Raw genomic sequence first — 55591 nt, 5'->3', positions numbered from 1 at the left:
AATAAACAAGAGAAAAGAACTTGAAATAAAGCAAGAAGAGTAAAGCAACAGACGATTCCAATGGAAAAAATTAAGTTATTGGTAGAGTTTGCAGAACTATTTGATTAATTGGGGAAGTGAATCTTAACTATGAAAAAGAAAACCATATATAAATGTACCAGTTGTGGTCAAGAGCATCCAAAATGGCAAGGTTCGTGCAGCAGTTGTCGTGAGTGGAATACTCTTGAAGAAGATGATGTTATAAACGCTCCTAATGGTGGTCAGAAGGGCATAAACAAAAAGAAGAATGTTATCATAAACCGTCTTACAGATACCGTATCCCAAAACAGTGATAGGATTATTACCAAGTACAATGAATTTAATCGCGTAATGGGTGGAGGAATCGTTAAAGATTCTGTTACGATTATTACAGCTGTTCCAGGTGCTGGAAAATCCACACTCTTATTGCAAATATCAGATGATGTGGCAAAGCAAGGATTGAAAGTGCTGTATGCTTCAGGTGAAGAAAGTGATAGTCAGATAAAGAGAAGAGCAGAGCGAGTCTTGCAAGATATTCATAAAAACGTTTGGGTTTATTCTGATAATAGCTTGAATAATGTCTTAGGTTGTATTGACCAAGTAGACCCTGACCTCATTATTATTGATAGTATTCAAACTTTTGTATTAGAAGAATATCCGCAAAGACCTGGTTCACCCACGCAGACGATGGAATGTGCAAATACTCTCTTAAAGGTCGCAAAAGATGCACAGAGACCAAGAGCCATTATAATGGTTGGGCAGATGACCAAAGATAACGAATTAGCTGGGTTAAGAGCATTAGAACACTTGGTAGATGCTGTTCTTGTTCTCGAGGGGGAGGAAGGCGAGGAGCTAAAACAGCTATTTTCGACTAAAAATCGCTATGCCAGCACAGGAGAGCTTGGATTTTTCACAATGGGTGAGCAAGGGTTGACACCTATAGATAATCCCTCAGAGTTCTTTATGACACAAAGAGACGAGAATGATGTAGTTAGTGGAAGTGCATTAACAGTCGTTAAAGAAGGTACAAGACCCATCATTTTGGAAATAGAAAGTTTGGTATCAACCACGTTCATGCCATACCCAAGCCGGATTGCTGAATGTTTAAAAAAGGACCATGTGAATACACTTATCAGCATCATGGAACAAAGAGCCAATATCCCTCTTCATGACAAGAACGTGGTTGTTAAAACGACAGGCGGTATTCGTTTAAAAGAACAATCATCAAATTTAGCCGCGATAATGAGCATTGTATCTTCCTGTAAGAATCAAGGTATCCCCAATGATACTGTATTTATCGCAGATATTGGATTAACGGGTGAATTAAAAAAAGTGCCTACGTTAGAACTAAGAATTAGAGAGCTTGAAAGAATGGGTTTCAAACGTGTCTATGTTGCGCTCAATGGATTGAAAAGCACAACTACGTTTTCTACAATAAAGGTAATCCCATGTAAGACATTAAGCCAAGTCATCCACTCTGTATTTGGCGCTTCTTCCAAAGGCAAAGAGGAGAAAGCACCTTGGGATGAGGAAGATAATTAGACAACATCTATTGTTGAGCGTTATATCGACTCCTGCCAATTTGAAACTGATCTTTCATTATATACAATTTCTTTTAAAGGAATGAATTTTCCGTTATACTTAGTTGTAAGGATTTAGCAAATGGACTCCATCCAGTAGTACAGTTCGGATTAAGGATGTTAGGTTATATCAAAGCAGCATGAATTTCGAATGCGGAATGTATTATATATGTAGAGGGATTGTTTTTAGAAGAAGATTATAGACGGGACTTGTTCGGTGAGATCGGGTTGACCGGAGAAGTCAGCGGTGTATCACGGATTGAACAACGTGTGAAGGAAGCGGAAAGCTTGGATTCCGTAGAGTAATTATGCCGGAGAAAAGTTCGAAGGGATGGACTCATCCGCCGGTATGGAGATTATCGGAGTGAACACGGTAGCAGAGGCATTGAAAGCGGCACTGGGTTAACTCGTGGTCATTCAACCTGCAAGCCTTCAGGAGGAAAATGATGAGTAAAGAAGAGATAAAGCGAGACGTCATGAGCCAACTGCTGCAAATGGTAGCACCTGGTACACCGTTCCGTGATGGGTTAGAGAATGTCCTACGCGCCAAAACGGGTGGACTTATTGTAGTTGGATATAGTACAGAAGTAACGGAAATCGTCGATGGCGGTTTTTCCATAGATTGTGATTTTTCCCCCAATTATTTATATGAGCTTGCCAAAATGGATGGTGCGATTATCCTTAGTGAGGACATCAAACGCATCCTATATGCGAACACACAATTAATCCCAGATTCCTCTATCTCATCATCGGAGACGGGAATCAGGCATAGGACTGCCGAACGTGTTGCGAAGCAAACCAATAAGTTGGTTGTTTCGATTTCTCAGCGGCGTAACGTCATAACACTTTATCAAGGTAATTTGCGTTACGCGCTGAAAGATATTGGTGTTATCCTGACTAAGGCGAATCAAGCGATCCAGACATTGGAGCGTTACAAAGTCGTATTGGATCAGTCGCTTACCAATCTAAGCGCATCCGAGTTTGAGGAATTGGTAACATTGCACGATGTTACCAATGTCATTGCTCGGTTTGAGATGGTGCTGCGCATTAAGGCCGAGATTAACCGATACATTAATGAGCTTGGGAATGAAGGCCGCCTCATTAGCATGCAGCTTGAAGAACTTGTTGGGAATGCGGAACTTGAAGCGCGTTTGATCGTAAAAGATTATGTACGTGATTTATCGGAAGACCGCGTCAAAGAAATGCAAGCAGGCTTAAAGCGGTTATCCTCGGATGAACTGCTGGAGCCGCACCAAATCATCCGATTGCTTGGATATCCGCATACGAATTCTATTGCCGAAGAACCGGTGTCCCCTCGGGGGTTCCGAATTTTAGGGAAAATTCCGCGGCTACCGTCTATCATTATTGCCAATCTGGTCGAAAAGTTTGGTTATTTGCCTCACATGATGATGGCGACAATTGAAGAATTGGATGAAGTTGACGGAATTGGAGAGGTGAGAGCCCGCGCCATTAAGGAAGGTCTCAAAAGAATTCAAGAACAAGTGTTCATTGACAGACATATTTAAACTAGATACAATCATAAAGTATCATTGTTGAGGTTTTGTTAAGGCAAGGCAGTTTTATGCAGTCGAGGTTTTATTAAGTCGAGATAAGGGTATAGTAAATCCAGAGGTGGACAAAAACATATGTTAACGAAATCAATTCCCAGTCTTTTTACAGTAGGGAACTTATTCCTAGGTGTATTGTCAATTATTCTTGCTTTCAGTGGTGAACATGGAGTTGCAGCAGTACTTGTCATTGTCGCTATGTTGCTTGATGGACTTGACGGACGTGTAGCCAGAGCTTTGAACGCACAGAGTGAGTTCGGTAAAGAGTTAGATTCGCTGTCCGATGTCATTTCATTCGGTGTAGCACCCGCTTTTATCATGTATGTGGTTGCATTTAATGATCCGAATGTAATTAGTCCGGCATTTGCTTGGATTGTTACAGCGATCTTCCCGATTTGTGGAGCGCTCCGTTTAGCTCGTTTCAATGTCGTTGCCGGTACGCCTGGCTATTTTATCGGTCTTCCGATTCCAGCCGCGGGCGGAGTTCTTTGTACACTAGCTTTGTTTGTGAACGAAATTAATGTATATGTGTTGTTAGTGAGTACTATCCTGTTGTCTTACTTAATGGTAAGTACAGTGAAGTATCCAAACTTCAAAAAAGCGGGTATTCCGAAAGCAGCGATCTGGATTACGCCAATTATTGTTGCTGTAGCTATTTTGATCGCTATCAAGTGGCCAGAGTCTATTTCTAAAATGATTTTCGTACCCCTGTTAGCGTACGCGCTATATGGCCTAAAAAAAAACGTTGATGGGTTCTTCATCCGTCTCCGGAGAAAGAACAAAAGACGCGGCATGGACGACACAAATTCAGTGAAATCGGACGTTTAACACAGGTTTCGAAAATAAAAAGCATTTATTTTCTTCTGATGATTCAGAGAGAAAATAAATGCTTTTTTCGTTTTCATGACATGTTGAAAAGTCCCAATGTTGTGCATTTCTTCGATTCGTTCTCAACGACTTGCTCCAAATTAACGTCTAGGATGTTACTAAGTGCAGACATATAGAAGAGATTTCTACCCAGTTCCGTACTTACGACCTCAATGCATTGTTCACATAAGTGACCAGATACATGAGTGCCGAGTACATCCTTGGCCTCATCCAAAGTCATCTCAGGATGATACTCTTGCTTGGCTGCATGAACCTGAATACATCCACATTCCGTAATAGATTTCACCACGGAACGATTAGTAGCTGCGCCTGACTGTTGAAATTTGGATAAGACGTCAAGCAGACTTCGGTGACGGAGTAACAATTCAGATACTTGATCCTGAAACTGCTTTAAAGTCAAGGAGCTCATTCCATCCACCTCGGGTGTGTTGGTAACTTCTAATTTCATTATAAAGGAAGCCCTCTAATATTTCAATTTTCCATGTAAAGAAGTGATTAACGTTGGAGAAATTGGAACATAATTGTAATAAGGCTTAAAACAAGTTTGATTTAGGAGGTGAATCTGTGATGAGGAAATGGGTACAAATCATTTTGGCCATCATGGGTGGTAGTTTAGGGTATAGTTGGAGTGATTCGATCCTTCGAAAGACAGTGTTAATGAGTGATGCGGGACAAGTTATCTGGATTAATAGTTTATGCGCAGTAGGTATGTTCTTCCTTTCGTCATGGGTTGCTAGTCAGGGAATGAAACTGCTTATGAGAGGCGAAAGGAATGTAGCGGATATCCCGGTGTCTGATTTACTCTCAGGTACGTTAGGCTTAGTCATTGGGCTGCTTATATCAGTATTGGTGTTCCCTGTACTGGAGCAGGCGAAGTGGGCTAGTCCCTTTTTACCGTTCATTGTGTCTGCGGTATTAGCTGTTATGGGGTTCCGTATCGGTTACAGCAAGCGGGAAGAGCTGGTTCAGATCATTGCAAAGAGTCGATCCACAGGCCCAGAGAAGCAGACACATCGTCCTTATGAGGAGCATAAGATTCTCGACACTAGTGTCATTATTGATGGCAGGATCGCAGATATTTGTAAAACAGGCTTTATCGAGGGTACCCTCGTTATTCCCGAATTTGTCTTGGAAGAGCTGCAGCACATTGCCGATTCATCGGATTTACTCAAAAGGAATCGCGGTCGACGCGGTCTGGACATTTTGAACAAAATCCAAAAGGAACTTGAAGTGAAAGTGCTCATTTACGAAGGAGATTTCGAGGAAATATCTGAAGTAGATAGCAAGCTAGTCCGGCTGGCAAAAGTACTGCAAGGCAAAGTGATTACGAATGATTTCAATCTAAACAAAGTATGTGAACTGCAAGGTGTTTCTGTACTCAATATCAATGACCTCGCGAATGCAGTAAAGCCTGTTGTCCTACCGGGTGAAGAAATCATAGTTCAAGTCATTAAGGATGGCAAGGAGCATGGACAAGGTGTAGCTTATCTGGACGACGGTACGATGATCGTGGTGGAAGGCGGGCGCGAATTCATTGGGATGACACTCGAAGTGATGGTCACAAGTGTTCTGCAGACATCGGCGGGACGTATGATTTTCGCTAAACCGAAACTATTGGAAAAAGCACAGTAAAACCAGTATGATAAGGAGATGTAACATAGCTCTATGGGCCTATGCTTACGAAGAAAGCTTTCTTTCAGAAAGCACTTAGTTGGAGGTCTTATGGGGAAGCTAGGAGTTATCATCGTGGCAGCGGGCAAGGGCTCGCGAATGGGAACGGCTGAAAGTAAACAATACTTACAACTGGGACATAAGCCAATTCTGGTACATACCTTGCAATTATTTCAAAACATACATGAAGTGGATGAAATCATTCTCGTTGTTGGGGGAACTGACGTAGATCGCTGTAGAGGCTTTGTGCAGGACTACGCTCTTTCCAAGGTCACTCATGTGCTAGCAGGAGGCGCCGAACGTCAAGATTCCGTTAGACGGGGTCTGGACTCCTTACAGAGGGATACAACGTGGGTACTCGTTCATGACGGTGTTAGGCCTTTCGTAAAAAAGGAACATGTGTTCGATTGTCTTGTGAAAGCGCAAGAACAGGATGCAGCTGTACTGGCCGTTCCTGTTAAAGATACGATCAAAATCGTAGATACCGAGAAACGAATTCAATCTACACCCGATAGACGAAGCTTGTGGGCGATCCAAACGCCGCAAGCTTTTCGGCTTTCTCTTCTACAGGAAGCGCACGAACGGGCTCTTCAGGATGATTTCATGGGGACGGACGATGCGATGTTGGTTGAACGAATAGGAATGACGGTGCATGTGGTCGAAGGGGACTATTATAATATTAAGATTACGACACCGGAAGATTTGCCATGGGCAGAATGGATACTACACAACGTAAGGGGAGAGGGATAGCTATGATTCGCGTAGGACAAGGATTTGATGTTCATCAGTTGGTGGAAGGCCGTAAGTGCATTATTGGAGGCGTGACGATTCCTTATGAAAAAGGGTTGCTCGGTCACTCCGATGCGGACGTACTGCTGCATGCTATTAGCGATGCTATTTTAGGCGCACTGGGCTTAGGCGATATCGGGAAGCATTTCCCAGATACGGCTGCAGAGTTCAAGGATGCGGATAGTCTAGTACTGCTGAAGCAGGTATGGCAGCTGGCTAAGGACAAAGGTTATCACCTTGGGAATACGGATTCCACAATCATTGCGCAGAAGCCCAAAATGGCGCCGTACATCCCGCAGATGGTAGAAATCATTGCAGCGGCGCTAGACGCTAAGCCAGATCAAGTCAATGTGAAGGCTACGACGACGGAACAGCTTGGTTTCACGGGTCGAGGCGAAGGTATTGCTGCGCAATCGGTTGTTTGTTTAATTCGAGATGTGCTAGAATAGCAGGTAATATTGGGGAGAAGAGGGTACACACATGAATCAACCTTTACGTGTGCGTTATGCACCTAGTCCGACTGGACATTTACATATTGGCGGTGCTCGTACAGCACTGTTTGATTATTTATTGGCACGTCGCCATGGCGGTGCGTTCGTTGTTCGTTTTGAAGATACGGATCAAACTCGTCATAAAGAGTCTGGTATCGAGGATCAACTGAATGGCCTAAGATGGCTTGGTTTAGAGTGGGATGAGAGCGTAGATATCGGAGGTCCATACGGTCCTTATCGTCAGATGGAGCGCCTGGATATTTATCAGACGTATCTCGATCAATTGGTTCAGAGCGGCCACGCATACCATTGCTATTGCTCTGAAGCGGATTTGGAGCAGGAGCGGGCAGAGCAAGAAGCACGCGGAGAAATGGGCGGTTATTCAGGTAAATGCCGTAACTTAACACCTGATCAGATTGCTGCTTATCAAGCTGAAGGACGTAAGGCATCCATCCGTTTCCGTGTTCCAGAAGACCGGATTATCGGCTTCGAGGACAAAGTTCGCGAGCATGTTGAATTTGAATCAAACGGTATTGGTGATTTCATCATTGCACGTACCGATGGTATTCCAACCTATAATTTTGCTGTCATTGTGGACGATCATTTGATGAAAATCAATCTGGTAATTCGCGGTGAGGAGCATCTGTCCAATACACCAAGACAAATCCTCATGTATGAAGCGCTGGGACTTCCTGTGCCTGACTTTGCTCATTTGGCGCTTATCTTGAATCCTGATCGTAAAAAAATGAGTAAACGGGATGAATCCATCATTCAGTTTATCGAACAGTACAAAGAGCTAGGCTATCTGCCTGAAGCTGTTGTTAACTTCATTGCCCTTCTCGGTTGGTCTCCTGGCGGCGAAGAAGAAATGTTCACAAAAGAAGAACTTATTGCCCAGTTTGACCTGGATCGCGTATCCAAAAGTCCGGCTGTGTTTGATATGGATAAATTGAATTGGATGAACAATGCTTATTTGAAAAAGGCCCCGCTCTCCCGAGTGGTCGAGTTATGCGTGCCTCATCTGCAAAAGGCTGGATACATCCAAGGTGATTTGGATGCCGCAGCTCAAGAGTGGGTAACGGCTCTGGTAGGCCTCAATCAAGAGAGAATGCGTTTCGCGGCAGAGATCGTCGAGCTATCCAGCATCTTCTTCAAGGAAGAGTTGGTTATCGATGAGGAGGCAGCTGCTGTTTTGAAAGAGGAGCATGTGCCTGTTGTGCTAGCTAGCTTTCTCACGCAAGTCGAGCAAGCGGAAGCTTTCACCGTAGAAGCCATCCCCGCTTTGCTGAAACAAGTGCAGAAGGATACGGGCTTCAAAGGGAAACAACTGTTCATGTCCATTCGTTCTGCGCTAACGGGGCAAGTGCACGGACCTGACTTAAATGTGTCTCTTTACTTACTTGGCAAAGAAAAAGTCGCATCACGTCTAAGGAACTTATTGTAAAGCGGGTTTCTTTTCGCTATACTTAGTTCAATATCGAATGCAATGATCAGGAGAGTACGCTTAACTAGGGATTTATCAGAGAGGATAATCGAAGCCGCGAGGCTTTGGCTGTGAGTTATCCAATTCCTGTAATCGGAAATGCACCTGGGAGCTGCCGCGCCGAATACTCGTAAGAGTAGGGTAGGCGCAGCCGGAATACCCACGTTACGGGAACTTAAGTTGGGAGACTTCCGAGTCACCAAGCAGAGTGGAACCGCGATAACTACGCCTCTGCAGCCATATGGCTGCGGGGGCTTTTTTTGTTTTAGAAGAATCCTTGTATGATTTCTACGAAGAAGGTGAGAACATGTGGGCAACGATCAAATCTGATATATCCGCCGTATTCGATAACGACCCGGCTGCACGCAGCTGGTTTGAGGTTGTTTTTACGTATTCTGGTCTTCATGCGATTTGGTCCCATCGAATCGGTCACTGGTTTTACAAGCGGGGAATGTATACGATCGCTCGTATCGTTTCGCAGTGGAGCCGGTTCATGACAGGGATTGAGATTCACCCGGGTGCAACTATAGGGAAAAGACTGTTTATTGATCATGGCATGGGTGTTGTTATCGGGGAAACCTGTGAGATTGGTGACGATGTCATCCTTTACCAAGGGGTAACCTTAGGGGGAACGGGGAAAGAAAAAGGTAAGAGACATCCAACTATTGGCAATAATGTAGTTATTGGTTCGGGTGCCAAAATTCTTGGTTCTTTCCTCGTAGGCGAAAATTCACGTATTGGCTCTAATGCGGTAGTCATTCAGGAAGTTCCTTCCAATAGCACCGTCGTCACGATCCCTGCTAAACTTGTTAAACGGGACGGGGTTCGTGTAAATCGTTTAGACCATGGGAACTTACCTGATCCTATTGTTGATATATTTCAGGAATTACAGAATCAGATTAATGATTTAAAACGGCAACTTGAACAAGAACGCCTTAAGAATGGAGAAACGAGAGAACATGACACTCAGAGTGTATAATACGCTAACGCGGAAAAAAGAAGAATTCGTTCCAATTGAACCAGGCAAAGTGAAGATGTACGTTTGCGGGCCTACTGTGTATAACTATATTCATATTGGTAACGGCAGACCGGTTATTTTCTTCGATGTTGTACGTCGCTATTTGGAATCTCAGAAGTATGAAGTGACTTATATTACGAACTTTACCGATGTGGATGATAAAATGATTCGTAAAGCTGAGGAGTTGGCTGTTACTGTTCCAGAGCTTGCAGAAACATTCATTCAAGCCTTTTTGGATGACGTCAAAACGCTTGGCGTTCACGATGCTACTTTGAATCCGCGTGTGACGGAGAACATCCAGGAAATTATAGATTTCATTGTCGCCCTAGTTGAGAAAGATTTCGCCTACGAAGCCGGCGGTGACGTTTATTACCGAACAAGCAAATTTGCGGAGTATGGCAAGTTATCCAATCAAAATTTGGAAGAGCTCCAATACGGTATCCGCATTGAAGTAGATGATCGCAAAGAGAGTCCTCAGGATTTTGTTCTGTGGAAAGCGGCCAAACCGGGAGAGATTTATTGGGATAGTCCATGGGGCCAAGGTCGTCCAGGCTGGCATATCGAATGCTCCGCCATGGTGCGCAAATATTTGGGTGAAACGATTGATATTCACGGTGGCGGACAAGACTTGACGTTCCCGCATCATGAATGTGAAATCGCTCAGACGGAAGCTGTAACAGGGCATCCGATGGCTAATTATTGGCTGCACAATGCATTCCTTAACATTGACAATGAGAAGATGTCCAAGTCACTTGGCAACGGAATTCTTATTCGTGATCTCGTTAAACAAATCAAACCGCAAGTATTCCGTTTCTTCATGTTATCCGCGCACTATCGCAATCCGCTGAATTTCAGCGATGAAAGCTTGAAACAAGCCTCTAACGCGTTAGAACGCATTCAGAATGCTTATGACAACTTGAAGCATCGACTTACTACTGCTTCTGCGACTAGTGAAATAGAATCAACATTAACGGATCGCCTGGCTGCGATTGCAAGCCAGTTTGACGATAAGATGAACGACGATTTCAATACTCCGGATGCAATTACAGCGGTATTCGACCTTGTTGCTGAAGCGAACCTGTACCTGCAACAGGAGCGGGTAAATGCCGCCGCGCTGCAGCTTTTCTTAGATCAGCTGCAAGCGTTCGACCAAACCTTAGGGATTCTTTCGCAGCAAGCGGATGAGTTGTTGGATGAAGAGATTGAGCAGTTGATTATTGAACGGACTGAATCGCGTAAATCGAAGAACTGGGCTCGCGCGGATGAAATCCGTGATCTGCTCACAGAGAAAGGGATATTCCTAGAAGATACACCACAGGGAATACGTTGGCGCCGTAAATGAGCGAGTCGATCCATGACGCTGCGAACCTTTTTATTTTCCCGCCATCTAAAAGTCCCCATTTACTGAATCCGCTTGTATTGGCATATATAGGGGATGCTATATATGAAGTGTACATCAGGCAATATGTTATTTCTGGAGCTAATCATCGACCGAACCATTTGCACAAAGCATCGACGGGATATGTATCAGCCAAAGCGCAATCCAAATTGTTGGAGGCTTTGATGCCGATGCTGTCGGAAGAAGAAGTAGACATGGTAAAGCGGGGACGCAATGCCAAATCAGGAACTACAGCCAAAAACGCGGAGGTGCTGGAATACCGGCACAGCACCGCGTTTGAGTGCTTAATCGGATATTTGTACTATAAACAATCTTTTGAGAGATTGAAGGAAATATTAGATTTTGCGATTACTTATAAGCAGAACAAGTAGCTTAAGCTAACGATGATTGTATTGTTTGAGCAAAACTTTTAGGAGGAACAGGAATGGATGAAGAATATATCGGCGGGAAGCACTCCGTTCTGGAGGCGCTTCGTGCAGGTCGGACGATTAATAAAATATGGATCGCAGAGAGTGCTCAGAAGCAATTCGCGGGTCCTATTGTAGCGGAAGCCAAGAATGTAGGCATTATCGTTCAGTTTACGGATAAGCGTAAGCTGGACCAAATGGCTGAAGGTCTGCAACACCAAGGTGTTGTAGCGCAAGTTGCAGCCTATGAGTATGTCGAAGTAGAAGATATTCTAGCTAAGGCTAAAGAACTTGGGCAAGAACCTTTTATCCTGATTCTTGATGAGATCGAGGATCCGCATAATCTGGGTTCAATTCTGCGAACAGCAGATTGTACAGGTGTTCATGGCGTCATTATTCCCAAACGGCGTTCCGTCGGACTTACAGCTACAGTTTCCAAGACTTCAGCTGGGGCTGTTGAATATGTTCCCGTTGCGCGTGTGACGAATATCGCGCAGACGATTGAGAAATTGAAAGAGCAGGGAGTTTGGGTCGCTGGAACGGATGTAACCGCTGCTCAAGACGTGTATAAAGCCAACTTTAGTATTCCAATAGCACTTGTTATCGGCAATGAAGGTAAAGGTGTTGGTCGATTAATTAAAGAGAAATGTGACTTCTTAGTTAAGCTTCCGATGGCAGGGCATGTGAATTCTTTGAATGCGTCCGTTGCCGCGGGGGTATTGATGTATGAAGTGGTTAGACAGCGTAATAAGAGTTAAATGAAATGGAACAGTTTCTGATTGTTGATGGCTACAATATTATTGGCGCTTGGCCGGAGCTGAGTAAGCTGAAAGACACGGATCTGGAGGGCGCTCGCGATCAGTTAATTCATATGCTAGCGGAGTATCAATCCTACTCAGGTATGAAGGTATATCTTGTTTTTGATGCCTATATGGTACCAGGACTTGGTAAGAAGTATGTGCAGAGTAAGCTTATAGTACTCTATACCAAAGAGAAGGAAACGGCAGATGAACGGATCGAACGCCTGGTCACGAATCTGATGGGAAGGCGTAAGCAGATCTATGTAGCCACCTCGGATATGATTGAGCAGCATGTCATATTCGGTAAAGGAGCTCTTCGGATGCCCGCTGGTGAACTGCTAGTCAAAATCAAACAGAATCGCAAAGAAGTGAGAGAACGTATTCATCCCGAAACCTCATCCAAGCGTAATCCGTTCGAAAGTAAACTGAGCCATGAGCTCAAAGAGCAGTTCGAGCGGTGGCGAAGAGGAGAGTGAATCCTCCAAATGCTAGAAATGGTGCGGTTCCCCGTTGACGGTGTGAGTTTTCTTCATGTATACTTAACCTAAACTTTTATAGTGAATCTGGGTAGTCCTGCAGGCCGGAGGGATTGTTGGTGAGTGTCGACCTCAAAGAACTGAGAATGTATGATTATGACCTCAAGCCAGATGAAGACATCGTCGAAGCAGTTCGTGAAGGCAGTAGCGAAGCGTTGGAATACCTTATCAATAAATATAAGAATTTCGTACGTGCCAAAGCACGTTCTTATTTTTTGATAGGTGCAGACCGAGAAGACATTGTGCAGGAAGGTATGATAGGTTTATATAAATCTATTCGCGACTTCCGAGGAGACAAGCTTGCTTCATTCAAAGCCTTTGCTGAACTGTGCATCACTCGACAGATCATCACGGCTATCAAAACAGCAACGCGTCAGAAGCACATTCCTCTTAACTCCTACGTGTCACTGGACAAGCCTATCTATGATGAAGATTCTGATCGTACGCTGCTTGACGTTATTAGCGGTTCCCGGGTTACAGATCCTGAGGAGCTTGTAATCAATCAAGAAGAGTTTACGGGCCTTGAAGATAAAATGGGAGAGATATTAAGTGACCTAGAGCGCAGGGTGCTGATGCTCTATCTCGATGGCAGATCGTATCAAGAAATTGCCGTTGATCTCGATCGTCATGTGAAGTCTATTGATAATGCTCTTCAACGTGTTAAACGCAAACTTGAACGTTATCTAGAAGTCCGAGATTTGTAGGAGGTACCCGCGCCGCTTAAGCTGTGCGGGTGTTTTTCTTTGGGAGAATGTTTAACAATTGTCTAGAGGGTCTATACTGATGATACTCTCGCATTTATGAGACTTCTGCCTTGACACCCTATTACGGGTTGTGATAAAGTATTTCAGGTAGCCCTAAAAGTCGCTTTCTTTTTGACGCGCTTAGAAGGGCTTTAATTAGAAAGTGTCTGTAGGAGGTGTACATCATGCGGGTCATCATCACATTAGCGTGCACAAATTGCAAACAAAGAAACTATGCATCCACTAAAAATAAGCGCAACAATCCCGACCGTATTGAGTTGAAGAAATATTGCAAATTTTGCAATGAACATACTGCTCATCGCGAGACTAGGTAGTTCTTTGGAGGTGTAGTTTGTGGCGTTCTTGGCTAGAATGAGACAAAGCTTCGGATCCACTTTTTCCTTCTTCACCGACAGTTGGTCAGAACTCAAAAAGGTCAAGTGGCCAAGTCGCAAAGAAATGACTACCTATACGCTTGTCGTTATTGGTACCGTAACTTTTGTTGCCATCTATTTTTTTGTGCTGGATCTAGGAATTTCTGAGTTGCTGCGCCTTGTTTTTAAATAAACAGGACTATAGGTGAATTTATTCATGGAAAAAAGATGGTACGTCGTACATACCTATTCAGGGTATGAGAACAAAGTGAAAGCCAACCTAGAGAAACGTGTTGAATCTATGGAAATGACGGACAAGATCTTCCGTGTGCTTGTGCCTATGGAAGAAGAACTGGTAAACAAAGACGGCAAGAAAAAAGTCGTCATGCGCAAAGTTTATCCGGGTTATGTCCTCGTAGAAATGATTCAAACGGATGACTCTTGGTATGTCGTGCGTAATACGCCAGGAGTAACTGGATTCGTAGGTTCTACAGGATCCGGCTCTAAGCCGACTGCATTATTACCTGAGGAAGTTGAATCTATCCTGAAGCATATGGGTATGGAAGAGCCGAAGGAGAAAATCGACTTCGAACTCAAAGAAACCGTACGCGTCAAGGTGGGACCTTTCGCAAACTTTGTCGGCTCTGTTGAAGAAATTATTGCTGACAAGGGTAAACTTAAGGTACATGTCAACATGTTTGGTAGAGAAACCCCGCTTGAACTCGATTTCGACCAAGTGGAAAAGCTATAAAACAAGAAAACCAAGGGTTTCTACCAGGTCTATTCCTCGGGATAGACCTTCGTTAGTGGGATGGCAATGAGATCCCATATTAAAAGCAAGGAGGTGTCTATCATGGCAAAAAAGGTTATTAAAATCGTGAAGCTTCAAGTTCAAGCTGCGAAAGCAAATCCAGCACCACCGATCGGTCCAGCATTGGGTCAAGCAGGTGTGAACATCATGGCTTTCTGTAAAGAGTTTAACGCTCGTACTGCTGATCAAGTTGGTCTTATCATTCCAGTTGAAATCACTGTATTCGAGGATCGTTCCTTTACATTCATCACTAAAACGCCTCCGGCTGCAGTTCTTCTTCGCGTCGTTGCTGGTATCGAAAAAGGATCCGGTGAACCAAACAAAAAGAAAGTTGCAACTGTGAAACGCGCTAAAGTTCGCGAAATCGCTGAACAAAAAATGCCTGACCTAAATGCTGCATCCGTTGAGGCTGCAATGCGTATGGTTGAAGGTACTGCTCGCAGCATGGGAATCACTATCGAAGATTAATTCCGCAAGGAATGCGGTTAAACGGTAAGCACTTGCTTTCGAAGTGAGTTTTCTACGAAAACTCTTCAGCCGCTCGGTGGGAGGATTATCCGCTAATACCACTAAGGAGGAAATTTAAATGCCTAAACACGGTAAAAAATACCGCGAAGTATCTCAGCTTGTAAATGCTGAAACTTTGTATGATCCGTCAGAAGCAATCGAGCTTGTTAAGAAAACAGCTCCTGCTAAATTTGATGAAACTGTAGATGTTGCAGTTCGTCTGGGTGTTGACCCAAGAAAACAAGATCAGGCTGTTCGTGGTGTCGTTGTACTTCCACATGGTACTGGTAAAACGAAACGTGTACTTGTATTTGCTAAAGGCGAGAAAGCGAAAGAAGCTGAAGCAGCTGGTGCAGATTTTGTTGGTGATGCTGACATGATCAACAAAATTCAACAAGGTTGGTTCGAATTTGACGTTTGCGTAGCTACTCCGGACATGATGAGCGAAGTTGGTAAACTGGGTCGTATCCTCGGGGGTAAAGGTTTAATGCCAAACCCTAAAGCAGGAACAGTTACTTTCGACGTTACCAAAGCTGTTCAAGAGATCAAAGCAGGTAAAATCGAGTACCGTCTTGACAAAGCAGGCCAAATCCATGCTCCACTTGGCAAAGTATCTTTCGATGCTGATAAATTGAACGAAAACTTCAAAGCATTGGTTGATGCACTTGTAAGAGCGAAACCAGCAGCTGCTAAAGGTGTTTACCTGAAAAACATTGCTGTATCCTCCACAATGGGCCCAAGCGTTCGTGTGAACCTGCAATCCTTCAGATAAGTAAAAGCTACCAGTTGACTTCGGTTGCTGGGCGTGATACTCTATCAAAGGTCATAAAAATGAATATGCAAACCGTAGACAGTAGGTGCCAACGTGCTTAATTTCCTACCGAGGTGTTATGATATATATAGCGATTTCTTTGTACATCAGGGAAAAAGTGAACACATCATGCCTTCGTAGCGTCTACGAAGGCATTTCTTATTTTAGATAAGGAATGCTGATGCTCCTACTGTTTGCGATCTTGAAAGATAAATGCATAAGAAGTGAGGTGTACTATGGCAAACGCGAAAATTCTTGCACAGAAAGAACAGGCAGTAGCTGAAGTAACTGAAAAGTTTAAAGCTAGTGCTTCTACAATCATAGCAGACTACCGCGGTTTGAACGTAGCTCAAGTAACGCAGCTGCGCAAAACCTTGCGCGAAGCTGGTATTGAATTCGTAGTTCTCAAGAACTCGTTGGCTAGACGCGCATCGGCAAATGCTGATTTAAGCGCATTGGATGAGTACCTAACAGGTCCAACTGCTATTGCTTTCAGCAATGACGATCTAGTCGCTCCAGCGAAAATCTTGACTGAATTTGCGAAAAAGAATGATCAATTGAGCGTAAAAGGCGGCGTGGTCGAAGGCCGCGTAGTTGGATACGATCAAATCAAAGCACTTGCTGAACTTCCATCCAGAGATGGTCTTCTCTCCATGTTGCTTAGCGTTCTTCAAGCTCCAGTTCGTAACTTTGCACTTGCTGTTAAAGCAGTTGCAGAGAAAAAAGAAGCTGAAGGTCAAGCTTAATTTTGTTTTACAACAACAACCACAAAATATATGAATGATAATGGAGGTTTAACCATGAGCAACAATGCAACGATCCTAGAAGCAATCAAAGGCATGACAATCTTGGAATTGAACGACCTGGTTAAAGCAATTGAAGAAGAGTTTGGCGTAACAGCAGCAGCTCCAGTAGCAGCTGGCGGTGGCGCAGCAGTAGCAGTTGAAGAAGCTCAAACTGAGTTTGATGTTATCTTGACTAGCGCTGGCGCATCCAAAATCAACGTAATTAAAGTAGTTCGCGAAATCACAGGTCTTGGCCTGAAAGAAGCGAAAGACTTGGTTGATGGCGCTCCTAAAGCAGTTAAAGAAAAAGTTAGCTCCGAAGAAGCAGAAGCTGTTAAAGCTAAGCTTACAGAAGCTGGCGCTTCCGTAGAAGTTAAGTAATCTTTCAATAGGAAACCTCTTGAAGCTTGACTTCAAGAGGTTTTTTTAACCGTTATAAGATGAGGTTTTTACCCTTAGGAAAGCCTTAGGAACGCTCTCGTTATTTGATTTTCCTAAAGGTAAAAGTGAAGGAGGAATTCATAACGTGTCAGAGCATTACTATACGGAGCGACCGACTGTTAAACGAGATGTTCATACTATGCAGGAAGTGCTGCGTGGCAAAACATATACGTTCCTGACGGATGCGGGAGTCTTTTCGAAAAAAGGTGTCGATTATGGTAGTAAGCATTTAATTGAAACTATGGAACTGCGCGAGGATGCTAAGGTTCTTGATGTAGGGTGTGGGTACGGTCCAATTGGGCTAAGCGCAGCTGTGATGTGCCCCAAGGGGCATGTGACAATGGTCGATATCAATGAGAGAGCGATTGAGCTTTCTGTTGATAATGCGAAGCGTAACGGAATTACGAATGTGACCATCCTCCAAAGTGATCTCTTGGAACAAGTACAGGGGCTGCGCTTTGACTCGGTTTTAACCAATCCGCCGATTCGTGCCGGTAAGGAAGTCGTTCATCGCATTTTTACAGATGCTTATGATTGCTTAGTTGATGGCGGGTCTATCTGGGTTGTTATTCAAAAAAAGCAGGGTGCTCCATCGGCCATGAAAAAACTCGAGTCTTTGTACAGTGAAGTTACTGAGGTATCTAAAGATAAAGGGTACAAAATACTCAAAGCCACGAAGTAATCGAAAGCTTATTGAAACGGTATGAAGTCTTTGTTGACAATCGAGGAAATTTGTTTGACTTGACATTTCACATGTGGTATTATTAAAAAATGTCAGTATTAAGATGGGACACATGTCTTTAGTTAACAAAAATGTCAAGTGTTTTTTTCTTCCGGAATGCATAAAATTTGAACTTGTAACGTATAATGTTTGAATTTTAGGAAATTCTAACAGGATGGGAAGAAATATTTGGAAAAGTCTTATTGATTACAGGGAAAAACCTTCCTTCATACAGTCGCTTAATTCGGACGGGCTCCACTAACGGAGGCGTCCTGAGTGTACGTCGGTAGAAGTTTTTCTTCTTCTTTTTATTTATTGAGTAGAGTTGAGGGGTGAATGAAAGTTGGCGGGACATCTTGTTCAATTTGGACGACGTAAACGCAGGACTTATGCACGAATTAATGAGGTGCTGGGCATTCCAAACCTGATTGAAATCCAGCAAAAATCGTATGAGTGGTTTTTGGAAGAAGGACTTCGCGAGATGTTTCAGGATATCTCTCCGATCCAGGATTTTACAGGTAACCTAGTACTGGAGTTTATTGACTATAGCTTAGGCGAGCCTAAGTATTCAGTTGATGAATCCAAAGAACGCGACGTAACCTATGCGGCGCCGTTAAGAGTCAAAGTCCGTTTGATTAATAAGGAAACCGGCGAGGTCAAAGAACAAGAAGTGTTCATGGGGGATTTCCCTATCATGACTGACACGGGAACGTTCATTATTAACGGTGCGGAGCGTGTAATCGTCTCCCAGCTCGTTCGTTCACCCAGTGTTTATTATAGCACGAAAGTGGATAAAAACGGCAAAAAAACATATACCGCAACCGTCATTCCGAACCGTGGAGCTTGGTTGGAGCTTGAAACTGATGCGAAAGATATCATCTATGTTCGTATCGATCGCACGCGTAAAATTCCAGTAACTGTCCTTCTTCGTTCCTTAGGATTTGGTACAGATGCTGAGATTTTGGATTTGCTGGGTGACAATGAATACATTCGTAATACGCTCGATAAAGATAACACGGATTCTACGGAAAAAGCGTTAATCGAAATCTATGAGCGTCTTCGTCCGGGCGAGCCTCCTACATTAGATAATGCTAGAAGCTTGATCGTTGCTCGTTTCTTTGATCCGAAGCGTTACGATTTGGCGAATGTAGGTCGCTACAAAATCAATAAAAAACTTCACATCAAAAACAGATTGTTCAATCAACGTTTGGCTGAAACACTAGTGGACTCCGAGACTGGAGAAATTATTGCAGAAGCTGGGCAATTGCTTGATCGTCGTGTTTTAGATGAAATCCTTCCTTTTATTGAAAAAGGTGCAGGGTATAAAGAATTTACGATTCCTAAAGGTGTAACGGGCGCGGATACGATTCCAGTTCAGTGCATCAACGTATATTCACCAACAGAAGAGGGCAAGGTCGTTAAAGTTATCTCTAACGGTGTTATTGATAAAACTGTCAAAAACATCACGCCTGCCGATATTATTTCATCCATTAACTATTTCATCAATTTGCTTCACGGTATCGGAAATACGGATGATATTGACCACTTAGGTAACCGTAGACTTCGTTCTGTAGGTGAATTGCTGCAAAATCAATTCCGTATTGGTCTTTCCCGTATGGAACGTGTTGTTCGTGAGCGTATGTCGATTCAAGACGCGAATGTGATTACACCGCAAGCGTTAATCAACATTCGTCCTGTTATCGCATCGATCAAAGAGTTCTTCGGTAGCTCCCAACTTTCTCAATTTATGGACCAAACGAATCCGCTTGCTGAATTGACGCACAAAAGACGTCTATCTGCACTCGGGCCCGGCGGTTTGACGAGAGAGCGCGCAGGTATGGAAGTTCGTGACGTGCATCACTCTCACTATGGCCGTATGTGTCCAATTGAGACGCCAGAGGGACCGAACATTGGTTTGATCAACTCCTTGTCTACGTTTGCCCGTATTAATGAATATGGCTTCATTGAGGCGCCATATCGTTGGGTAGATCCAAAGTCAGGACTAGTAACTGACCAAATCGCTTACCTGACTGCAGACGAAGAGGATAACTATGTTATCGCTCAGGCGAATGCACAATTGACGGAAGATAATAAATTCGTTGAAGATGCTATTATCGTTCGTTATAAGGATGACAACTTAACACTTCCGGTAGAACGTGTCGATTACATGGACGTCTCTCCGAAGCAAGTTGTTTCCGTGGCAACGGCGTTAATTCCGTTCCTTGAAAATGATGACTCCAACCGTGCGCTTATGGGTTCAAACATGCAGCGTCAAGCGGTTCCGCTTTTGATCCCGAAAGCACCCCTTGTAGGAACAGGTATGGAACATAAGGTCGCTAAAGACTCAGGAGTATGTATTGTCTCCAAATTCGATGGAATTATTGAGAAAGCTGCTGCGAATGAAATTTGGCTGCGTCGCCAAGAATTGGTCGATGGCAAGCTGGTTAGCGGCAACATCGTCAAATATAAACTCCACAAATTCATGCGTTCCAACCAAGGTACGTGCATCAATCAACGTCCAATTGTTAAAAAAGGCCAATTGGTTAAAACGGGCGATATTCTTGCAGACGGACCTTCAACAGAGCAAGGTGAATTGGCGCTTGGACGTAACGTTGTCGTAGCCTTCATGACTTGGGAAGGTTACAACTACGAGGATGCGATCTTGCTTAGCCAAAAGCTTGTGAAAGAAGATGTATACACTTCTATTCACATCGAGGAGTACGAGTCCGAAGCTCGTGATACGAAGCTGGGACCTGAAGAAATCACTCGCGATATCCCGAACGTTGGGGAAGATGCACTGAAAAATCTTGACGAGCGCGGTATTATCCGTGTCGGTGCCGAAATCGGCGCAGGCGATATCCTTGTTGGTAAAGTAACACCTAAAGGTGTAACAGAACTGACAGCGGAAGAAAGATTGCTGCATGCGATCTTCGGTGAGAAGGCTCGCGAGGTTCGTGATACATCCCTTCGCGTACCGCATGGTACAGACGGTATTGTTGTTGATGTGAAAGTATTTACTCGTGAGAACGGCGATGAGCTGCCTCCTGGTGTGAACCAACTCGTTCGTGTCTATATCGCACAAAAACGGAAAATTTCCGAAGGCGATAAAATGGCGGGACGTCACGGTAACAAAGGGGTCGTAGCACGTATTCTTCCAGAAGAAGATATGCCGTTCCTTCCAGATGGTACACCGGTTGAAGTTGTATTGAATCCACTAGGGGTTCCTTCACGTATGAATATCGGTCAAGTGCTTGAAGTTCACTTAGGTATGGCTTCCAAGTACCTAGGTATCCATGCTGCAACGCCAGTATTCGATGGAGCGCGTGAGTATGACGTGTTCGATGCGATGGAAGAAGCAGGTATGCAGCGCAGCGGTAAAACGATTCTGTACGATGGCCGTACAGGTGAATCGTTCGAACGCGAAGTCACTGTTGGCGTCATGTATATGATTAAACTGGCGCACATGGTTGATGATAAAATCCATGCCCGTTCAACAGGACCTTACTCCCTTGTTACTCAGCAGCCGCTGGGTGGTAAAGCGCAGTTCGGTGGACAACGTTTCGGGGAGATGGAAGTATGGGCGCTCGAGGCTTATGGAGCTGCTTATACACTGCAAGAAATTCTTACAGTGAAATCCGATGACGTTGTGGGCCGTGTGAAAACATATGAGTCTATCGTTAAAGGCGAGAATGTTCCAGAACCGGGTGTTCCGGAATCATTCAAAGTTTTGATCAAAGAGCTTCAAAGCTTAGGTATGGATGTTAAAATCCTCTCCGGCGACGAAGAAGAGATCGAAATGAGAGAAGCCGATGACGACGACGAAGTCACTAGCGATAAATTAAACCTAAACTTAGAGGGCTCTGAATTGGGAGTCAACGAATAAAGAACACCACAATAGATCGAGAACGATTCACTGTATAGTGGGTTTAAATTCTTAAAGGAGGGTTGCTCCTTGATGGACGTTAACAACTTCGAGTTTATGAAAATCGGCTTGGCATCACCCGATAAAATTCGCTCTTGGTCCCGTGGGGAAGTAAAGAAGCCGGAAACGATTAACTACAGAACCTTAAAGCCTGAGAAAGAAGGTCTTTTCTGCGAAAAGATCTTCGGGCCTACTAAAGATTGGGAATGTCATTGCGGTAAATACAAACGAGTTCGTTATAAAGGCGTAGTTTGTGACCGTTGCGGCGTTGAAGTAACACGTCAAAAGGTACGTCGTGAGCGCATGGGTCATATTGAACTTGCTGCTCCGGTATCTCACATTTGGTACTTCAAAGGTATTCCAAGCCGTATGGGACTTGCGCTAGATATGTCTCCAAGATCATTGGAGGAAATTATCTACTTCGCTTCCTACGTGGTAACTGATCCAGGGGATACACCTTTGGAGAAGAAGCAACTGCTTTCCGAGAAAGAATACCGCAGCTATCGCGAGAAGTACGGTTATGCTTTCCAAGCGGGAATGGGTGCGGAAGCCGTTAAAAAGCTTCTAATCGATATTGATATCGAGCGTGAAGTAGATACACTCAAAGAAGAACTCAAAACAGCGCAAGGTCAACGTCGTAATCGTGCGATTAAGCGTTTGGAAGTTATGGAAGCATTCCGTAACTCGAAGAACTTACCGGGTTGGATGGTTCTGGATGTACTTCCAGTCATTCCTCCGGAGCTTCGTCCGATGGTACAGCTCGATGGTGGCCGCTTCGCGACTTCTGACTTGAATGATCTGTATCGCCGCGTTATCAACCGTAACAACCGTTTGAAAAGATTGCTCGACCTAGGCGCACCGGATATCATTGTTCAAAATGAGAAGCGGATGCTGCAAGAGGCTGTCGATGCTCTTATCGACAACGGTCGTCGCGGCCGTCCTGTAACAGGCCCAGGCAACCGTCCATTGAAATCCCTCAGCCATATGCTGAAGGGTAAACAAGGACGTTTCCGTCAAAACTTGCTCGGTAAACGTGTTGACTACTCTGGTCGTTCCGTTATCGTTGTAGGTCCTAACCTGAAGATGTACCAATGTGGTCTTCCGAAGGAAATGGCACTTGAGTTGTTCAAGCCTTTCGTGATGAAAGAGCTTGTAAATAAAGGTTTGGCCCATAACATCAAAAGTGCAAAACGTAAAGTTGAGCGCGTAAGTCCAGATGTTTGGGATGTTCTTGAAGAAGTCATTAAGGAGCACCCGGTTCTTCTGAACCGTGCCCCTACGCTGCATAGACTTGGTATTCAAGCTTTTGAACCGATTCTGGTTGAAGGTCGCGCTATTAAACTTCATCCGCTCGTTTGTACAGCTTACAACGCTGACTTCGACGGTGACCAAATGGCCGTTCACGTACCATTGTCTTCAGAAGCTCAAGCCGAAGCTCGCTTGCTCATGCTGGCGTCAGGTAACATCTTGAATCCGAAAGACGGTAAGCCTGTTGTTACGCCTTCACAGGATATGGTTCTGGGAAGCTTCTATTTAACAACAGACAACAAATTCGCTAAAGGTGCTGGTTCTATTATTAGAACGGTGCATGAAGCAGTTTCTTCCTACCAATCGGGCAAAATGGCACTGCACGCACGGGTTGCTATTCCTGCAAGAGCATTGAACAAAGTTAGTTTCACTGAGAAACAGCAAAATGCGATCTTGATCACGACGATCGGTAAAATCATTATGAATGAGATTTTCCCTAGCGACTTCCCATTCATTAATGAACCAACCAAAACGAACCTATTGAATGGTATCCCAGATTCTCACTTTGTTTTCGAAAAAGGTGCTGATCTTAGAGCTATTATGTTGGAACGTGATGAGAACAAAGCGGTAGGTAAAGAATATCTCGGTTCTATCATTGCCGAGTGTTTCCGTAAATACCACACAACTCAAACGTCCATGATCCTTGATAAAATTAAAGAGCTTGGATTCACGTACTCCACCAAAGCGGGTATTACCGTAGCTGTCTCTGACGTTGTTGTTCCTACTGAAAAAGTAGCAATCCTCAAAGAATGTGAAGAGAAAGTACGTGTAGTTACGAACCAATACCGCCGTGGTTTGATTACAGATGAAGAGCGTTATGACCGTGTTATTGCGATCTGGAGTAAAGCAAAGGATGAAATCACAGATATTTTGATGAAATCCCTTGATAAATACAACTCTATTAGCATGATGGTTGAATCCAAAGCCCGTGGTAATAAATCACAGATTACACAGCTTGGCGGTATGCGTGGTTTGATGGCGAATCCATCCGGTAAAATTATGGAGTTGCCAATTAAATCGAACTTCCGTGAAGGCTTAACAATCTTGGAGTACTTTATTTCCACGCACGGAGCGCGTAAAGGTCTTGCCGATACAGCACTTCGTACAGCGGATTCAGGGTACTTGACTCGCCGTCTCGTTGACGTTGCGCAAGATGTTATTGTTCGCGAAGATGATTGTGGAACAGATAAAGGCTTCATGGTTAGCAAAATTCAAGATGGTAAAGAGGTTATTGAAGATCTCTATGACCGTATTGAAGGTCGTTATGCTTATGAAACCCTTCGTCATCCGAAAACAGGTGAAGTAATTGTTCAACGCAATGAGCTCATCGAATCAGGTATTGCAGATACAATTATTGAAGCAGGTATCGAGAAACTTCAAATCCGTTCCGTCCTTAGCTGCCGCACCAATCATGGTGTTTGTAAAAAATGTTACGGTCGTAACTTAGCTACTGGCCAGTTTGTTGAGGTTGGTGAAGCAGTTGGTATTATCGCTGCTCAATCCATTGGTGAGCCAGGAACACAGTTGACGATGCGTACGTTCCATACCGGTGGTGTTGCCGGAGATGATATTACGCAAGGTTTGCCGCGTATTCAAGAGCTCTTCGAAGCTCGGAATCCGAAAGGTCAAGCGATCATTTCCGAAATCGATGGTACTGTCAAAGAAATCCGTGAAGCTAAGGACCGTCGTGAGATTGAAGTCCAAGGGGAAGCGGAATCCAAGGTTTATGCGGTTCCTTACGGATCACGTGTCCGTGTCTCACTGAATCAACAGGTCGAGGCTGGAGATGAGCTGACTGATGGATCTATCGATCCAAAAGAAATGCTCCGCATCAAAGGTATTCGCGGCGTGCAGAACTACATTCTGCAAGAAGTTCAACGCGTATATCGTAACCAAGGGGTAGAAATTAACGATAAACATATCGAAGTTATGGTTCGCCAAATGCTGCGGAAAATCCGTATCGTTGACGCTGGTGATACTACGTTACTTCCAGGTTCATTCGTAGACATTCATGAATACGAAGCTGCCAACAAAGTAGCCTTGTTCGCTGGTAGTGAACCTGCTGTTGCAAGACCTATCTTGCTCGGTATTACTAAAGCGTCCCTAGAGACCGATTCCTTCCTATCTGCGGCTTCTTTCCAAGAAACGACACGTGTCTTGACGGATGCAGCCATTAAAGGCAAGGTTGACCAATTACTTGGTCTTAAGGAGAACGTTATTATCGGTAAACTTATTCCTGCAGGTACGGGAATGCCTCGTTACCGGAATATCCGTATTACGGATCCGAACGAAGTGCTTGTACAAGACGAGGATCTTGAAAAAGAAACTGTCACTGTTGAATAGATTCGCTATGTAATCAGGAGGGATAGCCACTTTATTATGAAGTGTGCTGTCCCTTTTGATATACATTTACTAATCTAGTAAGAATAATAAAATATTAGAAGTTAATCCTTGACACCTGAAGTTCAAAGTGCTAATATATCGTAGTGTGCCTAAGTCGATATTCTTTCCTTTTCTTTGAAGGGGGTTGCCTTATGTCTTATGATAAAGTCAAACAGGCGAAGAATATAAGTGTAGGTACGAAGAAAGTTACAAAAATAGTCGAACAAGGTAAGGCAGTCGAAGTTTTTGTTTCCAAAGATGCAGATCCGCGATTGACGATAAATCTGGTAACTCTCTGTACGCAGAAGGGTGTACCTGTCACCTATGTAGATTCTATGAAGATGCTAGGTAAAGCATGTGGAATTGAAGTTGGAGCTGCGGTAGCAGCTGTTGTAAATGAATAAACGCTAAAGACGTTTTTGTTAGTGGCTATAGGCGACATTAAGTTCTAGTAACTTTTTGCAGCTATCCATGGCAAGGACTTTCTCTTTGCTCATTTATGACTCGCCTGGATCTGTGGGCTTGCAAGAAGATCATCATGTTATGAATGTAGGGAGGAGGTGGCGATATGCCAACAATTAACCAACTAGTACGTAAAGGTCGTCAAGCGAAGGTGGATAAGTCTAAATCACCAGCTTTGCAAAAAGGTTTTAACGCTTTGAAAAGAGAAGCAACGGATTTGAGTGCACCTCAAAAACGTGGTGTCTGCACGCGTGTAGGTACTATGACTCCTAAGAAGCCTAACTCCGCACTTCGTAAATATGCACGTGTTCGTTTAACGAACCGCGTAGAGGTGACAGCTTACATTCCAGGTATCGGTCACAACCTGCAAGAACACAGTGTTGTATTGATCCGTGGAGGTAGAATTAAAGATCTTCCAGGGGTACGTTATCACATCGTGCGTGGCGCGTTGGATACTTCCGGTGTTAACAACCGTAAGCAATCCCGTTCCAAATACGGTACTAAACGTCCGAAAGTTAAAAAATAAGAGATAATAATCAGGGATGATTCTTATAAGAAAGGGGGATAACTATGCCTCGTAAAGGTCCAGTTACTCGCAGAGACGTATTGCCAGATCCAATTTATAATAGCAAACTAGTTACTCGTCTTATCAATCGCATTATGGTTGATGGAAAAAGAGGGGTAGCACAAACCATTCTATACAACGCTTTTAACCTCGTGAAAGATCGTACAGGTAAAGAGCCGATGGAAGTGTTTGAAGCTGCTATCAAAAATATTATGCCAGTACTAGAAGTTAAAGCTCGCCGTGTTGGTGGAGCAAACTATCAAGTGCCTATCGAAGTAAGACCTGATCGTCGTTCGACATTAGGCTTGCGTTGGTTGGTAAACTACTCACGTCTACGCGGTGAGAAGACGATGGAAGAAAGATTGGCTTATGAAATCATCGATGCTAGCAACAGCACAGGCTCTTCCGTTAAGAAACGTGAAGATACACACAAAATGGCTGAAGCTAATAAAGCATTCGCTCACTATCGTTGGTAGAATTCTAAATCAATTTCAGAAAGGAGACATAACGACCTATGGCTAGAGAGTTCTCCTTAAAAAACACACGTAATATCGGGATCATGGCTCATATCGATGCTGGTAAAACGACAACAACAGAGCGCATTCTGTACTATACTGGTAAAGTTCACAAAATCGGGGAAGTGCACGAAGGTGCTGCTACGATGGACTGGATGGAACAGGAACAAGAACGCGGAATCACGATTACTTCCGCCGCTACAACTGCGCAATGGGAAGGTCACCGCATCAATATTATTGATACCCCGGGACACGTTGACTTTACCGTTGAGGTAGAGCGTTCCCTTCGTGTGTTGGATGGAGCAGTTGGTGTATTTAGTGCGAAAGAGGGCGTTGAGCCTCAATCGGAAACAGTTTGGAGACAAGCTGATAAATACAACGTTCCACGGATTGCTTACGTAAACAAAATGGACATCATCGGTGCAGACTTCTTGCAAGTTGTTGAATCCATGCGTCAAAAACTTGGTGCAAATGCAGTAGCTATTCAACTTCCAATCGGTGCTGAGAATGAGTTCAAAGGTATCATTGACTTGGTTGATGAAGTTGCTTATATGTACAAAGATGATCTTGGTAAGGATATCGAGAAAATCGAGATTCCTGCTGAGTTCAAAGATCAAGTTGCAGAGCTTCGCTTGGAATTGATTGAGAAAGTTGCTGAGCTCGATGAAGAGCTTACAATGAAGTATCTTGAAGGCGAAGAAATTTCTGTTGACGAAATCAAAGCAGCTCTACGTAAAGGTGTCTGCGAAGTGAAAATCTTCCCAGTTATCGTAGGGTCTTCTTACAGAAACAAAGGTGTTCAATTGATGTTGGATGCGGTAATTAGTTACCTGCCATCACCTCTTGATGTGCCTGACATTAAAGGTGTACTTGACGATGGTACTGAAGTGGTTCGTAAGTCTGCTGATGATCAACCTTTCTCAGCGCTTGCATTCAAAATCATGACAGATCCTTTCGTTGGTCGTCTTACGTTCTTCCGTGTTTACTCTGGTACCTTGAACTCCGGTTCCTACGTTGTTAACGCAACAAAAGGCAAACGTGAGCGCGTTGGTCGTATTCTGCAAATGCATGCGAACAGCCGTCAAGAAATCAGCATTGTATACGCTGGTGACATCGCCGCGGCCGTTGGATTGAAAGATACAACGACTGGTGATACACTTTGTGATGAGAAAAATCCAGTTATTCTTGAGAAAATGGTCTTCCCTGAACCGGTTATTCAGCTTGCTGTTGAACCGAAGACGAAAGCCGACCAAGATAAAATGGGTATCGCATTGCAAAAACTTGCTGAAGAAGATCCGACTTTCCGTGCTTCCACAGACGAAGAAACAGGACAAACGATCATCGCAGGTATGGGTGAGCTTCACCTTGAGATCCTAGTTGACCGTATGCTTCGCGAGTTCAAAGTAGAAACCAATGTAGGTAAACCACAAGTTGCTTATCGTGAAACATTCCGTGCGGCAGCTAAAGTTGAAGGTAAATTCGTTCGTCAATCCGGTGGTCGTGGTCAATACGGACATTGTTGGGTTGAGTTCGAACCTCAAGAAGCTGGCACAGGTTTCATTTTCGAAAGCAAAGTAGTGGGCGGATCTATTCCTAGAGAATATATCGCACCTATTCAAGCTGGTATCGAAGAGTCCATGAAAAACGGTGTAATCGCAGGATTCCCGCTCGTGGATATCAAAGCTACAGTTGTTGATGGATCTTACCATGATGTTGACTCCAATGAAATGGCGTTCAAAATCGCAGGTTCCATGGCACTTAAAGCAGCTAAAGAAAAATGTAAACCGGTTCTTCTTGAGCCAATCATGAAGGTTGAAGTTACTGTACCAGAAGAGTACATGGGCGATGTTATGGGTGACCTTAACTCCCGTCGTGGACGTATTGAAGGTATGGATAACCGTCATGGCGCGCAAATCATCCGTGCTAAGGTGCCTTTGTCCGAAATGTTTGGATATTCCACAACGCTTCGTTCGAGAACACAAGGCCGTGGTGTTTACTCCATGGAACTTTCACATTATGAAGAAGTACCTAAGTCCATTGCAGAAGAAATTATTGCAAAAGGCAAAGGCGCTTAATATAAAACTATTAGTCACTCTAAGGAGGAATCGTTTAAAATGGCAAAGGCTAAATTTGAACGTAACAAACCGCATGTTAACATCGGTACTATCGGTCACGTTGACCATGGTAAAACAACTTTGACAGCTGCTATTACAACTGTATTGTCCAAAAGATACGGTGGAGCTGCAGTAGCATTCGACCAAATCGATAAAGCACCAGAAGAGCGCGAGCGCGGTATCACAATCTCCACGGCTCACGTTGAGTACGAAACACCTAACCGTCACTACGCACACGTTGACTGCCCTGGACATGCTGACTATGTTAAAAACATGATCACTGGTGCTGCTCAAATGGACGGAGCGATCCTGGTTGTATCCGCAGCTGACGGCCCTATGCCGCAAACTCGCGAGCACATCCTTCTTTCCCGTCAAGTAGGCGTACCTTACATCGTAGTATTCCTTAACAAATGTGATATGGTTGAAGACGAAGAGTTGCTTGAATTGGTTGAGATGGAAGTTCGCGACCTTCTTAACGAATATGAGTTCCCAGGCGATGATACTCCAATCATCCGTGGTGCAGCTCGTGAAGCTCTTGCTAACCCAGAAGGTCCTTGGGCTGACAAAATCATCGAGTTGTTCGAGCAAGTTGATACTTACATCCCAACTCCTGAGCGTCAAACTGACAAGCCTTTCCTTATGCCAGTTGAGGATGTATTCTCAATCACTGGTCGTGGAACAGTTGCAACTGGTCGTGTTGAGCGTGGTACTGTTAAAGTACAAGAAGAAGTTGAAATCGTTGGTATCGCTGAAGAAACTCGTAAATGCATCGTAACTGGTGTAGAGATGTTCCGTAAATTGCTTGATTCCGCTCAAGCTGGTGACAACATTGGAGCTTTGCTTCGTGGTGTAGACCGTAAAGATATCGAGCGTGGACAAGTACTTGCGAAACCAGGTTCAGTTAAACCACACACGAACTTCACAGCACAAATCTACGTTCTAACTAAAGAAGAGGGTGGCCGTCATAAGCCTTTCTTCACAGGTTACCGTCCACAGTTCTACTTCCGTACAACTGACGTAACGGGTATCATCTCCCTTCCAGAAGGTACTGAGATGGTTATGCCTGGTGATAACATCACTGTTACTGTTGAACTAATCAACCCAATCGCAATCGAAGAAGGAACACGCTTCGCGATTCGTGAAGGCGGACGTACAGTTGGTGCGGGCGCGGTTGCAACAATTCAAAAGTAATACCTTTATATAGAAGAAACACTCATCGTTTAGGCGGTGAGTGTTTTTTTATGCATATGCCTAAAATTTCGCTTGCTTTTCGTTTTCAAATTTTATATAATATAAAACGTTGGTCTGTGACGTTGCGATGATGCGAAAGGTTGCCGACACACCTGGCCCCTTTGCCATGGGGATGGTTGTTGGAGAATTTTCGCGGAGTATGTCCGATAATAAATTGGGCGATAGAAGGAGGGACTTATCATGGCAAAGCAAAAAATTCGTATCCGTTTGAAAGCTTATGATCACAGAATTATTGATCAATCAGCTGAGAAAATCGTGGAAACTGCCAAGCGTTCCGGTGCAGGTGTATCCGGTCCGATTCCGCTTCCGACAGAGAAGCAAATCATCACGATTCTTCGTGCGGTGCACAAGTACAAGGATTCGCGTGAGCAATTCGAAATGCGTACGCATAAGCGTCTTATCGATATTGTGAATCCAACACCACAAACAGTTGATGCTCTAATGCGTTTAGACTTACCGTCTGGCGTTGATATTGAGATCAAACTGTAAAACAACTATAGAATGAACGTTTAGGAAGGAAATGAGGTGTCAACGATGAAAGGTATCTTAGGAAAAAAACTTGGGATGACACAGTTGTTTACTCCGGAGGGTAATGTAGTTCCGGTAACTGTCATTCAAGCGGGACCATGTGTGGTACTGCAAAAGAAAGATGTGGATAACGACGGATATGAGTCGATCCAAATCGGTTTTGATGATGTGAAAGCTAGCAGAATCATTAAACCAGAGCTTGGCCATGCGAAAAAAGCAGGGGCAACGCCTAAGCGCTACGTTAAAGAAATTCGTGGCATTCAGTTGGGTGACTATGAAGTTGGTCAAGAACTGAAAGCAGATCTGTTTACAGAGGGCGAATTCGTTGATGTAACGGGTACTTCCAAAGGTAAAGGTTTCCAAGGTAACATCAAAAGACATAACCAATCCACAGGCCCTATGGCTCACGGATCACGTTATCACCGCGGACCAGGTTCCATGGGTTCCATTCAAGCAAACCGCGTTCCTAAAGGTAAGAAATTACCAGGACATATGGGTAACGAAACAGTAACTTTGCAAAACCTGCAAATCATTAAAGTAGATGCTGAGCGTAACGTGTTGCTAGTTAAAGGTTCCATTCCGGGTCCTAGAAACAGCTACGTTAGCGTGAAGTCTGCTGTGAAAAAGTAAGAAAGGAGGAAGACAGATGCCAAAAGTAGCTTTATATAATGTAACAGGTGCTCAGGTAGGAGAAGTTGAACTGTCTGACGTTGTTTTCGGAATTGAGCCTCACGTTCATGCGATCCACGAAGCTGTTCTTTTGCAACAAGCAGCTGTGCGTCAAGGAACACACAAAACAAAAGGTCGTTCGGAAGTTCGCGGCGGTGGTCGTAAACCTTGGAAACAAAAAGGTACAGGTCGTGCGCGTCAAGGTAGTATTCGTGCTCCACAGTGGAAAGGCGGCGGTACCGTATTCGGGCCGACACCTCGTAGCTATGGTTTCAAATTGCCTAGAAAAGTTCGTCGCTTAGCGATCAAATCCGCTTTGTCCTCGAAACTTATCGATAACAACTTGATCGTATTGGATCAACTTCAAATGAATGCTCCGAAAACGAAAGATTTCGTTGCTATTCTGAACAACCTGAAAGTAGATAGCAAAGTACTAGTTGTGGGCGTTGCTAACGACTCTAATGTTGCTTTGTCTGCTCGTAATATCCCAGGTGTGAAATTTGTTGCTGCTGATGGAGTTAACGTTCTTGATGTCATGCTTTATGACAAATTGATCTTAACACAAGAGGCTGTACAGAAAGTTGAGGAGGTGCTTGCACAATGAAAAATCCACGCGACATTATCAAGCGCCCGATCATCACTGAGCGTACAAGCGACCTAATGGCTAACAAAAAGTATGTTTTCGAAGTGGATCTTCGCGCTAACAAAACAGAAATTAAACAAGCTATTGAAGCTATCTTCAAAGTAAAAGTTACAAATGTAAACACATTGAGAATGCCAGCTAAGCCAAAACGTTATGGCAAACACTCCGGTTACACTTCCATTTGGAAGAAAGCTATCGTGTCCCTAAGCGCAGAGAGCAAAGAATTGGAATTCTTTGAATCGGTATAACCCATTTCTTGAAGTAAGGAGGAAATCAGAGTGCCAATTAAAAAATACAAACCAACCTCACCAGCTCGACGTGCGATGTCGGTTTCTACTTTTGAAGAAATCACAACATCAACACCGGAGAAATCATTGCTTGCTCCTCTGTTCAAGCATGCTGGTCGTAACAACCAAGGTAAAATTACGGTTCGTCACCATGGTGGTGGACACAAACGTAAATACCGTATTATCGATTTTAAACGTACTAAAGATGGAATACCAGGACGCGTTGCTACAGTTGAGTACGATCCTAACCGTTCCGCAAACATCGCATTGATTCATTATGCTGATGGTGAGAAAAAATACATCATCGCTCCTAAAGGTCTTAAAGTGGACGATCGTATCGTTTCTGGACCACAAGCAGATATCAAAGTAGGTAACGCTCTTCCATTGGAAAACATTCCAGTTGGTACAGTTATCCACAACATCGAGTTGAAGCCTGGTAAAGGTGCACAACTAGTGCGCGCTGCTGGTACGGAAGCTCAACTTCTTGGTAAAGAAGAAACTTACGTAACAATTCGCCTTTCATCCGGTGAAGTTCGTAAAGTCCTTAAAGTTTGCCGCGCAACAATCGGTTCTGTTGGTAACGAAGATCACGAGCTCGTGAAAATCGGTAAAGCAGGACGTAATCGTTGGAAAGGCAATCGTCCACAAGTTCGTGGGGTCGTAATGAACCCGAATGATCACCCACACGGTGGTGGTGAAGGACGCGCACCAATCGGACGTAAATCACCTATGTCACCATGGGGTAAACCGACGCTTGGTTTCAAAACTCGTAAAAAAGGCAAAGCATCCGATAAATACATTGTACGTCGCCGTACGAAGTAATCTAGGATATATGAATTCTCTTGAGGTTCAAGGAAGGGAGGAACACCCATGGGTCGCAGCTTAAAGAAGGGTCCATTTATTGATGGATACTTACTGAAAAAAGTAGAAGACTTGAACACTTCCAGCAAAAAACTGGTTATCAAAACGTGGTCCCGTCGTTCTACGATTTACCCGCAATTCGTTGGTCACACTTTCGGAGTATATGATGGAAGAAAACACGTGCCTGTGTATGTAACCGAAGATATGGTTGGACACAAGCTTGGTGAATTTGCACCAACTCGTACTTACAAAGGTCACGATGACGACAAGAAAACCGGAAAACGTTAATTTCATTTTTAACCGAGAGGAGGTACTACCATGCAAGCTAAAGCAATATTGAACCACGCTCGGATTGCTCCTCGTAAAGCAAAGCTAGTTGTTGACTTGATTCGGGGAAAAGCGGTAGGTGAAGCGATTGCGATTCTGCGTCACACACCTAAAGCAGCTTCTCCAATTCTGGAGAAATTACTGAATTCCGCTATTGCCAATGCAGAGCATAACTATTCATTAGATCCTAATAAATTAGTGGTATCTGAGACGTTTGTTAACCAAGGACCTACAATGAAAAGGTTCCAACAACGTGCAATGGGTCGCGCTAGCGCGATCAAAAAACGTACCAGCCACATCACAATCGTGGTATCTGAAAAATAAGGAGGGATAACGTGTGGGTCAGAAAGTAAACCCGGTAGGCTTTAGAATTGGTATTATTCGTGATTGGGAGTCCAAATGGTTCGCAGAGAAAGATTTCGGAACTCTGTTGCTTGAAGACGTCAAAATCCGCGAATACTTAAAAAATAAACTTAAAGACTCAGCAGTTTCCCACATCGATATCGAGCGCGCGGCTAACCGTGTGAACGTTACGATTCATACTGCTAAACCAGGAATGGTTATTGGTAAAGGCGGAGCTGAAGTTGAAGTTATTCGCAACTACATCGCTGGCATGTCCAATAAAAAAGTTCACATCAACATTTCTGAAATCAAAAGCCCAGATCTTGATGCAATTCTCGTAGCTGAAGCTATCGCACTTCAATTGGAACGTCGCGTTTCATTCCGTCGTGCTATGAAACAAGCTATGCAAAGAACAATGAGATCCGGCGCTAAAGGTATTAAAGTAGCAACTAGCGGACGTCTTGGCGGTGCTGAGATTGCTCGTACGGAAGGATATAGCGAAGGAACAGTTCCACTTCATACGCTTCGTGCGGATATCGACTATGGTACTGCTGAAGCAGCCACTACTTATGGACGTATCGGTGTAAAAGTATGGATTTATCGTGGAGAAGTGCTTCCGCCAGCTAAGAAAAAGGCTCAGCCGGAAGGAGGAATTTAAATCATGTTAGTACCTAAACGTGTAAAACACCGTAAAGAACACCGCGGTAACATGAAAGGTCGCGCTAAAGGCGGTACGGAAGTAGCTTTTGGCGAATATGGTCTGCAAGCGGTAGAACCGGCTTGGGTATCCAACCGTCAAATCGAAGCAGCACGTATTGCCATGACACGTTACATCAAACGTGGCGGTAAAGTTTGGATTAAAATCTTCCCAGCTAAACCAGTTACACAAAAACCGCTTGAAGTCCGTATGGGTAGTGGTAAAGGTAACGTGGAGAAATGGGTAGCTGTAGTAAAACCGGGTAAAATTTTGTTTGAACTTGCTGGTGTAAGTGAAGAGGTCGCTCGTGAAGCGATGCGTCTTGCTGCTCACAAGCTTCCAATCAAAACGAAATTCGTGAAAAGAGAAGAAGTAGGCGGTGAAGCAAATGAAGGGTAGTGAATTCCGGAACTTAACCACTGCTGAAATTGAGCAAAAAGTTAATGGTTTTAAAGAAGAACTCTTTAACCTCCGTTTTCAACTAGCTACTGGTCAATTGGACAACCCGACTCAAATTCGTGATTTGCGTAAAGAGATCGCTCGTGCCAAGACTATTTTGCGTGAAAGAGAATTGGGGATTGGGTAACCAAATCTAGAAGGGAGGGTTCCTTAGATGGCTGAACGTAACGATCGTAAAGTGCTGATCGGTAAAGTTGTCAGCGATAAAATGGATAAAACCATTGTTGTTGCTGTCGAAACTTACAAAAAACATGATCTCTATCACAAGAGAATCAAATATACGAAAAAGTTTAAAGCGCATGACGAAAACAACCAAGCTAAAATCGGTGACACTGTGAAAATCAGTGAAACTAGACCGTTATCCAAAGATAAAAGCTGGAGACTGGTTGAAGTTACTGAAGTTGGCGTTGTTATCTAATAATCGAGACATGAACCCCGAAAGGAGGGAATACGATGATTCAACCATTTACTCGTTTGGCTGTCGCTGACAACTCAGGTGCGAAACAATTAATGTGTATCCGCGTTTTGGGTGGTACTGGTCGTCGCGTTGGTCACATTGGTGATTTGATCGTCTGTTCAGTAAAAGAAGCAACACCAGGTGGCGTTGTCAAAAAAGGTGACGTTGTTAAAGCAGTAATCGTTCGTACGAAGAGCGGTGCTCGCCGTAAAGACGGATCATATATCTCATTCGATGAGAATGCGGCTGTTATCGTGAAAGAAGATAAAAGTCCACGTGGTACACGTATCTTTGGACCAGTTGCACGCGAACTTCGTGACAGAGACTTCATGAAGATCGTATCCTTGGCTCCAGAAGTTATCTAAGAACAGTTACGATGTTTGTTTTCCTAACGGGAAACCTCAGGAGGTGTAGAAGCTAATGCCAAGATTAAAAAAGAGATTAGAATCTCATAACAATAAACTGCACGTGAAAAAAGACGATACGGTTTTTGTGATCACTGGTAAAGACAAAGGTAAGAAGGGTCGCGTTATCGCTGCTTATCCTCGTCAAAACCGTGTGCTTGTAGAAGGTGTAAACATGGTTAAGAAACATGCAAAACCATCTCAACAAAATCCACAAGGCGGTATCTTGAATCAAGAAGCTGCAATCCACGTTTCTAACGTGATGCTAATTGATCCTAAGAGCGGCAAACCTACTCGCGTAGGATACAAAGTATTGGATAACGGAACGAAAGTTCGTATCGCGAAAAAATCCGGCGAAGTTATCGACTAATACAAAAAAGCATGGAAAGGAGGCAAATGAGTCATGGCAGTAAGAATGAAAGATCGTTATTTGAACGAAATCACTCCAGCGTTAATTCAAAAGTTTAACTACACAACTGTAATGCAAGTTCCTAAAATCGAGAAAATCGTTATCAACATGGGTGTTGGTGAGGCTGTATCGAATTCCAAAGTTCTTGACACTGCAGTAGAAGATCTTCAAAAGATCTCTGGTCAAAAACCAGTTGTAACAAAATCCAAAAAAGCTATCGCGGGTTTCAAACTTCGTGAAAATATGCCAATCGGCGTGAAAGTAACTCTTCGCGGCGAGCGCATGTATCATTTCTTGGATAAACTCTTCAACGTATCACTTCCACGTGTACGTGACTTCCGTGGTATTTCCAACAAGGCTTTTGACGGCCGTGGAAACTATACACTTGGTCTGAAAGAACAACTCATTTTCCCAGAAATTGAGTATGATAAAGTTGATAAAGTTCGTGGTATGGATATTGTTATCGTAACAACGGCTAAGTCCGACGAGGAAGCTCGCGAGCTTTTAACACAACTCGGAGCGCCTTTCGTTAAATAGGTTACCAGTCGTACCTATCAGGAGGTGTTATATTAAGTGGCAAAAACTTCGATGAAAGTCAAACAGCAACGTACCCCGAAGTTTAAAGTGCAAGCATACACACGTTGTGAGCGCTGCGGACGTCCGCATTCAGTGCTTCGCAAGTTCAAAATTTGTCGGATTTGTTTCCGCGAATTAGCACACAAAGGTCAGATTCCAGGCGTTAAAAAAGCAAGCTGGTAATCACCCTATTTTCGGGAAGGAGGTTTACACAAAATGGTCATGTCAGATCCAATTGCAGATATGCTAACTCGCATTCGTAATGCGAATATCGTACGTCATGAAACAGTTGAAATTCCTGCGTCAAAAGTGAAGAGGGAAATCGCTGAAATCCTTAAAAAAGAAGGATTTATCCGTGACGCTGAGTACGTTGAAGATAGCAAACAAGGTATCATTCGTTTGTTCCTGAAATACGGTTCAAACAATGAGCGTGTTATCTCCGGTTTGAAAAGAATTTCCAAACCAGGTCTACGCGTTTACACTAAATCACAAGAAATCCCTCGTGTTCTGGGCGGATTAGGGATTGCCATCATCTCCACATCTAAAGGAGTTATGACGGATAAAGATGCTCGTCAATCCAAAGCTGGCGGAGAGGTTATCTGCTACGTTTGGTAATACAATTGTAATTGAATGGAGGTGCAAACATGTCTCGTATTGGTCGTAAGCCAATCACCATTCCAAGTGGTGTAAATGTAACACTAGACAATACTCAAATCACGGTTAAAGGCCCTAAAGGTTCTTTGTCCCGTGAACTTCATAAAGATATGAAAGTAAATGTTCTAGAAAACGAGATTTCCGTTGAGCGTCCTTCCGATAACAAACTCCACCGTTCCCTGCATGGTACAACACGTAGTGTTGTTGCCAACATGGTAAGTGGCGTAACGGAAGGTTTCACGAAATCTTTGGATCTAGTTGGCGTTGGTTACCGTGCTAACAAGAGCGGCGACAAATTAGTTCTCAACGTTGGGTACTCCCATCCAGTTGAAATCACTCCTGAAAACGGTATTGAGTTCGATGTTCCTACGAACACGAAAATCATCGTTAAAGGTATTGATAAAGAATTAGTAGGCGCTATGGCAGCTAAAGTTCGTTCCGTACGTGAACCAGAGCCGTATAAAGGTAAAGGTATCAAGTATGAAGGCGAACGCATTCTTCGTAAAGAAGGTAAAGCTGGTAAGAAGAAATAAGATCGTTAGATCGCGGGTAATAGCTAAGAGTTTTCGCATGAAAACTTGCTACGTAAGCATAAGCCTCGCATCATAAGATGATGAAAGGAGTGTAAGTATAGATGATTACTAAAAGCGATAAAAATAAAGCTCGTTTGAAAAGACATCTTCGTGTTCGTAAGAAAATCGAAGGTACAACTGTTCGTCCGCGCTTAAACATTTTCCGCTCTTCCAAACACATGTATGCTCAACTTATCGATGATACAACGGGTATTACTATCGTTGCCGCATCGACTCAAGATAAAGAACTGAAAAGTGACATTGGTAATGGCGGTAACGTTGAAGCTGCTCGTAAAGTTGGCGCATTAATCGCTCAACGCGCGAAAGAAAAAGGTTTAGACAAAGTGGTATTTGACCGCGGTGGATACCTTTATCATGGACGTGTTCAAGCATTAGCTGACGCAGCTCGTGAAGCTGGTCTTGAATTCTAGGAAAAACATATATAAGGAGGTAAAAGACTTGCGTGTAGATCCTAATACTTTAGAGCTAACAGAAAAAGTCGTTAATATTAATCGCGTAGCTAAAGTAGTAAAAGGCGGACGTCGTTTCAGCTTCAGCGCACTTGTTGTCGTTGGCGATGGCAATGGCTGGGTTGGCGCAGGAATCGGTAAAGCTTCCGAAGTTCCTGATGCAATCCGCAAAGGTATTGAAGATGCGAAAAAGAACTTGATTCATGTTCCTATCGTAGGCACTTCGATTCCTCACCTTGTAACAGGTAAGTTTGGTGCAGGACGCGTTCTGCTAAAACCAGCTTCCCAAGGTACAGGAGTTATCGCAGGCGGGCCAGTTCGTGCAGTTCTTGAGCTTGCTGGTATCGGCGATATCTTGACAAAATCCCTTGGTTCATCGAACTCCATGAACATGGTTAACGCTACGCTTGAAGGCTTGAGCCGCTTGAAAAAAGCGGAAGAAGTTGCAAAGCTTCGCGGTAAAACAGTTCAAGAGCTATTAGGTTAGGAGGGGTAAACATGGCGAAACAATTACAAATTACCCTAAAACGCAGCCTGATTGGCCGCCCTGAAACACAACGCGTTACTGTGAAAACACTTGGTCTTCGCAAGATGCACCAAACTGTTCTTCATCAAGATAATGCTGCGATCAGAGGCATGGTTAATCAAGTGAGCCATTTGGTAGAAGTTAAAGAAATCGAAGCATAGTAGCAAGATATTAAGATCTAGAGGAGGTGTGCAACGATGAAGTTACATGAGCTAAGTTCTGCTACTGGTTCTCGTCACACTCGTAAACGTGTTGGCCGTGGTACAAGTAGCGGCATGGGTAAAACATCAACTCGCGGACATAAAGGGCAAAACGCACGTTCCGGTGGAGGCGTTCGTCCTGGATTCGAGGGTGGACAAAACCCGTTATACCGTCGTTTACCTAAACGTGGTTTCACGAATCGTTTCCGTACGGAATACGCAATCGTGAATCTTGAAGATTTGAACAATTTCGCAGCTGGTACCGAAGTTACTCCACAAGTATTGATGGAGACTGGTATTGTTAAAGCTCCTAAAGATGGCATTAAGATTTTAGGAAACGGTGAAATCACAGTAAAATTAACCGTTAAAGCGAATAAGTTCTCTCAATCTGCGATTGAGAAAATCCAAGCTGCCGGCGGTCAAACCGAGGTGATTTAATGTTCAATACCATAGCCAACATCTTCAAAGTAGAAGACTTACGCAGAAGAATTATATTCACACTCGTCTTGCTAATCGTCTACCGATTAGGCGTTTTTATTCCAGTGCCTAACATAAATACAGATGTTCTGAAACTTCAAGATCAAGCGAATCAGAGCGATGTCTTTGGTTTGCTTAACACGTTTTCTGGTGGGGCGCTCTTTCAGTTTTCCATCTTCGCGATGGGAATCACCCCTTACATCACGGCTTCGATCATCGTACAACTTTTATCCATGGATGTAGTCCCGCGCTTTGCGCAATGGGCAAAAGAAGGCGATGTCGGAAGAAAGAAAATGACACAAGTTACTCGTTACGGTACGATTATTCTAGGTGTGATTCAAGCATTTGGTCTTTCCATTGGGTTTAACCGTTTGTATAGTGGACTCGTGATTGACTCAGGCTTCACTACCTTTGCACTAATCGCTATCGTACTGACAGCTGGTACAGCTTTCTTGATGTGGCTAGGTGAGCAAATCACGGAGTTTGGGATTGGGAACGGTATTTCCATTATCATCTTTGCTGGTATCGTCGCGGCGATTCCGACAAGCATTCAACAAATTTACAAATCACTTTTTGCGACCGAAGGAGCTTTGTTCCTGAATATCGTGAAACTGATCATTATTGCTTTGGTTGTTATACTGATTATTGCCGGGGTCATATTCGTGCAGCAAGGTGTTCGTAAGATACCTGTACAATATGCGAAACGGGTAGTTGGTCGTAAAATGTATGGTGGTCAAACCACTCACATTCCTCTTAAAGTGAATGCGGCTGGTGTAATCCCAGTAATCTTTGCACTTTCGTTATTGATGTTCCCTCCTACCATTGCTAGTTACTGGAGAGGAAATGTTGTTGCAGAATGGATAATAAACAATTTAAGTATTAACCAAACTGCTCCGCTAGCGATTGTACTTTACGTACTGCTGATTATTGGATTCACATACTTTTATACCTTCGTACAAATTAATCCAGTTCAAATGGCTGACCAGATGAAGAAAAATGGTGGCTATATACCAGGTATTAGACCCGGTAAGACAACATCGACTTATCTGACTCGCGTAATGACTAGAATTACTCTTTCTGGGGCTTTGTTTCTCTCAGCGATCTCGATTCTTCCAATGCTATTCGGAGGACTTGCCGGTTTGCCTAGTTCGGTTCGGATTGGTGGTACATCTTTACTTATCGTAGTAGGCGTTGGTCTTGAGACGATGAAACAAATCGAGAGCCAATTGATTAAGCGTCATTACAAAGGATTTATCAATAAATAGCTAATAGGTTCTGATGGGGCAATATCTGCGACATCGGCACCTATTGTGCTGTTCGTAATGCCGAGTGCGATGGGAGGTTTTAAGTGTGAACGTAATTTTTATGGGGCCTCCTGGTGCAGGCAAAGGTACACAAGCTGAAAAAATCGTTAACGAATTTCAAATTCCTCATATCTCAACTGGAGATGCTTTTCGCTTGGCGATGAGTCAAGGAACACCACTTGGTGTTGAAGCCAAAGGTTATGTGGATAAGGGACTTCTGGTTCCTGATGAAATAACGAACGGTATTGTGAGAGAGCGTCTTGCCCAACCGGATTGCGATAAAGGCTTTTTGCTTGACGGGTTCCCTCGAACTGTTGCTCAAGCAGATGCATTGTCTGAAATCGTAGATTCATTAGGTAAGAAGATTGAAGTAGTTATCAATCTTTCCGTTGATCGCAGTTTCTTGCTTGCAAGACTAACTGGCCGAAGAATTTGTAAATCCTGTGGTTCTACGTATCATGTAATCTTCAACCCACCAAAGCAAGAAGGCGTATGCGATAAATGTTCGGGTGAGTTGTACCAACGATCTGATGATACGGAAGAGAAAGTCGGAACTCGTTTGGATGAATACATCAATAAAACGGCTCCGCTACTGGATTACTACCAAAAGAGGGAATTATTGCGTGAGGTTAACGGGGAACAAGACATTCATGCGGTAACCGAACAAATTAGCTCACTGCTACGAGGTCTAGCGTAATGATCATTTGTAAGTCCGAGGTTGAACTAGACCTAATGCGAGAAGCTGGTCGTATCGTAGCCGAAACGCACCGCTTATTGGCAAGGGCGATTCGTCCGAACATTACAACGAAAGAACTTGATCAGATCGCAGAGGAATTCATTCGCAGTCAGGGAGCGATTCCATCTTTTAAAGGCTACAACGGTTTTCCTGGAAGCATTTGTGCTTCAGTCAACGAAGAATTAGTTCATGGTATTCCTGGTCCAAGAAAGCTCACTGAGGGCGATATTATCAGTATAGATATTGGTGCTCAGTATAAAGGTTATCATGGAGATTCTGCTTGGACGTATCCTGTCGGTGAAATTTCTGAAACAGCGCGGCGGTTGTTAGCTGTGACAGAAGAATCACTTTATCGAGGCATAGCAGAAGCTAAACCGGATGCTAGACTCTACACGTTGTCGCATGCAATCCAAACTTGTATTGAAGACGCAGGCTTCTCCGTGGTTATAGAGTATGTTGGTCACGGTATCGGAACGGATCTTCACGAAGAACCACAAATTCCGAATTATGGTGTTCCTGACAAAGGTCCTCGTCTCAAACCAGGCATGGTCCTAGCCATTGAACCGATGGTGGTCGTTGGCGAAAGATTTGTCCAAACACTCGAAGACGATTGGACTGTAGTCACTGCGGATCGTACCCTATGTGCTCATTTTGAACATACGATTGCAATTACGGCAGCCGGTTATGAAATATTAACTTTGCCTAGATCGTAGGTGATGGTGAATGGATAGCAAGATTCCGAAGGTGGGTCAAATCGTAAAGGTGCTTCGCGGTCGAGATCCCGGAGAATATGCGGTCGTAATTGGAATTGTCGATCATCGCTTTGTCTGGCTTGCCGACGGTGATCATCGCAAATTCGATCAACCGAAGAAGAAGAACCTGAATCATCTTCAGTTACAAGAAACGATTAGCAGTGAAGTGGAGTCAAGCATTAGGGAAACAGGTCGTGTTACTAATGGAAAGTTGCGCTTCGCAATTGCCAAATTCGTTGAACTTATGCAAGATGAAGCACAAGAGAAAGGAGAATGACTGTGGCCAAAGAAGATGTAATTGAAGTAGAAGGTACAGTGATTGAACCTCTTCCGAATGCAATGTTTAAGGTTGAATTGGAAAATGGTCATAAAATCCTAGCCCATGTATCCGGTAAGATCAGAATGCATTTTATCCGCATTTTGCCTGGAGATAAGGTTACCGTAGAATTATCGCCTTATGATTTAACGAGAGGCCGTATAACCTACCGTTTCAAATAAATGTTCGGCTTACATGTAAGTTACTCTCTCAAGGCGTATGCTTACGAAGCAAGTTTTCTAACAGAAAACGCAACATGGTTGCTTACGATGATAAGGAGGGCTTAAAAATGAAAGTTAGACCGTCGGTTAAACCGATTTGCGAGAAATGCAAAGTTATTCGCCGTAAAGGTAATGTAATGGTTATTTGTGAAAATCCTAAGCACAAACAAAAACAAGGTTAAAAGGAGGTGCAATCTGTAGATGGCACGTTTAGCTGGAGTTGACTTACCTCGTGACAAACGAGTTGTAATCGCGTTGACTTACATTTTCGGTATCGGCACTACAACTGCTCAGAAAATCATTGCTTCCACAGGTATCGACGCTAGTACTCGCGTTCGTGACTTGACTGAAGATGAAGTGAGCAAAATCCGTGATGTAATTGACAAAACCCTTAAAGTAGAAGGCGACCTTCGTCGCGAAATTTCCCTAAACATCAAACGTCTAATCGAAATCGGATCCTACCGTGGTCTTCGTCACCGTCGTGGTCTTCCTGTTCGTGGACAACGTACTAAAACTAATGCTCGTACACGTAAAGGTCCTCGTCGTACGGTAGCTAATAAGAAGAAATAATAAAGGGGGTTAGAGCTAATGGCAAAACCTAAAAAAGTCGTCCGTACGAAACGTCGTGACCGGAAAAATATTGAGAGCGGTGTAGCACACATTCGTTCAACATTTAACAACACGATCGTAACGATCACGGATCCGCATGGTAACGCAATTTCCTGGGCAAGTTCAGGAAACCTTGGATTCAAAGGTTCCCGTAAAAGTACTCCTTTTGCAGCGCAAATGGCAGCTGAAAAAGCAGCTAAAGCAGCTATGGAGCATGGTTTGAAAACTGTTGAAGTAATGGTTAAAGGTCCAGGAGCTGGCCGCGAAGCAGCAATCCGCTCTTTGCAAGCAGCAGGTCTTGAAGTAAACCTGATTAAAGACGTGACTCCGGTTCCTCATAATGGCTGCCGTCCTCCAAAACGTCGTCGCGTATAATTCAGGATCACTTTGTAGTATAATTATTCCAAAATCGTGAATAATGGTTTGAAGGATAGGAATACTATGAAATTTTCAGGCGAAGTATCCAGAGGGAAACGACGTATTGAATGGAGGGTACATTTCATGATCGAAATCGAAAAGCCAAAAATAGAAACCGTAGCATTAAGTGAAGATGGCGCTTATGGTAGATTTATCATCGAGCCGTTGGAGCGTGGCTATGGTACAACCTTAGGTAACTCACTACGTCGTATCTTACTGTCCTCTTTACCGGGGGCAGCAGTAACCTCTGTCCAAATCGATGGCGTTTTACATGAGTTTTCAACGATTCCTGGCGTGCTTGAGGATGTAACGGAAATTATCCTCAACTTGAAAGGCCTATCGTTGAAAATTCACTCCGATGAGGAGAAAGTGCTTGAAATTGATGCAGAAGGAGAAGGTAATATTACCGCAGCTGATATCCGTGGTGATAGCGATGTGGAGATTCTTAATCCGGATCTGCATATTGCAACCTTATCTCCGGACGCACGTCTTCACATGAGGATTCATGCGGGCAGAGGACGCGGTTACGTCCAATCGGACAAAAATAAGCATGAAGAACAACCAATTGGAGTGATTCCAATTGATTCGATCTACACGCCTATTACCCGAGTGAACTATGCTATTGAGAATACTCGCGTCGGCCAAGTGACTAACTATGATAAGTTGACCCTCGAAGTGTGGACTGATGGAAGTATTCGACCAGAAGAAGCAGTGAGCTTGGGCGCCAAAATCTTAACAGAACATCTGAACTTGTTCGTTGGTTTGACGGATGAAGCGAAAGATGCTGAGATTATGGTAGAGAAAGAAGAAGATAAGAAAGAGAAAGTTCTGGAGATGACTATCGAGGAACTAGATCTATCTGTTCGTTCTTACAACTGTCTCAAGCGTGCAGGGATTAACACCGTACAAGAGCTGATTACCAAAACAGAAGAAGACATGATGAAAGTTCGGAACTTAGGACGCAAATCGCTTGAAGAAGTTCAAGAGAAGCTCGAAGAGCTGGGTTTGGGACTACGTACTGAGGAATAATCTTGTCAGAAGGAGGTTAATTCAATGAACTACAGAAAATTGAACCGCGATTCCAGTAATCGTAAAGCATTATTCCGTGATCTGGTTACAGATCTGTTCATACATGAACGCATCCAAACTACAGAAGCAAAAGCAAAAGAAATTCGTTCCATCGCTGAGAAGTTAATCACTCTTGCGAAGCGCGGAGATCTTCATGCACGCCGTCAGGTTGCTGCTTTTGTTCGTAGAGAAGCTGCAAACGAAAATCAAGATGCGATTCAAAAACTGTTCTCCGATTTGGCTACTCGTTACTCCGAGCGTCCAGGTGGATACACTCGTATCCTTAAACTGGGACCACGCCGCGGTGACGCAGCACCAATGGTTTACCTAGAGCTAGTAGATCGCGCATAAAGACGGATGGGAAAGGGTGGACGGAATCACTAGATTCTGGTGAAGCCCTTTTTTTGCAGTCTTAGCACGCTCTCTAGAAGTGAATTTAGCTAAGGCTAATCACTTAGATAGGAAGGATGACTCATGGAGGAACAAGCCTTGAGAAATCTACGTTTTACCATAAGTTATGATGGGACTGCTTATTCAGGTTTTCAGATTCAGCCTAAAGCAGATACGATTCAATACCGTTTAGAGCAGGCTGTTTTCATGTTAACTGGTGAGAGAGTGAAAGTTATCTCATCTGGGCGTACAGATGCCGGTGTACACGCGAAAGCACAAGTTATTAATTTTAGTACGAATTCAAAGATTCCAGTGGAACGTTGGTGTTTAGCTTTAAATGCTAGACTACCCAGAGATATCGTCGCACATACCGCGGAAGAAGTCCTTCCTTCCTTTCATTCTCGCAAAGCCGCGAAACGCAAAACTTACTGCTTTTCAATTCGCTCGGCGCGCTTCCCTGATGTCTTTCACCGCAACTATGAATACCATCATCCTACGCATTTGAATGTGGAAGCCATGAGAGAGGCGCTCCCTTGCTTGCTAGGTGAGCATGATTTTACTTCGTTTTGTACGGTGAGAACAGATAAGGAAGTAAAGGTGAGAACCCTCTACGAGGTTCGTTTGGAAACGGAAGCTGACGAGTTGTCTACGACGGGGAAAATCGCCAGAATCCGGTTAATTGTAACGGGTAATGGTTTCCTTTATAACATGGTTAGGATCATTGCAGGAACACTGATTCAGATTGGAGAAGGTAAGAGACCTAGTAGCGATATGCAGCGAATTCTTGAAGCTAGAGACCGATCTCAAGCAGGTCCTACGGCCGAAGCTATGGGTTTAACGTTATGGAGAGTCGACTATTAAAATCTTAAAACACTACTTGCTTCTTATCGATGTTTCGTGTAAAATATAACTTGGCGTTTCGTGATCGGCTACCCCACAGCCCCTGATCACAAATGGCTGTCAACCATCCATCATTTATGTAAACTAACAATAATAATTATGTATTGAGATATATTTTTAGGAGGATTAAGCATGCGCACCACATATATGGCTAAGCCAAATGAAGTAGAGCGTAAATGGTACATTGTTGACGCTGCAGGCCAAACACTTGGCCGTCTTGCAAGTGAAGTTGCTAGCATTATCCGCGGTAAGCACAAACCGGAGTTCACTCCACACGTAGATACTGGTGATTTCGTTGTTGTTATCAATGCTTCCCAAATTAAGCTAACTGGTAAAAAAATGCAAAACAAAATGTACTACCGTCACTCTTTATACCAAGGTGGTTTAAAAGTGACTTCCGCTCAGGATTTGCTGAACAGCAAACCTGATCGCATGATCGAGTTTGCCGTACATGGTATGCTTCCTAAGAACCGTCTTGGCGACAGCTTGAAAACTAAGCTTAAAGTCTACGGTGGAGCAGAGCACCCGCACCAAGCACAACTACCAGAAGTCTGGAATCTTCGCGGTTAATATAAGGAGGAACGTTTCGTGGCACAAGTTCAATATTATGGAACGGGTCGTCGTAAACACTCGGTAGCGCGTGTGCGCTTAGTACCGGGTGAAGGACGCATCATTATCAATAAACGTGATCTAGATGAGTATTTCGGTCTAGAAACGTTGAAACTGATCGTTAAACAACCATTGACATTAACTGAGACTGTCGGTAAATACGATGTTCTAGTTCTTGCAAATGGTGGTGGAATCAGCGGACAAGCTGGAGCGATTCGTCACGGGATTTCCCGTGCATTGCTGAAAGCTGATCCGGAATACCGTGGATCCTTGAAAAAAGCAGGATTCTTAACACGTGATTCCCGTATGAAAGAGCGTAAAAAATATGGATTGAAAGCCGCTCGTCGCGCTCCTCAATTCTCCAAACGTTAAGATTACGCGCCTTTGGCGCTCAAGAGAGACCTTTCCTGCATTATGCTGGAAAGGTTTTTTCTTTTTAATCAAAAGTTAGGAGTTATTCCAACCAACAATATAGATTTAATGAAGTTAATACCAAAATGATAAAAAGTAATTGACACAAATCAGATCTCAGCTATAATTAAATTTAAATCATACAATAACAGTCGGGATTAAAAACTTTAGGAGGTATTTAAAATGAATCTCTTTGAAAAAGAAGCTTTTGTATCGAAAGCCGCAGAGGAATTCGAAAATCAATCACCAGAAGCAATATTGAAACTTGCCGTTGACACATTCCCAAGATTAACACTTGCTTGTAGTTTTGGTGCTGAAGATGTTGTCCTTGTTGATATGCTTCAAAAAATTAATCCGACCGTAGATATTTTCTACTTGGATACGAATGTTCATTTTCAAGAAACATATGATACAAGAGATCGTCTAGAGCAGCATTACGGCACTAAGTTTGTTCAAGTATTGCCGAAGCTTACACTTGATGAACAAGCTGAGAAATTTGGCGATGAGCTATGGAAAAGCGATGCTAACCAATGCTGTAACATTCGAAAAGTAGATCCGTTAACCGATATCCTTAAAAATTATGATGCTTGGATCACAGGAATTCGCCGCGACCAAGCACCTACTCGTGCAAATGCTAAAAAAGTGGAGTACGACGTGAAATTTGGTTTGATTAAATTTAACCCTCTTGCTGGTTGGACTTCAGAAGATGTATGGAATTACATTCGTGAGAATGATGTAATCTACAATCCCTTACATGATCGCAACTACCCAAGTATCGGGTGCACACATTGCACGCGTCCTGTAGCCGAAGGTGAAGATCCACGTGCGGGTCGTTGGGCTAGTATCGAAAAAACAGAATGCGGCCTTCATAAGTAATCATAGATATTACGGAGGTGACTACGTAATGACGACGATTAAGCCACATGGCGGCAAATTAATTAACCGCTTGGTTCCTGCAGAGGAAAGAGAAGAGCTTCTAAAACATGCAGCATTATTGAAACAAATTCGTGTGAATTCATGGACCATTTCTGACCTAGATCTGATTGGGGTAGGTGCATTTTCACCATTAGTTGGATTCCTTGAGGAGAAAAACTATACGTCTGTTGTAGAGACCATGCGTCTTACTGATGGTACTGTGTGGAGCATACCTGTTACCTTATCGATCGACCCAGAAGTTGCAGCTTCCATCTCCATTGGTGAGCAACTAGCGCTTGTTGGTGAGGAAGATGATGTGATTTTTGCTATCTTAGAAGCGACCAGTATTTATAAAGTAGATCAACAAAATGAAGCAATCAATATTTTTAAGACAGATGATATGGCTCACCCTGGTGTGGATAAACTGTTCTCGCGTTCTTCTACGAATATCGGAGGTCCTATTCAACTGCTTAACAGACCAAAGCCTAAGAAGTTTGAAGAGTTTTATTTTGATCCATCCGAAACACGTCGCATTTTTGCGGAAAACGGGTGGAGAACTGTCGTTGGCTTTCAAACGCGTAATCCTGTCCACAGAGCTCATGAATACATTCAAAAGTCGGCCATGGAAATCGTGGATGCTCTTTTCCTTAATCCGCTTGTAGGTGAGACTAAATCCGATGACATCTCTGCAGATGTTCGTATGAAAAGTTATTTGGTATTGCTTGAGAATTACTATCCGAAGGATCGAACTTTCTTAGGCGTATACCCGGCTGCTATGCGCTATGCAGGTCCTCGTGAGGCGATTCTACACGCTATTGTACGTAGAAACTATGGATGTACTCATTTCATCGTAGGACGCGATCACGCGGGTGTTGGCGATTACTACGGCACGTATGAGGCTCAAGAGATTTTTAGTAATTTTACGGCAGAAGAAATTGGGATTACCCCATTATTCTTTGAGCATAGTTTCTTCTGTACAAAATGTGGCAATATGGCATCTAGCAAAACTTGTCCGCATAATAAGTCCCACCATATGCATCTCTCCGGCACCAAGGTTCGTGGACTGCTTAGAAACGGTCAATGCCCGCCTCCGGAGTTCACACGCCCTGAGGTCGCCCAGGTTCTTATTGAAGGTCTAAGAGACCCTGAATATCAAGTGTAAGTAAGGTATATTTGTCCACCTTGTCCCATATAGATGTTACAGAGTCTATGGGGAACAGAGGTGGATTTTTTATGCGCAAAAGGAAGAAGAGGCTGGTTGTCTGGCTGACTTTTAACAGTAGTCTTAAGCTTGTTCTCTCGACCTTGCTGGTCGCACTTGTTGTGTTCATCTATGCCTATGAGCTGCCGGCAACGAAGACGTGGTCGGATTGGACTTTACCTTTGTCAGGTAAAACAATTGCTCTGGATGCTGGTCATGGTGGTCCAGATGGCGGAGCTTCTAGCAAGGAAGGAGTTGTTGAGAAAGATATCAATTTAGCGATCACACTTCATCTTCGCGATTACTTGCAGCAGGCGGGTGCAATCGTCCTTATGACAAGGGAAACGGATACCGATTTGGCTGAAGCCGGCACCAAGGGATATAGTAAAAGAAAGACGCAAGATCTCCACAATCGTGCCGATCTCATCAATGAGAATAATGCGGATTTGTTTCTGAGTGTGCATTTAAACAGCATACCTTCTCAGAAATGGAGAGGCGCACAAACGTTCTATTATCTGAATAACCCGAATAACCCTAATTTAGCCGCACTCATTCAAATGGAATTAAAGAAAAACTTAGAGAACACCGATCGTGTTGCCAAGCCAGCGGACAAGACCGTTTACTTGTTAAAAACGCTGAAAATACCGAGTGCTCTTGTGGAAGTGGGTTTCCTTTCAAACCCTGAAGAAGCAAGATTGCTTGCGAGTGAGAAGTATCAGAAGATGGTGGCAGCATCTGTCTATCAAGGTATCTTAAGATTTTATGCGGGGGAAAAAGTGGGATCTTAATCAATATGTGATATAATTAAGGCCACAATTACAATGTCCCAATAAAGGTATGGTGTGGCTATGATAAACAAAGACCAACTATTAGAAGCGTTACGACCTCTTGTGGAACCTCATTACAATAAAAGCGTTGTGGAACTTAATTTAGTTAGAGATGTGATGTTTAAAGAGGATAACGTATCTTTAAGCTTAATTGTCACGACCGAGGATGATGCGTTCAAAGAAAAGGCGAAGGTTTATATTCAGCAAGCTTTAGAAAAATTGGGTATAGCACAAGTACATATTCGTTTCAGACTAATGACTGATTATGAACGTACTCAGATTAAAGATGTGGTTCAACCGGCTGTAGAGAAGAAAGCCCAACCAGTCCAACCACCGATTGAGCAACCAATATTGGGAGAAGCCTCCACAGTTGAGTTTATAGCCGTTGCAAGTGGCAAAGGCGGTGTGGGTAAATCAACCGTAACTGTTAATTTAGCCGTTGCCTTAGCTCGCCAAGGGAAAAAGGTTGGAATCATCGATGCTGATATATACGGTTTCAGTATCCCTGATATGATGGGCATCGAAGAACAGCCGAAGCTTGTCGATAATGTCATTATGCCAGTTGAGAAATTTGGTGTAAAAGTAATCTCTATGGGTTTCTTTGTTCAAGATAATGCACCTGTCGTTTGGCGTGGTCCTATGTTAGGGAAAATGCTTCGCAATTTCTTCAATGAAGTTAATTGGGGAGATGTTGAATACATCCTACTGGATCTTCCTCCAGGTACGGGAGATGTAGCGCTAGATGTGCATCAGCTCATCCCGCAAAGTAAAGAAGTGATTGTGACAACACCGCATGCCACAGCAGCTTTTGTAGCCGCTAGGGCGGGAGCTATGGCCATTCAAACAAACCATGAAATACTAGGTATTGTGGAGAACATGTCTTATTATGAATGCAAAGATGGCAGCATAGATTACGTATTCGGTAAAGGTGGAGGAGCTAAACTTGCGGAAGATTTGCATAGCGAATTATTAGCTCAGATTCCGCTTGGAGCTCCCGACAATCATGTCTCGGAAATCGACTATTCACCATCTGTCTATAAGTCAGACTCAAAAGCTGGACAAATCTATTTGGATATGGCTGCAAATATCATTACCAAATTGGACAAATAATTAGAAAGGGCATACGGAGAAATCCGCATGCCCTTTATTTTCATAATTAGGAATCAGAAGAACTAGAGTCATCCTTTTTCTTTTCGTTGTCTTTCTTATCGGATTCTCCCGAATCGCTTTTCTCATCTTTCTTCTTTTCTCCTCCGCTATCTCCCTTGTCTCCTTTGCCCCCACCTTCTTCTTTCTTTTCAGCACTCTTAGCCGTAGGCATCTGCTCGGGCTTACTTTGTTGGGCAATGGCTGCCTTAAGAAGGTCAACCATATGAGCACGGAACAAAGGACTTTGGATGGATTCTTCCATAACCGTCATCATTTGCTGGCGATAGGCTGCTGTTTTCATAACATCTAGCATCATCTTTTCATATTCTGGGTTTTTCATCACATCAACGAGTGATTTTTGATATTCTGGGTCCTTTAAAAGCTCTTTGAACATCTGTTTGGTTTCTTTTTGAATAGCCTTAGCAAAATCGCCGGCAAATTTAGGGTCTTTCATCATATCGGTGAGGAACATGTTATTCTCTTTTGCTGTGAGAACATCCTTCACTGCCATCTGCAATTGCAAAGATTCATTTGCTGACAAAAGCTTGATTTGAGATTGACCAGCTACACCGTTGGCGCCCACATCACCATTCATTATGCTGCGGTTTGCTGCACTTATTGCTTTCTTCCCATCCTCTGACTTCAGAATATCAAGAATCATGGTCTTTTGCTCTTTATACGTATTAGCTTGAGATTGACCCTGACCTTGTGATGAACTATCTGATCCACACGAAGCGAGAAGTAAGGCGATAGAAATGAGTGGTAGGACTTGCAGCTTCCTGAACTTAGTTGTTAACATAAAAGCATGCTCCCTTCCCTAACTTAATAGTTGTTAGTATGTGTGGTTCGGGATAGATTATAAGGGCCATTCATTGGCTTTTTACCGTAAACGTTGGTACAATTAACAATTAGAGTTGAAGTATGGGGGTAATTGATCTTGACGCTGCGGAAGTGGTTTCACTTATTTTGGACAACATTGTTATTAGGAATGCTTGTATCTATAGGGATTGGACTCATTTTACAATATTCCGACAAAGAATTTTCGGTTATGGGGTTATCGGCAGTAGGTTTTAATGTATTAAATATGTTGCTTGGTGGTGCCACGATAAGCGTGCTGAGCCAAATGGGCTTTTTTGCTTATCTAATTGTCAGATTCATTGCTGCGGGTATTATTCGCTCCAAGACGGTATGGGATCTTTTACAATTGGCTGTCGTTATTGTTGTCCTATTTGATCTCGTATATCTGAGAATGACTAATTTTGAGGGTACAGAATCCGTTTTGAGCTACTCCATTTTACCTGCTATCATATTGTTAATTTCCATTGCAGTTGCGTATTGGAAGGTAAAGATGACGAATCGGAACGCTTTTATCCCGACATTGTTCTTTATGTGCGCTGTAACCGTCCTTGAAGCCGTACCTGCATTAAAACTAGATAACGCAGCATCAAGTTTATTTATGTTGGCCCCGTTGCTTGTTTGTAATGCATGGCAAATTTTGATTCTTCATAAAATATTGGATAACAAAAAGAGCTAATCTAATTAGCTCTTTTTTGAATCATAGCATAGTCATTAATTGATCTGTTTCATTGCCTGGTCTTCAACCGGTTTAGTCTCCACCTGGGTTTGTTTGATTAACTCACTTACCGTAACGAATTCGTAACCCTTAGCTCTTAACTGCTCAATGATAACTGGTAAGGCCTCATGTGTTTGCTGAGACGAATCGCTGGCGTGCAGTAATACAATATCACCTGGATGTGCTTTGGTTACTACACGGTTAATGATTGTATCAACACCTTTATTTAACCAGTCTTGAGAGTCGGTATCCCATTGGATGACCGAATACCCTAAATCATCCGCAATTCGAAGCACTCGTTTGTCGAAGTCACCATTGGGAAGGCGAATTAAGTTCGGTTCTTTTCCGATCAATTCCGTTAAAATGCCATGGGCTGTAGTAATCTGTTTGCGTATTTCTTCATCACTTAGCGTACTATAATTATCGTGTTTGTTTCCATGGCTTCCAATTTCGAAACCATCCTTCTTGATATGTTCCACAATCTCGGGGTGGCTTTTACTCCACGGAGAGGATAGGAAGAAGGTTGCATTCTTCACACCTTTTTCCTTAAGGATATTCAAAATTGGTTCCGCACGCTTCTCGCCCCATGAAATATCAAAGGTCAGGGCAATAACCTTTCTTTCGGTCTGTACGCTATAAATAGCGGAGGGCTCTGCATTGGAGAAGACGGATACATTACTTTGTTCCGAATAAACAATAGCGGCAGCGAAGACAATGGCAAGCGCGATAAAAACATATTGTTTAAACTTACGAGCATTTACAACGAAAAAGTAGTTCATGGATAGCTTGTACCTCCTCTAAGCCTTACATACGGGCAAGGCTTGTATACTCTTTAGTAAATAATGTATGCTCGTACACAGTACTTATGCTTCCGAAATTGGAGGGAACGAAAATGAAATTCAGACAATTATTCCAACATTTTAAAGAAATGAAACATTACTTCATCGTCGTCGTCTTAGTTTTTGGGTTTAGTTTATATTTAGGTTGGGCGAATTCAGATCAGTTTTCTCACTTCTTAGAAGGGCAGATGAAGGGGCTCAAATCTTTAAGTCAATCTCTAAGCAGTAAGGATAATCCCCAATTATGGTTTTTTATTTTCATTTTTCTAAACAATGCGATTAAGTCAGTGGTCATTATCTTTCTTGGCCTATTACTAGGTATTCTGCCACTCTTTATGTTGATCGCTAACGGGATGATACTTGGATACGTACTTTCTTTACAAACGCAAGAAAGCACATTGTCCATTGTTCTGAAGGGGATTCTTCCACATGGTATTATAGAGATTCCGGTCATATTAATTGCTTGTGCATATGGACTTAAATTAGGTTTATTAGTCTGGAAATCCGGAGTGCAGCTCTTTGTACCTGATAAAGAGAAGACAGCACGTGCGGAGCTGGTTAAAACACTCCATCTAACTAAGCCATTAATGGTATTCATTGTTGTACTTTTGCTCGTCGCGGCAATCATTGAAAGTACACTTACATACTGGTTGGTGCATCTGTAAAATATTTTCAGAACTTCTGTCATAAAAATGGCAAAATCTGAGCATAACAGTAAAACGGTAAGAAGAGCGGACCGAATAAGGGTCGGCTCTTCTTTCAATCAAACTGTAAGTGCCATAAATCTCTACAGTCGAGAGGGGTTTGAATGGATGTATGCTCGGATTTTTGTTCAATGATCGGGAATGCAGAGAGTTGGATTATGTACTTCGCAAAGAGTTAGATGAAATGTTGTTCGATCTCAATGACAAAAGAATTGATCAAGAGATTAAAGGGGCCATAGAATCCAGATATAAAGTGATCTTCCGGATGTATGCTCGAATAGCGACGCCAAAGGAAATATCAAAGTATGCAAGAAATCGTAACTATCAAGCTCAAAAAAAATAGGGGGTAGGTGCTTGACTTACCCTCTCATCCTATGGTACTTTATAACTCGCCCCTTCGAAAAGAAGGACAAGATGTTGATTGAAGAAGATGACCTTCATTATTCTTCGAAAAAACACTTGCAATCTTCTAGGTCGATGTGGTATATTAAAAAAGTCGCCGCTAAATGGATGGCGAAGAAATAAGAAAGAAAATTGATCTTTGAAAACTGAACAACGAGTGAGTAAGCACGGTCGAGCAATCGACTATAATGAGATGAATAATCTCGCTAGCAAGTCAATGAGCATTTCAGCTTTTCTATTATGGAGAGTTTGATCCTGGCTCAGGACGAACGCTGGCGGCGTGCCTAATACATGCAAGTCGAGCGGACTTATCCTTCGGGATAAATTAGC

72 protein-coding genes, 1 rRNA gene, 1 pseudogene and 1 other annotated feature are annotated in these 55591 nt (G+C 43.3%); of the genes and pseudogenes, 71 read left to right on the top strand and 3 right to left on the bottom strand.

All coding sequences use genetic code 11. The features are described from left to right. The first annotated feature begins 129 nt into the window (after positions 1 to 129). The 4 genes and pseudogenes from radA (at position 130) to pssA (ending at position 3994) form a co-directional block, all read left to right on the top strand. Positions 130 to 1560 carry a DNA repair protein RadA gene (gene radA / locus ASG85_RS22560; protein WP_060647787.1) on the top strand — a complete coding sequence of 477 codons (1431 nt, stop codon included), beginning with the start codon at positions 130 to 132 and terminating at the stop codon, positions 1558 to 1560. A gap of 248 nt (positions 1561 to 1808) precedes the next feature. Next, a pseudogene (locus ASG85_RS38055) lies at positions 1809 to 2004 on the top strand (DNA repair protein RadA); the annotation flags it as partial. A 40-nt stretch (positions 2005 to 2044) separates the two neighbouring features. Next, complete coding sequence (disA, locus tag ASG85_RS22555) at positions 2045 to 3124, top strand: DNA integrity scanning diadenylate cyclase DisA (RefSeq protein WP_082562248.1); 1080 nt, start codon at positions 2045 to 2047, stop codon at positions 3122 to 3124. 120 nt (positions 3125 to 3244) lie between these two features. After that, complete coding sequence (gene pssA / locus ASG85_RS22550) at positions 3245 to 3994, top strand: CDP-diacylglycerol--serine O-phosphatidyltransferase (RefSeq protein ID WP_057304282.1); 750 nt, start codon at positions 3245 to 3247, stop codon at positions 3992 to 3994. Positions 3995 to 4067: 73 nt separating this feature from the next. Here the strand turns inward: pssA and ASG85_RS22545 are convergent, their stop codons facing one another. Next, entirely contained in the window at positions 4068 to 4463 is a 396-nt protein-coding gene (locus tag ASG85_RS22545) for a hypothetical protein (protein ID WP_047683251.1), read from the bottom strand. 155 nt (positions 4464 to 4618) lie between these two features. On the opposite strand from ASG85_RS22545, the gene ASG85_RS22540 reads away from it, so the two are divergent. The 63 genes from ASG85_RS22540 (at position 4619) to ASG85_RS22235 (ending at position 51704) form a co-directional block, all read left to right on the top strand. Then, positions 4619 to 5686, top strand: a complete 1068-nt coding sequence (locus ASG85_RS22540) for a PIN/TRAM domain-containing protein (protein ID WP_057304281.1) — start codon at positions 4619 to 4621, stop codon at positions 5684 to 5686. A gap of 90 nt (positions 5687 to 5776) precedes the next feature. Continuing rightward, positions 5777 to 6475, top strand: coding sequence for a 2-C-methyl-D-erythritol 4-phosphate cytidylyltransferase (ispD, locus tag ASG85_RS22535; protein WP_060647786.1), 699 nt, complete (start codon positions 5777 to 5779; stop codon positions 6473 to 6475). Between the two features lie 2 nt (positions 6476 to 6477). After that, positions 6478 to 6963 carry a 2-C-methyl-D-erythritol 2,4-cyclodiphosphate synthase gene (ispF, locus tag ASG85_RS22530; protein ID WP_057304279.1) on the top strand — a complete coding sequence of 162 codons (486 nt, stop codon included), beginning with the start codon at positions 6478 to 6480 and terminating at the stop codon, positions 6961 to 6963. Between the two features lie 31 nt (positions 6964 to 6994). After that, complete coding sequence (gene gltX / locus ASG85_RS22525; protein ID WP_060647785.1) at positions 6995 to 8449, top strand: glutamate--tRNA ligase; 1455 nt, start codon at positions 6995 to 6997, stop codon at positions 8447 to 8449. A 346-nt stretch (positions 8450 to 8795) separates the two neighbouring features. Next, complete coding sequence (gene cysE, locus ASG85_RS22520) at positions 8796 to 9467, top strand: serine O-acetyltransferase (RefSeq protein ID WP_057304288.1); 672 nt, start codon at positions 8796 to 8798, stop codon at positions 9465 to 9467. Continuing rightward, entirely contained in the window at positions 9448 to 10848 is a 1401-nt protein-coding gene (gene cysS, locus ASG85_RS22515) for a cysteine--tRNA ligase (protein WP_057304277.1), read from the top strand. The genes cysE and cysS overlap by 20 nt, the downstream gene beginning before the upstream one ends. Beyond that, positions 10845 to 11276, top strand: coding sequence for a Mini-ribonuclease 3 (locus tag ASG85_RS22510; RefSeq protein ID WP_057304276.1), 432 nt, complete (start codon positions 10845 to 10847; stop codon positions 11274 to 11276). Before cysS ends, ASG85_RS22510 begins: the two co-directional genes overlap by 4 nt. A gap of 53 nt (positions 11277 to 11329) precedes the next feature. After that, entirely contained in the window at positions 11330 to 12070 is a 741-nt protein-coding gene (rlmB, locus tag ASG85_RS22505; RefSeq protein ID WP_057304275.1) for a 23S rRNA (guanosine(2251)-2'-O)-methyltransferase RlmB, read from the top strand. Positions 12071 to 12075: 5 nt separating this feature from the next. Next, positions 12076 to 12588, top strand: a complete 513-nt coding sequence (locus tag ASG85_RS22500) for an NYN domain-containing protein (RefSeq protein WP_057304274.1) — start codon at positions 12076 to 12078, stop codon at positions 12586 to 12588. Between the two features lie 119 nt (positions 12589 to 12707). Continuing rightward, positions 12708 to 13352, top strand: coding sequence for an RNA polymerase sporulation sigma factor SigH (sigH, locus tag ASG85_RS22495; protein ID WP_028557511.1), 645 nt, complete (start codon positions 12708 to 12710; stop codon positions 13350 to 13352). 224 nt (positions 13353 to 13576) lie between these two features. Next, a complete protein-coding gene (rpmG, locus tag ASG85_RS37095) occupies positions 13577 to 13726 on the top strand; it encodes a 50S ribosomal protein L33 (protein ID WP_079418041.1) in 150 nt (49 codons plus the stop codon). 19 nt (positions 13727 to 13745) lie between these two features. Next, a complete protein-coding gene (secE, locus tag ASG85_RS22490) occupies positions 13746 to 13958 on the top strand; it encodes a preprotein translocase subunit SecE (protein WP_047683213.1) in 213 nt (70 codons plus the stop codon). 24 nt (positions 13959 to 13982) lie between these two features. Continuing rightward, positions 13983 to 14516: a transcription termination/antitermination protein NusG gene (gene nusG / locus ASG85_RS22485; RefSeq protein ID WP_057304273.1), complete on the top strand. Its 534-nt coding sequence runs from the start codon at positions 13983 to 13985 to the stop codon at positions 14514 to 14516. 102 nt (positions 14517 to 14618) lie between these two features. Then, on the top strand, positions 14619 to 15044 hold the full coding sequence (gene rplK / locus ASG85_RS22480) for a 50S ribosomal protein L11 (RefSeq protein ID WP_029196472.1): 426 nt from the start codon (positions 14619 to 14621) through the stop codon (positions 15042 to 15044). Positions 15045 to 15162: 118 nt separating this feature from the next. Then, positions 15163 to 15855: a 50S ribosomal protein L1 gene (rplA, locus tag ASG85_RS22475; RefSeq protein ID WP_029196471.1), complete on the top strand. Its 693-nt coding sequence runs from the start codon at positions 15163 to 15165 to the stop codon at positions 15853 to 15855. A 54-nt stretch (positions 15856 to 15909) separates the two neighbouring features. Then, positions 15910 to 16064: a sequence feature (ribosomal protein L10 leader region), on the top strand. Positions 16065 to 16130: 66 nt separating this feature from the next. After that, positions 16131 to 16640 (top strand): 50S ribosomal protein L10, encoded by a 510-nt coding sequence (gene rplJ / locus ASG85_RS22470; protein ID WP_057304272.1) that lies wholly within the window; start codon positions 16131 to 16133, stop codon positions 16638 to 16640. A 54-nt stretch (positions 16641 to 16694) separates the two neighbouring features. After that, on the top strand, positions 16695 to 17060 hold the full coding sequence (gene rplL, locus ASG85_RS22465; RefSeq protein ID WP_029196469.1) for a 50S ribosomal protein L7/L12: 366 nt from the start codon (positions 16695 to 16697) through the stop codon (positions 17058 to 17060). A gap of 145 nt (positions 17061 to 17205) precedes the next feature. Then, a complete protein-coding gene (locus ASG85_RS22460) occupies positions 17206 to 17802 on the top strand; it encodes a class I SAM-dependent methyltransferase (protein ID WP_057304271.1) in 597 nt (198 codons plus the stop codon). A gap of 382 nt (positions 17803 to 18184) precedes the next feature. Continuing rightward, the gene (gene rpoB, locus ASG85_RS22455) at positions 18185 to 21724 is read left to right on the top strand and encodes a DNA-directed RNA polymerase subunit beta (protein WP_057304270.1); all 3540 of its coding nucleotides are present in this window, start codon (positions 18185 to 18187) and stop codon (positions 21722 to 21724) included. A gap of 69 nt (positions 21725 to 21793) precedes the next feature. After that, on the top strand, positions 21794 to 25414 hold the full coding sequence (gene rpoC / locus ASG85_RS22450; RefSeq protein WP_057304269.1) for a DNA-directed RNA polymerase subunit beta': 3621 nt from the start codon (positions 21794 to 21796) through the stop codon (positions 25412 to 25414). A gap of 191 nt (positions 25415 to 25605) precedes the next feature. Beyond that, positions 25606 to 25857: a ribosomal L7Ae/L30e/S12e/Gadd45 family protein gene (locus tag ASG85_RS22445; protein WP_056834178.1), complete on the top strand. Its 252-nt coding sequence runs from the start codon at positions 25606 to 25608 to the stop codon at positions 25855 to 25857. Between the two features lie 164 nt (positions 25858 to 26021). Next, positions 26022 to 26441 (top strand): 30S ribosomal protein S12, encoded by a 420-nt coding sequence (gene rpsL, locus ASG85_RS22440; RefSeq protein ID WP_028557500.1) that lies wholly within the window; start codon positions 26022 to 26024, stop codon positions 26439 to 26441. A 44-nt stretch (positions 26442 to 26485) separates the two neighbouring features. Beyond that, positions 26486 to 26956, top strand: a complete 471-nt coding sequence (rpsG, locus tag ASG85_RS22435; protein WP_028557499.1) for a 30S ribosomal protein S7 — start codon at positions 26486 to 26488, stop codon at positions 26954 to 26956. A 38-nt stretch (positions 26957 to 26994) separates the two neighbouring features. Next, positions 26995 to 29070: an elongation factor G gene (fusA, locus tag ASG85_RS22430; protein WP_056834176.1), complete on the top strand. Its 2076-nt coding sequence runs from the start codon at positions 26995 to 26997 to the stop codon at positions 29068 to 29070. Between the two features lie 39 nt (positions 29071 to 29109). Further along, positions 29110 to 30300, top strand: coding sequence for an elongation factor Tu (gene tuf, locus ASG85_RS22425; RefSeq protein WP_047683193.1), 1191 nt, complete (start codon positions 29110 to 29112; stop codon positions 30298 to 30300). A gap of 240 nt (positions 30301 to 30540) precedes the next feature. Then, positions 30541 to 30849 (top strand): 30S ribosomal protein S10, encoded by a 309-nt coding sequence (gene rpsJ / locus ASG85_RS22420; RefSeq protein ID WP_028557496.1) that lies wholly within the window; start codon positions 30541 to 30543, stop codon positions 30847 to 30849. Positions 30850 to 30894: 45 nt separating this feature from the next. Then, positions 30895 to 31518 (top strand): 50S ribosomal protein L3, encoded by a 624-nt coding sequence (gene rplC, locus ASG85_RS22415; protein ID WP_028557495.1) that lies wholly within the window; start codon positions 30895 to 30897, stop codon positions 31516 to 31518. A 16-nt stretch (positions 31519 to 31534) separates the two neighbouring features. Further along, complete coding sequence (gene rplD / locus ASG85_RS22410; RefSeq protein WP_060647784.1) at positions 31535 to 32161, top strand: 50S ribosomal protein L4; 627 nt, start codon at positions 31535 to 31537, stop codon at positions 32159 to 32161. Beyond that, positions 32158 to 32448: a 50S ribosomal protein L23 gene (rplW, locus tag ASG85_RS22405; RefSeq protein WP_028557493.1), complete on the top strand. Its 291-nt coding sequence runs from the start codon at positions 32158 to 32160 to the stop codon at positions 32446 to 32448. The genes rplD and rplW overlap by 4 nt, the downstream gene beginning before the upstream one ends. Positions 32449 to 32478: 30 nt before the next feature. Continuing rightward, positions 32479 to 33309, top strand: coding sequence for a 50S ribosomal protein L2 (rplB, locus tag ASG85_RS22400; protein WP_028557492.1), 831 nt, complete (start codon positions 32479 to 32481; stop codon positions 33307 to 33309). A 48-nt stretch (positions 33310 to 33357) separates the two neighbouring features. Next, a complete protein-coding gene (gene rpsS / locus ASG85_RS22395) occupies positions 33358 to 33636 on the top strand; it encodes a 30S ribosomal protein S19 (protein ID WP_029196461.1) in 279 nt (92 codons plus the stop codon). Positions 33637 to 33666: 30 nt separating this feature from the next. After that, a complete protein-coding gene (gene rplV, locus ASG85_RS22390) occupies positions 33667 to 33999 on the top strand; it encodes a 50S ribosomal protein L22 (RefSeq protein ID WP_028557490.1) in 333 nt (110 codons plus the stop codon). A 13-nt stretch (positions 34000 to 34012) separates the two neighbouring features. Further along, positions 34013 to 34675, top strand: a complete 663-nt coding sequence (gene rpsC / locus ASG85_RS22385; protein ID WP_029196460.1) for a 30S ribosomal protein S3 — start codon at positions 34013 to 34015, stop codon at positions 34673 to 34675. Between the two features lie 3 nt (positions 34676 to 34678). Further along, positions 34679 to 35113 carry a 50S ribosomal protein L16 gene (rplP, locus tag ASG85_RS22380; protein ID WP_029196459.1) on the top strand — a complete coding sequence of 145 codons (435 nt, stop codon included), beginning with the start codon at positions 34679 to 34681 and terminating at the stop codon, positions 35111 to 35113. Further along, on the top strand, positions 35103 to 35300 hold the full coding sequence (gene rpmC, locus ASG85_RS22375; protein ID WP_028557487.1) for a 50S ribosomal protein L29: 198 nt from the start codon (positions 35103 to 35105) through the stop codon (positions 35298 to 35300). The genes rplP and rpmC overlap by 11 nt, the downstream gene beginning before the upstream one ends. A gap of 27 nt (positions 35301 to 35327) precedes the next feature. Further along, positions 35328 to 35591 (top strand): 30S ribosomal protein S17, encoded by a 264-nt coding sequence (gene rpsQ, locus ASG85_RS22370; protein WP_057304267.1) that lies wholly within the window; start codon positions 35328 to 35330, stop codon positions 35589 to 35591. A gap of 35 nt (positions 35592 to 35626) precedes the next feature. Beyond that, a complete protein-coding gene (gene rplN, locus ASG85_RS22365) occupies positions 35627 to 35995 on the top strand; it encodes a 50S ribosomal protein L14 (RefSeq protein ID WP_028557485.1) in 369 nt (122 codons plus the stop codon). A gap of 55 nt (positions 35996 to 36050) precedes the next feature. Next, positions 36051 to 36404: a 50S ribosomal protein L24 gene (gene rplX / locus ASG85_RS22360; RefSeq protein WP_079418006.1), complete on the top strand. Its 354-nt coding sequence runs from the start codon at positions 36051 to 36053 to the stop codon at positions 36402 to 36404. A gap of 33 nt (positions 36405 to 36437) precedes the next feature. Further along, a complete protein-coding gene (gene rplE, locus ASG85_RS22355) occupies positions 36438 to 36980 on the top strand; it encodes a 50S ribosomal protein L5 (protein WP_056834174.1) in 543 nt (180 codons plus the stop codon). Between the two features lie 36 nt (positions 36981 to 37016). Beyond that, on the top strand, positions 37017 to 37202 hold the full coding sequence (locus ASG85_RS22350; RefSeq protein WP_029196455.1) for a type Z 30S ribosomal protein S14: 186 nt from the start codon (positions 37017 to 37019) through the stop codon (positions 37200 to 37202). Positions 37203 to 37235: 33 nt separating this feature from the next. Beyond that, on the top strand, positions 37236 to 37634 hold the full coding sequence (gene rpsH, locus ASG85_RS22345) for a 30S ribosomal protein S8 (RefSeq protein ID WP_029196454.1): 399 nt from the start codon (positions 37236 to 37238) through the stop codon (positions 37632 to 37634). A gap of 29 nt (positions 37635 to 37663) precedes the next feature. Then, positions 37664 to 38206: a 50S ribosomal protein L6 gene (gene rplF / locus ASG85_RS22340; protein WP_047683181.1), complete on the top strand. Its 543-nt coding sequence runs from the start codon at positions 37664 to 37666 to the stop codon at positions 38204 to 38206. Between the two features lie 101 nt (positions 38207 to 38307). Beyond that, positions 38308 to 38676: a 50S ribosomal protein L18 gene (gene rplR / locus ASG85_RS22335; RefSeq protein ID WP_057304266.1), complete on the top strand. Its 369-nt coding sequence runs from the start codon at positions 38308 to 38310 to the stop codon at positions 38674 to 38676. A gap of 28 nt (positions 38677 to 38704) precedes the next feature. Beyond that, a complete protein-coding gene (rpsE, locus tag ASG85_RS22330; protein WP_029196451.1) occupies positions 38705 to 39202 on the top strand; it encodes a 30S ribosomal protein S5 in 498 nt (165 codons plus the stop codon). Positions 39203 to 39213: 11 nt separating this feature from the next. Beyond that, positions 39214 to 39402 (top strand): 50S ribosomal protein L30, encoded by a 189-nt coding sequence (gene rpmD / locus ASG85_RS22325; RefSeq protein ID WP_029196450.1) that lies wholly within the window; start codon positions 39214 to 39216, stop codon positions 39400 to 39402. A gap of 36 nt (positions 39403 to 39438) precedes the next feature. Then, positions 39439 to 39879, top strand: a complete 441-nt coding sequence (rplO, locus tag ASG85_RS22320; RefSeq protein WP_029196449.1) for a 50S ribosomal protein L15 — start codon at positions 39439 to 39441, stop codon at positions 39877 to 39879. Beyond that, positions 39879 to 41183, top strand: a complete 1305-nt coding sequence (gene secY, locus ASG85_RS22315) for a preprotein translocase subunit SecY (protein ID WP_057304265.1) — start codon at positions 39879 to 39881, stop codon at positions 41181 to 41183. The genes rplO and secY overlap by 1 nt, the downstream gene beginning before the upstream one ends. 85 nt (positions 41184 to 41268) lie before the next feature. Next, positions 41269 to 41919 carry an adenylate kinase gene (locus ASG85_RS22310; RefSeq protein ID WP_029196447.1) on the top strand — a complete coding sequence of 217 codons (651 nt, stop codon included), beginning with the start codon at positions 41269 to 41271 and terminating at the stop codon, positions 41917 to 41919. Next, positions 41919 to 42671, top strand: a complete 753-nt coding sequence (gene map, locus ASG85_RS22305) for a type I methionyl aminopeptidase (RefSeq protein ID WP_057304264.1) — start codon at positions 41919 to 41921, stop codon at positions 42669 to 42671. Before ASG85_RS22310 ends, map begins: the two co-directional genes overlap by 1 nt. A 10-nt stretch (positions 42672 to 42681) precedes the next feature. Beyond that, positions 42682 to 42987: a KOW domain-containing RNA-binding protein gene (locus tag ASG85_RS22300; RefSeq protein WP_029196445.1), complete on the top strand. Its 306-nt coding sequence runs from the start codon at positions 42682 to 42684 to the stop codon at positions 42985 to 42987. Between the two features lie 2 nt (positions 42988 to 42989). After that, on the top strand, positions 42990 to 43208 hold the full coding sequence (infA, locus tag ASG85_RS22295; protein WP_009676800.1) for a translation initiation factor IF-1: 219 nt from the start codon (positions 42990 to 42992) through the stop codon (positions 43206 to 43208). Positions 43209 to 43315: 107 nt separating this feature from the next. Beyond that, positions 43316 to 43429, top strand: coding sequence for a 50S ribosomal protein L36 (rpmJ, locus tag ASG85_RS22290; RefSeq protein ID WP_003333770.1), 114 nt, complete (start codon positions 43316 to 43318; stop codon positions 43427 to 43429). Between the two features lie 19 nt (positions 43430 to 43448). Next, complete coding sequence (gene rpsM, locus ASG85_RS22285) at positions 43449 to 43817, top strand: 30S ribosomal protein S13 (protein ID WP_028557471.1); 369 nt, start codon at positions 43449 to 43451, stop codon at positions 43815 to 43817. Positions 43818 to 43835: 18 nt separating this feature from the next. Next, positions 43836 to 44231, top strand: a complete 396-nt coding sequence (gene rpsK, locus ASG85_RS22280; protein ID WP_028557470.1) for a 30S ribosomal protein S11 — start codon at positions 43836 to 43838, stop codon at positions 44229 to 44231. Between the two features lie 126 nt (positions 44232 to 44357). Beyond that, a complete protein-coding gene (locus ASG85_RS22275; protein ID WP_028557469.1) occupies positions 44358 to 45302 on the top strand; it encodes a DNA-directed RNA polymerase subunit alpha in 945 nt (314 codons plus the stop codon). Between the two features lie 24 nt (positions 45303 to 45326). Continuing rightward, positions 45327 to 45692 (top strand): 50S ribosomal protein L17, encoded by a 366-nt coding sequence (rplQ, locus tag ASG85_RS22270; RefSeq protein WP_057304263.1) that lies wholly within the window; start codon positions 45327 to 45329, stop codon positions 45690 to 45692. Between the two features lie 138 nt (positions 45693 to 45830). Next, positions 45831 to 46592 (top strand): tRNA pseudouridine(38-40) synthase TruA, encoded by a 762-nt coding sequence (gene truA, locus ASG85_RS22265; protein ID WP_057304287.1) that lies wholly within the window; start codon positions 45831 to 45833, stop codon positions 46590 to 46592. Positions 46593 to 46763: 171 nt separating this feature from the next. Beyond that, positions 46764 to 47201: a 50S ribosomal protein L13 gene (gene rplM / locus ASG85_RS22260; protein ID WP_029196440.1), complete on the top strand. Its 438-nt coding sequence runs from the start codon at positions 46764 to 46766 to the stop codon at positions 47199 to 47201. Between the two features lie 18 nt (positions 47202 to 47219). Then, entirely contained in the window at positions 47220 to 47612 is a 393-nt protein-coding gene (gene rpsI, locus ASG85_RS22255; RefSeq protein WP_029196439.1) for a 30S ribosomal protein S9, read from the top strand. A 222-nt stretch (positions 47613 to 47834) separates the two neighbouring features. Then, a complete protein-coding gene (locus ASG85_RS22250) occupies positions 47835 to 48527 on the top strand; it encodes a phosphoadenylyl-sulfate reductase (protein WP_057304262.1) in 693 nt (230 codons plus the stop codon). 28 nt (positions 48528 to 48555) lie between these two features. Further along, positions 48556 to 49728 carry a sulfate adenylyltransferase gene (gene sat / locus ASG85_RS22245; RefSeq protein WP_060647783.1) on the top strand — a complete coding sequence of 391 codons (1173 nt, stop codon included), beginning with the start codon at positions 48556 to 48558 and terminating at the stop codon, positions 49726 to 49728. A gap of 71 nt (positions 49729 to 49799) precedes the next feature. Next, positions 49800 to 50555: an N-acetylmuramoyl-L-alanine amidase CwlD gene (gene cwlD, locus ASG85_RS22240; protein ID WP_057304260.1), complete on the top strand. Its 756-nt coding sequence runs from the start codon at positions 49800 to 49802 to the stop codon at positions 50553 to 50555. Positions 50556 to 50615: 60 nt separating this feature from the next. After that, complete coding sequence (locus ASG85_RS22235; RefSeq protein WP_057304259.1) at positions 50616 to 51704, top strand: Mrp/NBP35 family ATP-binding protein; 1089 nt, start codon at positions 50616 to 50618, stop codon at positions 51702 to 51704. Positions 51705 to 51750: 46 nt separating this feature from the next. Here ASG85_RS22235 and gerD read toward each other — a convergent pair whose 3' ends face one another. Next, positions 51751 to 52542 (bottom strand): spore germination lipoprotein GerD, encoded by a 792-nt coding sequence (gerD, locus tag ASG85_RS22230; protein ID WP_057304258.1) that lies wholly within the window; start codon positions 52540 to 52542, stop codon positions 51751 to 51753. Between the two features lie 138 nt (positions 52543 to 52680). On the opposite strand from gerD, the gene ASG85_RS22225 reads away from it, so the two are divergent. Next, on the top strand, positions 52681 to 53277 hold the full coding sequence (locus ASG85_RS22225) for a KinB-signaling pathway activation protein (protein WP_057304257.1): 597 nt from the start codon (positions 52681 to 52683) through the stop codon (positions 53275 to 53277). Positions 53278 to 53312: 35 nt separating this feature from the next. Here ASG85_RS22225 and pdaB read toward each other — a convergent pair whose 3' ends face one another. After that, on the bottom strand, positions 53313 to 54095 hold the full coding sequence (gene pdaB, locus ASG85_RS22220; protein WP_057304256.1) for a polysaccharide deacetylase family sporulation protein PdaB: 783 nt from the start codon (positions 54093 to 54095) through the stop codon (positions 53313 to 53315). Positions 54096 to 54208: 113 nt separating this feature from the next. Between pdaB and ASG85_RS22215 the strand changes: the two genes are divergently transcribed. From ASG85_RS22215 to ASG85_RS22205, 3 genes are all read left to right on the top strand, one after another. Continuing rightward, positions 54209 to 54820 (top strand): stage II sporulation protein M, encoded by a 612-nt coding sequence (locus ASG85_RS22215; RefSeq protein WP_057304255.1) that lies wholly within the window; start codon positions 54209 to 54211, stop codon positions 54818 to 54820. 151 nt (positions 54821 to 54971) lie between these two features. After that, positions 54972 to 55202 (top strand): hypothetical protein, encoded by a 231-nt coding sequence (locus tag ASG85_RS22210; RefSeq protein WP_029196431.1) that lies wholly within the window; start codon positions 54972 to 54974, stop codon positions 55200 to 55202. A gap of 296 nt (positions 55203 to 55498) precedes the next feature. Continuing rightward, positions 55499 to 55591 (top strand): 16S ribosomal RNA (locus ASG85_RS22205); the annotation flags it as partial.

This window comes from Paenibacillus sp. Soil724D2 (genome assembly GCF_001427935.1).
Classification (GTDB): domain Bacteria; phylum Bacillota; class Bacilli; order Paenibacillales; family NBRC-103111; genus Paenibacillus_E.
This window is presented reverse-complemented; position numbering and strand designations above follow the sequence as displayed.

What these genes read in the sequence shown, in the direction of transcription:
- radA (WP_060647787.1), top strand. Translation starts at nt 130, where the DNA reads ATGAAAAAGAAAACCATATATAAATGTACCAGTTGTGGTCAAGAGCAT.
- disA (WP_082562248.1), top strand. Translation starts at nt 2,045, where the DNA reads ATGAGTAAAGAAGAGATAAAGCGAGACGTCATGAGCCAACTGCTGCAA.
- pssA (WP_057304282.1), top strand. Translation starts at nt 3,245, where the DNA reads ATGTTAACGAAATCAATTCCCAGTCTTTTTACAGTAGGGAACTTATTC.
- ASG85_RS22545 (WP_047683251.1), bottom strand. Translation starts at nt 4,463, where the DNA reads ATGAGCTCCTTGACTTTAAAGCAGTTTCAGGATCAAGTATCTGAATTG.
- ispD (WP_060647786.1), top strand. Translation starts at nt 5,777, where the DNA reads ATGGGGAAGCTAGGAGTTATCATCGTGGCAGCGGGCAAGGGCTCGCGA.
- ispF (WP_057304279.1), top strand. Translation starts at nt 6,478, where the DNA reads ATGATTCGCGTAGGACAAGGATTTGATGTTCATCAGTTGGTGGAAGGC.
- gltX (WP_060647785.1), top strand. Translation starts at nt 6,995, where the DNA reads ATGAATCAACCTTTACGTGTGCGTTATGCACCTAGTCCGACTGGACAT.
- cysE (WP_057304288.1), top strand. Translation starts at nt 8,796, where the DNA reads ATGTGGGCAACGATCAAATCTGATATATCCGCCGTATTCGATAACGAC.
- cysS (WP_057304277.1), top strand. Translation starts at nt 9,448, where the DNA reads ATGACACTCAGAGTGTATAATACGCTAACGCGGAAAAAAGAAGAATTC.
- ASG85_RS22510 (WP_057304276.1), top strand. Translation starts at nt 10,845, where the DNA reads ATGAGCGAGTCGATCCATGACGCTGCGAACCTTTTTATTTTCCCGCCA.
- rlmB (WP_057304275.1), top strand. Translation starts at nt 11,330, where the DNA reads ATGGATGAAGAATATATCGGCGGGAAGCACTCCGTTCTGGAGGCGCTT.
- ASG85_RS22500 (WP_057304274.1), top strand. Translation starts at nt 12,076, where the DNA reads ATGGAACAGTTTCTGATTGTTGATGGCTACAATATTATTGGCGCTTGG.
- rpmG (WP_079418041.1), top strand. Translation starts at nt 13,577, where the DNA reads ATGCGGGTCATCATCACATTAGCGTGCACAAATTGCAAACAAAGAAAC.
- nusG (WP_057304273.1), top strand. Translation starts at nt 13,983, where the DNA reads ATGGAAAAAAGATGGTACGTCGTACATACCTATTCAGGGTATGAGAAC.
- rplK (WP_029196472.1), top strand. Translation starts at nt 14,619, where the DNA reads ATGGCAAAAAAGGTTATTAAAATCGTGAAGCTTCAAGTTCAAGCTGCG.
- rplA (WP_029196471.1), top strand. Translation starts at nt 15,163, where the DNA reads ATGCCTAAACACGGTAAAAAATACCGCGAAGTATCTCAGCTTGTAAAT.
- rplJ (WP_057304272.1), top strand. Translation starts at nt 16,131, where the DNA reads ATGGCAAACGCGAAAATTCTTGCACAGAAAGAACAGGCAGTAGCTGAA.
- rplL (WP_029196469.1), top strand. Translation starts at nt 16,695, where the DNA reads ATGAGCAACAATGCAACGATCCTAGAAGCAATCAAAGGCATGACAATC.
- ASG85_RS22445 (WP_056834178.1), top strand. Translation starts at nt 25,606, where the DNA reads ATGTCTTATGATAAAGTCAAACAGGCGAAGAATATAAGTGTAGGTACG.
- rpsL (WP_028557500.1), top strand. Translation starts at nt 26,022, where the DNA reads ATGCCAACAATTAACCAACTAGTACGTAAAGGTCGTCAAGCGAAGGTG.
- rpsG (WP_028557499.1), top strand. Translation starts at nt 26,486, where the DNA reads ATGCCTCGTAAAGGTCCAGTTACTCGCAGAGACGTATTGCCAGATCCA.
- fusA (WP_056834176.1), top strand. Translation starts at nt 26,995, where the DNA reads ATGGCTAGAGAGTTCTCCTTAAAAAACACACGTAATATCGGGATCATG.
- tuf (WP_047683193.1), top strand. Translation starts at nt 29,110, where the DNA reads ATGGCAAAGGCTAAATTTGAACGTAACAAACCGCATGTTAACATCGGT.
- rpsJ (WP_028557496.1), top strand. Translation starts at nt 30,541, where the DNA reads ATGGCAAAGCAAAAAATTCGTATCCGTTTGAAAGCTTATGATCACAGA.
- rplC (WP_028557495.1), top strand. Translation starts at nt 30,895, where the DNA reads ATGAAAGGTATCTTAGGAAAAAAACTTGGGATGACACAGTTGTTTACT.
- rplD (WP_060647784.1), top strand. Translation starts at nt 31,535, where the DNA reads ATGCCAAAAGTAGCTTTATATAATGTAACAGGTGCTCAGGTAGGAGAA.
- rplW (WP_028557493.1), top strand. Translation starts at nt 32,158, where the DNA reads ATGAAAAATCCACGCGACATTATCAAGCGCCCGATCATCACTGAGCGT.
- rpsS (WP_029196461.1), top strand. Translation starts at nt 33,358, where the DNA reads ATGGGTCGCAGCTTAAAGAAGGGTCCATTTATTGATGGATACTTACTG.
- rplV (WP_028557490.1), top strand. Translation starts at nt 33,667, where the DNA reads ATGCAAGCTAAAGCAATATTGAACCACGCTCGGATTGCTCCTCGTAAA.
- rplP (WP_029196459.1), top strand. Translation starts at nt 34,679, where the DNA reads ATGTTAGTACCTAAACGTGTAAAACACCGTAAAGAACACCGCGGTAAC.
- rpmC (WP_028557487.1), top strand. Translation starts at nt 35,103, where the DNA reads ATGAAGGGTAGTGAATTCCGGAACTTAACCACTGCTGAAATTGAGCAA.
- rpsQ (WP_057304267.1), top strand. Translation starts at nt 35,328, where the DNA reads ATGGCTGAACGTAACGATCGTAAAGTGCTGATCGGTAAAGTTGTCAGC.
- rplN (WP_028557485.1), top strand. Translation starts at nt 35,627, where the DNA reads ATGATTCAACCATTTACTCGTTTGGCTGTCGCTGACAACTCAGGTGCG.
- rplX (WP_079418006.1), top strand. Translation starts at nt 36,051, where the DNA reads ATGCCAAGATTAAAAAAGAGATTAGAATCTCATAACAATAAACTGCAC.
- rplE (WP_056834174.1), top strand. Translation starts at nt 36,438, where the DNA reads ATGGCAGTAAGAATGAAAGATCGTTATTTGAACGAAATCACTCCAGCG.
- rpsH (WP_029196454.1), top strand. Translation starts at nt 37,236, where the DNA reads ATGGTCATGTCAGATCCAATTGCAGATATGCTAACTCGCATTCGTAAT.
- rplF (WP_047683181.1), top strand. Translation starts at nt 37,664, where the DNA reads ATGTCTCGTATTGGTCGTAAGCCAATCACCATTCCAAGTGGTGTAAAT.
- rplR (WP_057304266.1), top strand. Translation starts at nt 38,308, where the DNA reads ATGATTACTAAAAGCGATAAAAATAAAGCTCGTTTGAAAAGACATCTT.
- rpmD (WP_029196450.1), top strand. Translation starts at nt 39,214, where the DNA reads ATGGCGAAACAATTACAAATTACCCTAAAACGCAGCCTGATTGGCCGC.
- rplO (WP_029196449.1), top strand. Translation starts at nt 39,439, where the DNA reads ATGAAGTTACATGAGCTAAGTTCTGCTACTGGTTCTCGTCACACTCGT.
- secY (WP_057304265.1), top strand. Translation starts at nt 39,879, where the DNA reads ATGTTCAATACCATAGCCAACATCTTCAAAGTAGAAGACTTACGCAGA.
- map (WP_057304264.1), top strand. Translation starts at nt 41,919, where the DNA reads ATGATCATTTGTAAGTCCGAGGTTGAACTAGACCTAATGCGAGAAGCT.
- ASG85_RS22300 (WP_029196445.1), top strand. Translation starts at nt 42,682, where the DNA reads ATGGATAGCAAGATTCCGAAGGTGGGTCAAATCGTAAAGGTGCTTCGC.
- rpmJ (WP_003333770.1), top strand. Translation starts at nt 43,316, where the DNA reads ATGAAAGTTAGACCGTCGGTTAAACCGATTTGCGAGAAATGCAAAGTT.
- rpsM (WP_028557471.1), top strand. Translation starts at nt 43,449, where the DNA reads ATGGCACGTTTAGCTGGAGTTGACTTACCTCGTGACAAACGAGTTGTA.
- rpsK (WP_028557470.1), top strand. Translation starts at nt 43,836, where the DNA reads ATGGCAAAACCTAAAAAAGTCGTCCGTACGAAACGTCGTGACCGGAAA.
- ASG85_RS22275 (WP_028557469.1), top strand. Translation starts at nt 44,358, where the DNA reads ATGATCGAAATCGAAAAGCCAAAAATAGAAACCGTAGCATTAAGTGAA.
- rplQ (WP_057304263.1), top strand. Translation starts at nt 45,327, where the DNA reads ATGAACTACAGAAAATTGAACCGCGATTCCAGTAATCGTAAAGCATTA.
- rplM (WP_029196440.1), top strand. Translation starts at nt 46,764, where the DNA reads ATGCGCACCACATATATGGCTAAGCCAAATGAAGTAGAGCGTAAATGG.
- ASG85_RS22250 (WP_057304262.1), top strand. Translation starts at nt 47,835, where the DNA reads ATGAATCTCTTTGAAAAAGAAGCTTTTGTATCGAAAGCCGCAGAGGAA.
- sat (WP_060647783.1), top strand. Translation starts at nt 48,556, where the DNA reads ATGACGACGATTAAGCCACATGGCGGCAAATTAATTAACCGCTTGGTT.
- cwlD (WP_057304260.1), top strand. Translation starts at nt 49,800, where the DNA reads ATGCGCAAAAGGAAGAAGAGGCTGGTTGTCTGGCTGACTTTTAACAGT.
- ASG85_RS22235 (WP_057304259.1), top strand. Translation starts at nt 50,616, where the DNA reads ATGATAAACAAAGACCAACTATTAGAAGCGTTACGACCTCTTGTGGAA.
- gerD (WP_057304258.1), bottom strand. Translation starts at nt 52,542, where the DNA reads ATGTTAACAACTAAGTTCAGGAAGCTGCAAGTCCTACCACTCATTTCT.
- pdaB (WP_057304256.1), bottom strand. Translation starts at nt 54,095, where the DNA reads ATGAACTACTTTTTCGTTGTAAATGCTCGTAAGTTTAAACAATATGTT.
- ASG85_RS22215 (WP_057304255.1), top strand. Translation starts at nt 54,209, where the DNA reads ATGAAATTCAGACAATTATTCCAACATTTTAAAGAAATGAAACATTAC.
- ASG85_RS22210 (WP_029196431.1), top strand. Translation starts at nt 54,972, where the DNA reads ATGCTCGGATTTTTGTTCAATGATCGGGAATGCAGAGAGTTGGATTAT.